At 63.0% G+C, this 52,788-nt stretch carries 48 protein-coding genes and 2 pseudogenes; 12 read left to right on the top strand and 38 right to left on the bottom strand.

Annotation, left to right across the window (positions count from 1 at the left end):
* From glnL to surE, 30 genes and pseudogenes are all read right to left on the bottom strand, one after another.
* Positions 1-1,006: pseudogene (gene glnL, locus E2583_RS23815) on the bottom strand (nitrogen regulation protein NR(II)); the annotation flags it as partial.
* Between the two features lie 36 nt (positions 1,007-1,042).
* Positions 1,043-1,555 (bottom strand): hypothetical protein, encoded by a 513-nt coding sequence (locus E2583_RS23810; protein WP_291599316.1) that lies wholly within the window; start codon positions 1,553-1,555, stop codon positions 1,043-1,045.
* 179 nt (positions 1,556-1,734) lie between these two features.
* Positions 1,735-3,150: a type I glutamate--ammonia ligase gene (gene glnA / locus E2583_RS23805; protein ID WP_291599314.1), complete on the bottom strand. Its 1,416-nt coding sequence runs from the start codon at positions 3,148-3,150 to the stop codon at positions 1,735-1,737.
* A 322-nt stretch (positions 3,151-3,472) separates the two neighbouring features.
* Positions 3,473-4,351, bottom strand: coding sequence for an EI24 domain-containing protein (locus E2583_RS23800; protein WP_291599320.1), 879 nt, complete (start codon positions 4,349-4,351; stop codon positions 3,473-3,475).
* A gap of 14 nt (positions 4,352-4,365) precedes the next feature.
* Positions 4,366-5,346 (bottom strand): sterol desaturase family protein, encoded by a 981-nt coding sequence (locus tag E2583_RS23795; RefSeq protein ID WP_291599313.1) that lies wholly within the window; start codon positions 5,344-5,346, stop codon positions 4,366-4,368.
* 21 nt (positions 5,347-5,367) lie between these two features.
* Positions 5,368-6,195: a polysaccharide deacetylase family protein gene (locus E2583_RS23790; protein ID WP_291599312.1), complete on the bottom strand. Its 828-nt coding sequence runs from the start codon at positions 6,193-6,195 to the stop codon at positions 5,368-5,370.
* 66 nt (positions 6,196-6,261) lie between these two features.
* Complete coding sequence (locus E2583_RS23785) at positions 6,262-7,440, bottom strand: beta-propeller fold lactonase family protein (protein WP_291599311.1); 1,179 nt, start codon at positions 7,438-7,440, stop codon at positions 6,262-6,264.
* 281 nt (positions 7,441-7,721) lie between these two features.
* A complete protein-coding gene (locus E2583_RS23780; protein WP_003063794.1) occupies positions 7,722-8,246 on the bottom strand; it encodes a phosphoribosyltransferase in 525 nt (174 codons plus the stop codon).
* Between the two features lie 40 nt (positions 8,247-8,286).
* The gene (locus tag E2583_RS23775; protein ID WP_291599308.1) at positions 8,287-9,663 is read right to left on the bottom strand and encodes an adenylosuccinate synthase; all 1,377 of its coding nucleotides are present in this window, start codon (positions 9,661-9,663) and stop codon (positions 8,287-8,289) included.
* Between the two features lie 37 nt (positions 9,664-9,700).
* Positions 9,701-10,849, bottom strand: a complete 1,149-nt coding sequence (locus E2583_RS23770; RefSeq protein WP_291599306.1) for an ATP phosphoribosyltransferase regulatory subunit — start codon at positions 10,847-10,849, stop codon at positions 9,701-9,703.
* Between the two features lie 93 nt (positions 10,850-10,942).
* Positions 10,943-11,130, bottom strand: a pseudogene (locus E2583_RS23765) (DUF2065 family protein).
* A gap of 145 nt (positions 11,131-11,275) precedes the next feature.
* Positions 11,276-12,166: a protease modulator HflC gene (gene hflC / locus E2583_RS23760; RefSeq protein ID WP_291599304.1), complete on the bottom strand. Its 891-nt coding sequence runs from the start codon at positions 12,164-12,166 to the stop codon at positions 11,276-11,278.
* Positions 12,167-12,177: 11 nt separating this feature from the next.
* Positions 12,178-13,566, bottom strand: a complete 1,389-nt coding sequence (gene hflK, locus E2583_RS23755; protein WP_291599302.1) for an FtsH protease activity modulator HflK — start codon at positions 13,564-13,566, stop codon at positions 12,178-12,180.
* Between the two features lie 71 nt (positions 13,567-13,637).
* Complete coding sequence (gene hflX, locus E2583_RS23750; RefSeq protein WP_291599301.1) at positions 13,638-14,840, bottom strand: GTPase HflX; 1,203 nt, start codon at positions 14,838-14,840, stop codon at positions 13,638-13,640.
* A 62-nt stretch (positions 14,841-14,902) separates the two neighbouring features.
* Positions 14,903-15,157 (bottom strand): RNA chaperone Hfq, encoded by a 255-nt coding sequence (gene hfq / locus E2583_RS23745; protein WP_003053328.1) that lies wholly within the window; start codon positions 15,155-15,157, stop codon positions 14,903-14,905.
* Between the two features lie 104 nt (positions 15,158-15,261).
* Positions 15,262-16,602, bottom strand: a complete 1,341-nt coding sequence (der, locus tag E2583_RS23740) for a ribosome biogenesis GTPase Der (protein WP_291599298.1) — start codon at positions 16,600-16,602, stop codon at positions 15,262-15,264.
* A 15-nt stretch (positions 16,603-16,617) separates the two neighbouring features.
* On the bottom strand, positions 16,618-17,793 hold the full coding sequence (gene bamB / locus E2583_RS23735) for an outer membrane protein assembly factor BamB (RefSeq protein WP_291599297.1): 1,176 nt from the start codon (positions 17,791-17,793) through the stop codon (positions 16,618-16,620).
* A gap of 2 nt (positions 17,794-17,795) precedes the next feature.
* Positions 17,796-18,473, bottom strand: a complete 678-nt coding sequence (locus tag E2583_RS23730) for a tetratricopeptide repeat protein (RefSeq protein WP_291599295.1) — start codon at positions 18,471-18,473, stop codon at positions 17,796-17,798.
* Between the two features lie 49 nt (positions 18,474-18,522).
* Positions 18,523-19,869, bottom strand: coding sequence for a histidine--tRNA ligase (gene hisS / locus E2583_RS23725; RefSeq protein WP_291599292.1), 1,347 nt, complete (start codon positions 19,867-19,869; stop codon positions 18,523-18,525).
* A 146-nt stretch (positions 19,870-20,015) separates the two neighbouring features.
* Positions 20,016-21,296, bottom strand: a complete 1,281-nt coding sequence (gene ispG / locus E2583_RS23720) for a flavodoxin-dependent (E)-4-hydroxy-3-methylbut-2-enyl-diphosphate synthase (protein WP_291599290.1) — start codon at positions 21,294-21,296, stop codon at positions 20,016-20,018.
* 19 nt (positions 21,297-21,315) lie between these two features.
* The gene (locus tag E2583_RS23715) at positions 21,316-22,302 is read right to left on the bottom strand and encodes a helix-turn-helix domain-containing protein (RefSeq protein ID WP_291599288.1); all 987 of its coding nucleotides are present in this window, start codon (positions 22,300-22,302) and stop codon (positions 21,316-21,318) included.
* The gene (gene pilW / locus E2583_RS23710; RefSeq protein ID WP_291599286.1) at positions 22,295-23,146 is read right to left on the bottom strand and encodes a type IV pilus biogenesis/stability protein PilW; all 852 of its coding nucleotides are present in this window, start codon (positions 23,144-23,146) and stop codon (positions 22,295-22,297) included. The genes E2583_RS23715 and pilW overlap by 8 nt, the downstream gene beginning before the upstream one ends.
* Before the next feature lie 25 nt (positions 23,147-23,171).
* Positions 23,172-24,293, bottom strand: a complete 1,122-nt coding sequence (rlmN, locus tag E2583_RS23705) for a 23S rRNA (adenine(2503)-C(2))-methyltransferase RlmN (protein ID WP_291599284.1) — start codon at positions 24,291-24,293, stop codon at positions 23,172-23,174.
* A gap of 130 nt (positions 24,294-24,423) precedes the next feature.
* Positions 24,424-24,849, bottom strand: a complete 426-nt coding sequence (ndk, locus tag E2583_RS23700) for a nucleoside-diphosphate kinase (RefSeq protein ID WP_158386264.1) — start codon at positions 24,847-24,849, stop codon at positions 24,424-24,426.
* 122 nt (positions 24,850-24,971) lie between these two features.
* Positions 24,972-26,570 (bottom strand): pseudouridine synthase, encoded by a 1,599-nt coding sequence (locus tag E2583_RS23695; protein WP_291599281.1) that lies wholly within the window; start codon positions 26,568-26,570, stop codon positions 24,972-24,974.
* The gene (gene scpB / locus E2583_RS23690; protein ID WP_291599279.1) at positions 26,567-27,721 is read right to left on the bottom strand and encodes an SMC-Scp complex subunit ScpB; all 1,155 of its coding nucleotides are present in this window, start codon (positions 27,719-27,721) and stop codon (positions 26,567-26,569) included. The genes E2583_RS23695 and scpB overlap by 4 nt, the downstream gene beginning before the upstream one ends.
* A gap of 99 nt (positions 27,722-27,820) precedes the next feature.
* Positions 27,821-28,879 carry an RluA family pseudouridine synthase gene (locus E2583_RS23685; RefSeq protein WP_291599277.1) on the bottom strand — a complete coding sequence of 353 codons (1,059 nt, stop codon included), beginning with the start codon at positions 28,877-28,879 and terminating at the stop codon, positions 27,821-27,823.
* Between the two features lie 2 nt (positions 28,880-28,881).
* Positions 28,882-29,748: a peptidoglycan DD-metalloendopeptidase family protein gene (locus E2583_RS23680; RefSeq protein WP_291599276.1), complete on the bottom strand. Its 867-nt coding sequence runs from the start codon at positions 29,746-29,748 to the stop codon at positions 28,882-28,884.
* Positions 29,749-29,761: 13 nt separating this feature from the next.
* A complete protein-coding gene (locus tag E2583_RS23675; protein WP_291599274.1) occupies positions 29,762-30,547 on the bottom strand; it encodes a protein-L-isoaspartate(D-aspartate) O-methyltransferase in 786 nt (261 codons plus the stop codon).
* A complete protein-coding gene (surE, locus tag E2583_RS23670; RefSeq protein WP_291599272.1) occupies positions 30,544-31,329 on the bottom strand; it encodes a 5'/3'-nucleotidase SurE in 786 nt (261 codons plus the stop codon). Before surE ends, E2583_RS23675 begins: the two co-directional genes overlap by 4 nt.
* 124 nt (positions 31,330-31,453) lie before the next feature.
* Between surE and E2583_RS23665 the strand changes: the two genes are divergently transcribed.
* The 3 genes from E2583_RS23665 (at position 31,454) to E2583_RS23655 (ending at position 35,818) form a co-directional block, all read left to right on the top strand.
* Positions 31,454-32,431 (top strand): NADPH:quinone oxidoreductase family protein, encoded by a 978-nt coding sequence (locus tag E2583_RS23665; protein WP_291599270.1) that lies wholly within the window; start codon positions 31,454-31,456, stop codon positions 32,429-32,431.
* Between the two features lie 86 nt (positions 32,432-32,517).
* Positions 32,518-34,125, top strand: coding sequence for an alkaline phosphatase D family protein (locus tag E2583_RS23660; protein WP_291599268.1), 1,608 nt, complete (start codon positions 32,518-32,520; stop codon positions 34,123-34,125).
* A 22-nt stretch (positions 34,126-34,147) separates the two neighbouring features.
* Positions 34,148-35,818: a phospholipase D family protein gene (locus E2583_RS23655; RefSeq protein WP_291599266.1), complete on the top strand. Its 1,671-nt coding sequence runs from the start codon at positions 34,148-34,150 to the stop codon at positions 35,816-35,818.
* Between the two features lies 1 nt (position 35,819).
* On the opposite strand, the gene E2583_RS23650 is transcribed toward E2583_RS23655, so the two are convergent.
* Positions 35,820-37,199, bottom strand: a complete 1,380-nt coding sequence (locus tag E2583_RS23650; RefSeq protein WP_291599264.1) for an FAD-dependent oxidoreductase — start codon at positions 37,197-37,199, stop codon at positions 35,820-35,822.
* Positions 37,200-37,585: 386 nt separating this feature from the next.
* Here E2583_RS23650 and E2583_RS23645 point away from each other — a divergent pair, with 386 nt between their 5' ends.
* The 3 genes from E2583_RS23645 (at position 37,586) to E2583_RS23635 (ending at position 39,125) form a co-directional block, all read left to right on the top strand.
* Positions 37,586-37,849, top strand: coding sequence for a ParD-like family protein (locus E2583_RS23645; protein WP_291599262.1), 264 nt, complete (start codon positions 37,586-37,588; stop codon positions 37,847-37,849).
* Positions 37,846-38,652 (top strand): type I methionyl aminopeptidase, encoded by an 807-nt coding sequence (gene map, locus E2583_RS23640; protein ID WP_291599260.1) that lies wholly within the window; start codon positions 37,846-37,848, stop codon positions 38,650-38,652. The genes E2583_RS23645 and map overlap by 4 nt, the downstream gene beginning before the upstream one ends.
* Before the next feature lie 140 nt (positions 38,653-38,792).
* A complete protein-coding gene (locus E2583_RS23635; RefSeq protein ID WP_291599258.1) occupies positions 38,793-39,125 on the top strand; it encodes an SMR family transporter in 333 nt (110 codons plus the stop codon).
* Here the strand turns inward: E2583_RS23635 and E2583_RS23630 are convergent.
* The 5 genes from E2583_RS23630 to E2583_RS23610 all read right to left on the bottom strand — a co-directional run bounded on the left by E2583_RS23630 (position 39,119) and on the right by E2583_RS23610 (position 42,253).
* Positions 39,119-39,811, bottom strand: coding sequence for a dienelactone hydrolase family protein (locus E2583_RS23630; protein ID WP_291599256.1), 693 nt, complete (start codon positions 39,809-39,811; stop codon positions 39,119-39,121). The two genes, E2583_RS23635 and E2583_RS23630, sit on opposite strands and share 7 nt — an antisense overlap.
* A gap of 196 nt (positions 39,812-40,007) precedes the next feature.
* A complete protein-coding gene (gene arfB, locus E2583_RS23625; protein WP_291599254.1) occupies positions 40,008-40,418 on the bottom strand; it encodes an alternative ribosome rescue aminoacyl-tRNA hydrolase ArfB in 411 nt (136 codons plus the stop codon).
* Positions 40,415-41,353: an alpha/beta fold hydrolase gene (locus tag E2583_RS23620; RefSeq protein ID WP_291599251.1), complete on the bottom strand. Its 939-nt coding sequence runs from the start codon at positions 41,351-41,353 to the stop codon at positions 40,415-40,417. The genes arfB and E2583_RS23620 overlap by 4 nt, the downstream gene beginning before the upstream one ends.
* Positions 41,347-41,790: a type II 3-dehydroquinate dehydratase gene (gene aroQ, locus E2583_RS23615; RefSeq protein ID WP_291599249.1), complete on the bottom strand. Its 444-nt coding sequence runs from the start codon at positions 41,788-41,790 to the stop codon at positions 41,347-41,349. Before aroQ ends, E2583_RS23620 begins: the two co-directional genes overlap by 7 nt.
* 133 nt (positions 41,791-41,923) lie before the next feature.
* A complete protein-coding gene (locus tag E2583_RS23610) occupies positions 41,924-42,253 on the bottom strand; it encodes a hypothetical protein (protein WP_291599318.1) in 330 nt (109 codons plus the stop codon).
* Between the two features lie 225 nt (positions 42,254-42,478).
* Between E2583_RS23610 and E2583_RS23605 the strand changes: the two genes are divergently transcribed.
* The 5 genes from E2583_RS23605 to E2583_RS23585 all read left to right on the top strand — a co-directional run bounded on the left by E2583_RS23605 (position 42,479) and on the right by E2583_RS23585 (position 50,211).
* Positions 42,479-44,296, top strand: coding sequence for a glutamine--tRNA ligase/YqeY domain fusion protein (locus E2583_RS23605; protein WP_291599247.1), 1,818 nt, complete (start codon positions 42,479-42,481; stop codon positions 44,294-44,296).
* A 307-nt stretch (positions 44,297-44,603) separates the two neighbouring features.
* Positions 44,604-46,025, top strand: coding sequence for a YdgA family protein (locus E2583_RS23600; RefSeq protein WP_291599246.1), 1,422 nt, complete (start codon positions 44,604-44,606; stop codon positions 46,023-46,025).
* 334 nt (positions 46,026-46,359) lie between these two features.
* Positions 46,360-48,471 (top strand): DUF3300 domain-containing protein, encoded by a 2,112-nt coding sequence (locus E2583_RS23595; RefSeq protein ID WP_291599244.1) that lies wholly within the window; start codon positions 46,360-46,362, stop codon positions 48,469-48,471.
* A 118-nt stretch (positions 48,472-48,589) separates the two neighbouring features.
* Positions 48,590-49,216: an FMN-binding negative transcriptional regulator gene (locus E2583_RS23590; RefSeq protein WP_291599242.1), complete on the top strand. Its 627-nt coding sequence runs from the start codon at positions 48,590-48,592 to the stop codon at positions 49,214-49,216.
* A gap of 113 nt (positions 49,217-49,329) precedes the next feature.
* Positions 49,330-50,211: a M23 family metallopeptidase gene (locus E2583_RS23585; protein ID WP_291599240.1), complete on the top strand. Its 882-nt coding sequence runs from the start codon at positions 49,330-49,332 to the stop codon at positions 50,209-50,211.
* Positions 50,212-50,318: 107 nt separating this feature from the next.
* Here the strand turns inward: E2583_RS23585 and E2583_RS23580 are convergent, their stop codons facing one another.
* Positions 50,319-50,888 (bottom strand): DUF2242 domain-containing protein, encoded by a 570-nt coding sequence (locus tag E2583_RS23580; protein ID WP_291599239.1) that lies wholly within the window; start codon positions 50,886-50,888, stop codon positions 50,319-50,321.
* Between the two features lie 320 nt (positions 50,889-51,208).
* Between E2583_RS23580 and E2583_RS23575 the strand changes: the two genes are divergently transcribed.
* Positions 51,209-52,033 (top strand): META and DUF4377 domain-containing protein, encoded by an 825-nt coding sequence (locus tag E2583_RS23575; protein ID WP_291599237.1) that lies wholly within the window; start codon positions 51,209-51,211, stop codon positions 52,031-52,033.
* Positions 52,034-52,468: 435 nt separating this feature from the next.
* Here E2583_RS23575 and E2583_RS23570 read toward each other — a convergent pair.
* A partial coding sequence (locus tag E2583_RS23570; RefSeq protein WP_291599236.1) for a hypothetical protein occupies positions 52,469-52,788 on the bottom strand: 320 nt, incomplete at its 5' end.

Here is a 52,788-nt window from a genome sequence, read left to right as displayed (position 1 = left end):
CTGCCCGAAACCAAAGGATAGAAAATCCGTTCCTTGATGGCATCTGGCACGCCTGACCCGTTGTCGATTACATGCAATTCCAGTGCCAATCTGTAGCGCTCACGCCCCAAAGTGACCTGCCTCGCCCCAAAGTGACCTGCCTGGCCACACGCGTCCTCAGGATGATCTCTGCATCGCCTTCCGCAATACGCCGCCCCAGCGCCTGGGCAGCGTTCTGAACGATGTTGAGCAAGGCCTGGATCAGTTGGGCGCTGTCGCCTCTGAATTCAGGAATCGAGATGTCATAGTCTCGCGTGATCCTGAGTCCCTGGGGGTGCTCGACCAGCACCAGCGAACGCACGCGCTCGCAGACCTCGTGGATGTTGACGTCTCCGACCTCGTGAGGATGACGATGCGGGGCCAGCAATCGGTCCACCAGCGCCTGCAGGCGGTCGGCCTCGTGAATGATGACCGTGGTGTACTCCAGCAATTCGGGCGTGACCAGATCCATCTGCAACAGCTGGGCTGCACCGCGAATGCCGCCCAGCGGATTCTTGATCTCGTGCGCCAGATTGCGAATCAGCTCCTTGTTGGCCTGTGCCTGTTCGCGAATGCGCTCCTCGCGATCCTGCCGGGCCTGCTGCTCAAGAGGCCACATCTCCACCATGACATGGCCGGCCTTCTCGGCCAGCGAGACGGCAGCGTGAATCGGCAGGGGCTCCTGCCCCAGGCGCAGCAGGCTGGCCTCGAAGCGCAGTGCTGCAAAGTCGTTGGAACGGGCTCCGCTGAGCGCCTTGTCCAGCAGGGCAGGCTCGGCAAAGCAGGTGGCGAAGTCACTGCCCACCATGATGCGGCGCGACTGGCCCAGCGCATTCTCCAGCGCCGCATTGACAAAACGCACCATGCCGTACTCGTCAAGCACGGCAATCAAGGTGCAAAGCCAATCCAGCGACTGGTAACCAGGACCGTTGGCCAGGTCCGCATCGGGCCTGGAGATATCGGGGAGCGGGGCTGCAGTGGAACTCATGCGATTGACCCAAAATGACCAGCCCCAGGGGCCGGATTAGTTGACCGCAGGCAGCCGGTCCAGCTCTCGCTTGATGCCTGCGATATCACTTTCCTGGCGTGTGATATCGGCCTTGAGCTTGGCCACGCGCTCCGGGTAGCCCTGAGGATTGCGCAGCTCCAGTGCCGTGCGCACGGGATTGCCATCGTTGTACTCCGCCTTGAGTTCGGCCAGCCGGGACTGAGCCTTGTTCAGCTCGCCCTGCAAGATCGCGCGGGCATCGGAGTCGCGCGCCTTTTGCGCAGCGCTGTCGGCGCGGGCCGAGACCGGCTGGCTCGCGGCAGAGCTGCTTGCCGGCCTGGGCTTGGCCGCCGCCGCACCGGCTTCGCCCCCCGATGGACGGGTGCCGTGAATCACCGTGACGCCACTGCCTTCGACCGGTTTGCAACCTTTGGCCTTGGCCTGTGAAACGTTGTTGGTGTATTCATTGCCGCAGCGGTAGATCACATCCTGGGCAAGGGCCACCCCGGATGCAAGACACAGCAACGACAACACATAAAACTTCTTCATTCGGTCCTCTCAGGCAGACGGCGGCCGCAAGTCCGCAATGCCCTGAGTATCGCTCCAAGCCTGCGGCTTTTATTGACTACTTGACCGCCACCCACCTGTTTGGTTCCGCTGCCGCCACGTCCCGAGCCGCGTCCGTCCAATGAAAAAGGCGGCTTGCGCCGCCTTTGAGAACCTCTGCTTTACAGCGAGAAGTACATATCGTATTCGACAGGGTGGACGGCCTGGCGATAACGAGTGACTTCGCCCATCTTCAGCTCGATGTAGGCGTCCAGCATGCTGTCGGAGAACACACCGCCCTTGGTCAGGAACGCACGGTCGGCATCCAGGGCTTCCAGCGCCTGATCGAGGCTGTGGCAGACCGTGGGCACCAGCTTGTCTTCCTCGGGAGGCAGATGGTACAGGTCCTTGGTCGCGGCTTCGCCGGGGTGGATCTTGTTTTCCACGCCGTCCAGACCGGCCATCAGCAGCGCTGCAAAACCCAGGTAGGGGTTCATCAGAGGATCGGGGAAGCGGGCTTCCACGCGACGTGCCTTGGGGTTGCTCACGTAAGGAATACGGATCGAAGCGGAGCGGTTCTTGGCCGAGTAGGCGAGCTTCACGGGAGCTTCGAAGCCGGGGACCAGACGCTTGTAGCTGTTGGTGCCGGGGTTGGTGATGGCGTTCAGGGCACGGGCGTGCTTGATGATGCCGCCGATGTAGTACAGGGCGAAGTCGGACAGACCGGCATAGCCGTCACCGGCGAACAGGTTCTTGCCATCCTTCCACACGGACTGGTGCACGTGCATGCCGGAGCCGTTATCGCCCGCATAGGGCTTGGGCATGAAGGTTGCCGTCTTGCCGTAGGTGTTGGCCACGTTCCAGATGATGTACTTCTGCAGCTGCGTCCAGTCGGCGCGCTCGACCAGGGTCGAGAAGCGAGTGCCGATTTCATTCTGACCGGCTCCAGCCACTTCGTGGTGGAACACTTCGACAGGAATGCCGACGGCTTCCAGCAGCAGCGACATTTCGGCACGCATGTCCTGGGTGCTGTCAACAGGAGGCACGGGGAAGTAGCCACCCTTGACGCGAGGACGGTGACCGCGGTTGCCGCCTTCAAACTTGGTGCCGGTGTTCCAGGGCGCTTCGTATTCTTCGATTTCGAAGAAGGGGTTGTGAGGCTCCGTGCCCCAACGCACGCCGTCGAAGATGAAGAATTCGGGTTCGGGGCCGAAATAGGCGGTGTCGCCCAGGCCGGAAGCCTTCAGATAGGCTTCAGCGCGCTTGGCGATGGAGCGGGGATCGCGATCATAGGCCTTGCCGTCACCGGGTTCGATCACATCACACTGCAGAATCAGCGTGGTTTCTTCGAAGAAGGGATCGATGTTGGCCGTGTTGGGATCGGGAACCAGCTGCATGTCCGAGGCCTCGATACCTTTCCAGCCGGCCACGGAAGAACCGTCGAAGGCATGGCCCGAGGTGAACTTGTCCTCGTCGAAGTGCGACACGGGCACGGTCACGTGCTGTTCCTTGCCGCGGGTATCGGTAAAGCGCAGGTCCACGAACTTGACCTCGTTATCCTGCACCATCTGCATCACGTCTGCAACGGTCTTCGCCATTAGATCTCTCCTGCCAACTTGGGCTGATCAAATAAAGAATGAATAGTATCTAGCAGTTTACGTGCCAACTCTGCTTCAGCACCTCGCCACGGCCCCCGTGCACTGAAATCGGGCCCTCTCGGAAACCTGTTCACCACAAGACATAAGCACTTAGCCCAGCCGCATCCGCCCACTGCACCAAACCGACGCGCATTGTCTCATTGCCGGAGCGGATTTCCGAAATGCACCATCATGGTGAATATATTTGCACCATGATGGTGCATGCCGCAAGCAGGTTTGATTTTGGTGCACGGCACTCGATTCGCCTGTCGACAGGCACCTCTCAGCGAACCGCCGACGCGGCATCATCTGCACCAGGTGCGAACGGCACCCGCGGATCGGCAGCACTCGGCACGTTCTGCGCCCTCATCTGTTCCAGCGCTGCCAGGCAGAAGTGAGCGAACCAGAGGGCAGAGAAGGCAAATACCAGTGCATAGATCCAGATGGCAATGGGCACCAGAATCCAGAACGCTGCCAGAAACAGCAGCCCGGAAATCCAGACCACACCGGGTGCCGCGCCGAGATAGCCACAGATCACCCCCATCAGAATGAGCGACACGCGGTGACGGGCAAACAGCGCCCTGCGCTCGTCCTTGCTGGCATGATCGGACAAGGCGTCAAAGGCCATGACCCGGTAGGTGAGCCAGCCCCAGATCAGTGGCGCAACCACCAGCATCAAAGGCGGAAACACCCACAGCGGCAGGGTGACAAACAGGGCCAGCAGCGCGATCAGCGTGGAGCCCCCCGACCAGAGCAGGCTGGCGATGGTGGAGCCGCCATGCTTTTTCTCCAGTCCGGCAAAGCGTTTTTCGGCCACCAGCTGCGTCAGCACAGGCGCCATGAACAAGCCCACCAGCAGCAAAACCAGCACGACGAGAACCGGCGTGGCACCCAGCACCACAAAGATGGAGGCCACCACCTCCGAGGCATAGCCCACGCCGCGCTCCTGCAGCCACAGCCACAGGGTATGCAGCCAGCCCACTCCGTCCAGCAGGCTTTGCACCTTGATGACCGCGTCGGCCCAGAAGAAGTAGCCCAGAAGCCAAGCCATCAAGGCCATGGCCAGCAGCGGCAGGAGAGACCAGACAATGACCCGCTTATGCAGGCAATACGCCAGGGCACGCCAAAAAGAGTCGAGTAGCAAGCTCATGCCGGCTAGCATACTCAAGGTTTGACTTATGCGCGACCCATCAATCGTAGGACAGCCAGCCACTGTTGTGCCCAGAAGCCTCGGCCATAGTCGCGCAACTGCCCCTTGGCATTGGGCTGCACCTGGTCGCGAATGCCGGTCGGGTCGTAGCGCAGATCGAAGTTGGCCGTGCCGAACCACATATCCCACCAGGGAAGCAGCACGCCGAAATTGTTGCCATGCACCTTGGGATTGCGCACCGGCGCCATCGGCTCATGGCCGATGCCGATGGCGTGGTGGCGGCGGTGAAAGCGCGGACTGATCCAAAGACGCTCGCCCAGCTGGCCGAACCAGATGCGCACATTGGCGTGCTGAAAGCTCTCGCTGAGCTGGGTCAGGGCCACGATGGCCACAAACTGGCCCGGCGCCACGCCGATCAGTTGCGCCACCAGCACGATGATGGCGTCATGGATCACGTCATCGAGCAGGTGATTGCGGTTGTCGCTCCACACCGTCATCTGACGCTGGGAGTGGTGCACGGCATGCAGCTTCCACCACCAGGTGAAGCCATGCTGGCCGCGATGGATCCAGTACTCGACCAGATCGAAGACCACCAGGTACATCAGCAGGCTGACCCAGGCATTGTCGGTCACGCCCGGCCAGAGGTCGTCAAGATGGAATCCCGGCAAGCCCCAGACATGGAGCCGCCCCATGAGCGCATTCCACAGCGGCTCCGTCGTGAAGAACAAAACCAGCCGGAACAGTCCCAGACGGTGAATCAGCGTGTAGAGGATGTCCACGCGAATCGCCTGTCGGTCCACCACCGGCTCGACCGGCCTCCAGCGCTGAAGAGGCACGATCACCGCGACCATGACGGCAATCTGCAGCAAGCCCACCAGCAGCCAGCCCGTGGCCGCATAGCCATCCTCCAGCAGGTTTGCCATGCCGAAATGGAACAGAAAAGGCTGCACCACGCCTTCAAACAAGCGTTGCTGCGCCTCTCCAAACACCTGAACCAACCCATCCACGACTCACTCCTCCTGCAGCATTCAGCGCTGCTGTGCGATCCAGCCCTGATACGCAGGGTGCTCGGCCAGCGTACGGAAGCAGAACCCCCTATCCCGCAAACCCAGAATCAATGGCTCCAGCACCGCCGGGGCCCAGGGATCCTGACGTGACCAGATCCCCAGGTGGGCCAGCAAAATATCGCCGCTGCCGATGTTTTTGAGTGCCTGCGCGAGCAGGCGTTCATTCGGATATTTGTCGCTGGGCAGCTCGTCGCCCAGAAAACCAGCCGGTGCCCAGCCCACATGCTGAAAACCGCCCTGCCGGGCTGCAGCAATGAGCGCCGGCGATGTCTTGCCGCCCGGCGCACGATACAGCGGCAAGGTCTTGCGGCCGGTGACCTGGGTAAGGCGCTGTGCGGAGCGCGCAATCTCCTGCCGGTACTCATCGGCTGACACCACAAAGGTCTGCCCGGCTCTGGGCCCGGCCGAGGGCCTGACCCTGAAATGCGTGACCTGTCCCGTGGCGCTGTCCCGGACATCGGCCAGCCAGTACATATGGTCGAAGGTATGGGATGCGAGCTGGTGCCCTTCATCGGCACGCTCCTTCCACCAGGGCGCCCAAAAGTCCGCCAGGCTGCTGCCGCCCTCTTTCGTGGCCTCGTTGGCCGCAAAGAAGGTGACGGGAACCTTGTGCTTCTGCAGCACCTGGGCAACCCACCGGGCTATGCCCATGTGCCCGGTGTCGAAAGTCAGGTAGACCGTCTTTGAGCAGGTGCCCGGGGCAGCCTTTCCGGAAGTTTCGGCAGCGAGGGCCGCAGCGGCCGTCAGGCCTCCGACCATCGAGCCGAACATGAAACAACGTCTTTGCATCCACCCTCCTTGAGGTGGTCACCACGAAAACCGGCCCTGGCGCTTCGATGCGGCCGGGACAAGTGCTCAGCGCGCAGCGTGGGACAGCGTCCAGACCCCGTGAGGCGACTTGCCCACATTGACCTGATTGACCACCTTCTTCTCCACCGTGTCAATCACCGACAGCTTGCGGGCCCAGCGCGAGGCCACAAAGATGTAGCGACCGTCGGCCGACACATCCATGCAGTCCGGGCCGCCGGGTGCCGGGTAATGGGCCACGACCTGGCTGCTGAGCATATCGATCTTGCTGATGGTATTGGCCACGCGGTTGCTCACATACAGGTGGCGGTCATCGCCGGCTGCGCGGAAGGCATGCGCACCGGCAGCCGTCTTGATCTGGCCCAGGCTGCGCGGCTCGGCACCGGTGATGTCGAACACCTCGACACCATCGCCGCCCGTCAGCCCGACAAACAGCTTCTTGCCATCCGGGCTGCCGTACACGTCGGCAGGCATGGGACCGGTGGGTACGCGCGCCTTGATGGTCTGGGTGGCGATATCGATGGCCACCAGTGCATCGCTGTCCTGCATGGTGGAGTAAAGCGTCTTGCTCTGCGCGTCGATGAACAAATGGCTGGGCGTCTTGCCGGTGGAGACGCGCTTGACCAGCGTCGGCGTCTGCGTGGCTGCATCCCAGCGGTAAAAGTCGATGTGATTGAGGCGGTTGGCGGCCGTGACGAACCACTTCATGTCCGGCGAAAAGCGCAGGTGGTAGGGATCGACGATATCGCGGATCACGCGCTGCACGGCGCCCGTGCGCGGATCCACCAGGGTCAGCGAATCGCCCAGTGCGTTGGCCACCACCAGCGATCTCTCGTCCGGCGTCAGGTACAGGTGATGGGGCTCCTTGCCCGTGGGGATGCGCGACTGCTCCTTCCAGCTGAGAGGATCGATCACGCTGATCGAGGCATCCAGGGAATTCAGCACAAAGATGGGGGTGGGGCCCTGCACGGCACGCGCTGCCTGTGCCGGCCTGACTGCGGCTGGAGGTACCGGCACGCCGGCAGCAACAGTCGCTGCGGGCGCGGCCACGGGAGCGACGGCAGGCGCGACGGCAGGCGCTGGTGCGGCCGCCTTGGCAGACTTGAAACCGGGCAAGACCGAAGCCCCCAACCACGCCGCAGCGCCCACGCCCACGACCAATGCCACAGCAGCGCCAGTGCGCCCAATAGAAAGACGTCCCACAACCACCACCTTCTCAGAATCCATGCAGTGTAGCTGCGCCAATGCAGCCGCTGCCAACACAAGCCTTCTGGTTTACAAAGCTTGTTGAAATGCCATGCGAGCCTTGGTCGCCCGGCGCAGGCCGCATCATGACAACAATTCAAAAACAGGAGCAGCTAGCGCCTGATTTTCATACGATACCGCTTATAAAAAGCCTGAAATCGTTGGAATAAGGGCACATGACGCTCATCTATTGATGAACATCACTGCTCTATAAAAAAAGGAGCCCCGAAAGGGGCTCCTGAGCCAATGCGGGTGTCGGGTCCTCAGACCTTCCACTTCTCCGCCAGCTTCTCGGGATTGAGCGTGTCATAGCCCTCGAAAGGCTGGTGAATCCAGGGGTTGGTGGCCAGGAAGTCCACCGAGTAGTCGGGCTCGAAAGTCGACACACCCTTGGTCCAGATCACGGCGCTGCGCAGCTCCGTGATGGGTGCGTAGTTGGTCTTGAGCATGGCGATCACGGCCTTGAGCGTGGCCCCCGAGTCCGCCAGATCGTCCACGAGCAACACGCGGCCGGAAATATCGCCCTTGGGCGTGGCGATGAAGCGGCCGATGTCCAGATGGCCCTGGACCGTGCCGGCTTCGGCGCGATAGGAGCTGGTGGACATGATGGCCAGAGGCTTGTCGAAAATGCGGCTCAGGATATCGCCGGGGCGCAGACCACCGCGCGCCAGGCACAGGATGGTGTCAAATTCCCAGCCAGACTGGTGGATCTTGATGGCGAGCTTTTCGATGAGACCGTGGTACTCGTCGTAGCTCACATACAGGTGCTTACCGTCTTCTGTCAGCATGGGCACAGTTCCTTTGAAAGTTCAGTCAAACCCGGCCCGATCAGGCGGGGCTGTACGGGTTGTGCATCAGGATGGTGTGATCGCGGTCGGGGCTGGTGGACACCATGGCGATGGGCACACCGGTCACTTCGGCGATACGGTCCAGATAGCGGCGGGCGTTCACGGGCAGCTTGTCATACTCGGTCACACCCACGGTGGAATCGGTCCAGCCGGGAATGGATTCATAAATGGGCTTGCAGCGCTCGATATCGTCCGCCCCCAGAGGCAGCAGGTCGATCTTCTCGCCATCCAGTTCGTAGCCCACGCACAGTTGCAGCTCTTCAATGCCGTCGAGCACGTCCAGCTTGGTGATGCACAGGCCGGACAGGCCGTTGATCTGGGCCGAACGCTTGAGCAACGCAGCATCGAACCAGCCGCAGCGGCGGGAACGGCCGGTGGTCACGCCCTTTTCGGCCCCCACGGTGGACATGACCCAGCCGGGAGTGCCTTCCTTTTCCCATTCCAGCTCGGTAGGGAAAGGACCGCCGCCCACGCGGGTGCAGTAGGCCTTGGTGATGCCCAGGATGTAGTGCAGCATGCCGGGGCCCACGCCAGCGCCTGCGGCCGCATTGCCGGCCACGCAGTTGGACGATGTGACATAGGGGTAGGTGCCGTGGTCCACGTCCAGCAGCGTGCCCTGCGCGCCCTCGAACAGCAGGTTGCCGCCTTCGGCGTGCACCGCGTTGAGCTCGCGCGAAACATCGGCAATCATGGGCTTGAGCAGCTGGGCATGACGCATGGCTTCTTCGTACACGGCTTCGAACTGCACTTCGCCGTCCTTCATGTACGCAGCCAGGCCGGCGCCGAAATCGAAGTTCTTGGAGCCCAGCACATTCACCAGAATATGGTTGTGCAGGCTCAGCAGTTCGCGCAGCTTGGTGGCGAAGCGTTCGGGATGCTTCAGGTCCTGCACGCGAAGTGCGCGGCGGGCGATCTTGTCTTCGTAGGAGGGACCGATGCCCTTGCCGGTGGTGCCGATCTTCTGCACGCCACCCTTTTCACGGGCCGCTTCACGGGCCACGTCCAGGGCCTGATGGAACGGCAGGATCAGCGGGCAGGCTTCGGACACGCGCAGGCGGTCGCGCACTTGCACGCCGGCCTTCTCCAGGCCTTCGATTTCTTCAAACAGCTTGCCCACGGAGAGCACCACGCCGTTGCCGATGTAGCACTTCACGCCGGGGCGCATGATGCCGCTGGGAATCAGGTGCAGAGCCGTCTTCACGCCATTGATGACCAGTGTGTGCCCCGCATTGTGGCCACCCTGGAAACGCACGACGCCGTTGGCGCTCTCGGTCAGCCAGTCGACCAGCTTGCCCTTGCCCTCGTCACCCCATTGGGTGCCGACGACGACCACATTGCGACCTTTGGATGTATTCATATTCCAATCCGATAAATCGAAGAATTAGTCAAATGCCTTAAATGGCTTGCACGACCCATTGCCCGCCGACATTGGCAAGCTCACGGTCGCAGTGGAACTCGTCCACTTCGCTTTCATGCCCTGGCAGCACGCAGACCACCGTCTCACCCTGCTGGCGCAATGCGGCAATGGCGGCAGCCACTTGCGCGTCATCGCCCCAGGGAGCGCGAATGGCAGCCTTGAGCGGACGCTCGGGCACGACAGCCACCAGTTGTTTGATATCCAGACTGAAGCCGGCAGCGGGACGGTTGCGCCCGAACACTGCACCGACTTCGTCATAGCGGCCACCGCGCACCAGCGCATCGCTGCCGCCAGGCACATAGATGGCAAAGCGTGTACCGCTGTAGTAGGAGTAGCCACGCAGATCTGCCAGATCGAAGCTGACCTTGACACCGTCGAGCCTCTGTACCAGCCAGCGCAAATGCGACAGCACATTGCGCACACCGGCAGTTCGGTCCAGCATCTTTTCAGCCTGATCGAGCACTTCCATGCCGCCGTACAGCTGCAGCAGCGCCATCAGGCCCTCACGCGAGGGCTCGGGGAAATCGCGGGTCAGCCGGGCCAGCTCTGTCGCATCCTTGGAGGCCAGGGCCGCGTGAACACCGCGCAGCACCTGCTCGTCCACCATCACGCCAGCCAGCAGGCTGCGCACGATACGCACGTCGGCCAGATCCACGATGACGTCCTTGACGCCCGCTGCCTTGAGGCAGTCCAGCGCCAGATGCAGGGCTTCGAGGTCGGCTTCCAGACCTTCATGGCCGTAGAGCTCAGCACCGAACTGGAGCGGCTCACGCGTGGCACGGGGACGGTCAGGGCGCGCATGGACCACGGGGCCGCAATAGCACAGACGGGTCACGCCCTTGCGATTGAGCAGATGCGCATCGATACGGGCCACCTGCTGGGTCATGTCGGCACGCAGACCCATGGTGCGACCGGAGAGCTGGTCGATCAGTTTGGAGGTTTGAAGGGCAAGAGCTTCGCCTGTACCCGTCAGCAAGGACTCCAGATACTCCAGCATGGGTGGCATGACAAGCTCATAGCCATAGCTGCGCGCAGTATCGAGCAATCCTCGACGCAATTCTTCGATGTGCCGAGCCTCTGAGGGCAGAACATCGGCAATGTGATCCGGCAGGACCCAAGCAGACATGGAGAAATGGGGAGGCTGTTAAAAATGCGATTCTACCGGCTTTGCCAGCCCTGCCCAATTTGACCGCTAAGGCCTAGCCGGTATCGGCAGTATTCAAAGCAGCATGAGCATGACCGCGCCTGCTGCGATACAGAGCAATCCGCAAAAGCGCAGCTCCCATCCCTGAGCTGCAGCAGCTGCATCCACAGCTGCCGCCACAGCCCGGGCGCGAACAGCGGCAGCACGCCTTCCAGCACCAGCAGCAGGGCAAGCGCCACCCCCAGGGACTCCAGCCAATCCATCGCGATCTCCCCAATAGGCAATGGCCCTCGAGGGGCCATTGCTTTCATCGTTGTCAAAGCTTTCGGAACTTGCGCATGCAAGGATGGTCAGCAGGTGCCGCTGCCGGCAGAACACCGCCCCGATCCGAGTGCGCGCATGCCAAGCCTATTTGCCGGCGGCACCGCCATTGCGGTAGGTCTTGAAGAAGTCGCTTTGCGACGGGTCAAGCACCAGTACATCGCTCTTCTTGGAGAAGCTCTCCTTGTAAGCGTCCAGGCTGCGGTAGAACTGCGCGAACTGTGGGTCCTTGCCGAAGGATTCCGCATACACCCGTGCAGCCTCGGCATCGCCCTCGCCCTTGACCTTCTGGGCGTCGCGGTACGCATTCGCAATGATGACGTCGCGCTGGCGATCGGCCTCGGCGCGGATCTTCTCGCCTTCGGCAGCGCCCGTGGAGCGTAGCTCGTTGGCCACGCGCTTGCGCTCGGCTTCCATGCGGCGGTAGACGGATTCGGTGATGGTCTCGGCGTAGTCCACACGGGTTATGCGCACATCGACGATGTCCACGCCCCAGGGCTTGGAGCCGCGCACGGTCTCCAGAACCTCGCGCTTGACATCGGTCATCAGACCTTCGCGCTTGGAAGACAGCAACTCGCGCACGGTGCGGCGGTTGATCTCTTCCTGGAAGGCGTTGCGCACCACGCGGTTGAGCTGCATGGCGCCGGCAGATTCATCCAGGCCCACGTTACGGATGTATTCCGAGGGCTCGGAGATGCGCCAGCGCACATACCAGTCAATGACCACGCGCTGCTTCTCGGCCGTGAGCATGGGCTCGGTGTCGGTGCTGTCGAGCGTCAGCAGACGCTTGTCGATATAGCGCACATTCTGCAGGGGGGGCGGCAGCTTGACGTTGAGCCCTGGCTCGGTGATCACCTCCTTGATCTGCCCCAGCGCATAGACCACACCGAACTGACGCTGATCCACCACGAACAGGGTGGAACTCAGCAAGGCCAGCACCACGAGAATGCTGGTGACAAAAAATCCGATTCGATTCACAGCATTCTCTCCTAGCGTGCGTCACGGTCACGGCTGCGCGCATCGCGGCTGCGGGCGTCACCTGCGGGATTGGGAACTACACGAACGTTGGCTGGAGCCGAGGCTGCGCCACCGGCAGCGGCATCCCCCGAGGGAGCCGCAGCAGCTGCACCGCCGGTCACGTTCTGCATGATCTTGTCCAGCGGCAGATACAGCAGATCGGAGCCCTGACGGGACTCCACCAGAACCTTGGTCACATTGGTATAGACCTGCTGCATCGCATCGATGTAGAGGCGATCGCGCGTGACCTGAGGGGCCTTCTGGTACTCGGAATACAGCGAACCGAAGCGTCCGGCATCACCCTGAGCCTGCGCCACGATCTTGGACTTGTAGGCCGCGGCCTCTTCGCTCAGACGCGCGGCTGCACCCGCTGCACGGGGCACCACATCGTTGGCATAGGCCTGGGCTTCGTTCTTGGCACGCTCGCGCTCCTGACCGGCCTTGAGCACGTCGTCGAACGAGGCCTGCACCTGCTCGGGCGGACGCACGCCGCCCTGCTGCATATTGATGCCCACCACCTCGACGCCGATCTGATAACGATCCAGGATGGACTGCATCAGGTCGCGCACGCGCGGAGCGATCTGGTCGCGCTCCTCGGACAGGGCCGCGTCCATCTTCATCTTGCCGACGACTTCGCGCACGGCAGACTCTGCCACCTGAACCACGGCCTCGGACGGATTGCGGCTCTCGAACAGCCAGGCCCGTGCATCGCTCAGGCGGTACTGAACGGCAAACTTGATCTCGACGATGTTCTCGTCCTCGGTCAGCATGGCCGATGCCCGCAGACCCGTCCCGCGCACGATGTTGTCGCTGCCCACCTCGGCCGAGCGAATCTGCGAAACGTAGACCAGCTCATGCTTCTGGACAGGATAAGGCAGACGCCAGTTGAAGCCGGCACCCACGGTTCCCTTGTACTTGCCGAACTGGGTGATGACGGCCTGCTGGCCTTCCTGCACGATGAAAAAGCCCGTGCCCAGCCAGATCAGCACGGCCACGCCGGCGATCAGGAAAATGCCCTTTCCGGGATTGAAGGGCTCTCCAGGCTGACCGCCGCTGCGGCTGGGAGGCACACCGCGGCCATTGCCCGAGCCGCCTCCGAACAGACCCGAAAGCTTGCGATTGAGGTCGCGCCAAACCTCTTCCAGATCTGGCGGCTGGCCTTGCTGGGAAGAGGAAGGACGGGGACGCTGCTCGGGCGCAGGCGGCATCGGAGGGCGCTCACTGTCTGGTGCCGAGTTGTCCGGCTTGGAGCTATCTTCGTTGTTGTCGCCACGACCCCAGCGCGGATCGTTCAAATTGAACATCCCGCGAATGCGTTGCGGCAGCATCGCCAGGCGATGGACGCGTTGAGAAAAATTCATGCGAGACGTCTCTGTGTTTTCAAAAAGACATGGACCATGGCAAGCATTGTGCCCAATAGGGGCGCAAGCCCCTAGTATTGCGCGTCGTCATCAGGGGACATCCGGCAAGGATCGTCCTGCCCCCCGACTTCTTCGCGTGCCGCCTCTTCACGTACCTGCAAAACCCGGTCAGCCAACATCTGCCGCAGCTGTGAAAGTCCCTGCCCCGAGCGAGCACTGACAAACACACGCGGCACCGGCACGCCATCGAGCTCGTACATGTCCTGCAGCACGGCAGGCTGACGCTCGGACTCGATGGCATCCAGCTTGTTGAAAACCAGAATCTGGGGCACATCATCGGCCCCGATTTCACCCAGAACTTTTTGGACTTGTTGTATTTGTTCCGGAAATCCGGGGTTCGATGCATCCACGACATGCAGCAGCAGATCGGCGTCTATCGCCTCCTGGAGGGTGGCCTGGAAAGCGTCCACCAGACCGTGCGGCAAGTCACGAATAAAACCGACGGTGTCCGACAGGGAAACCGACTCCTCGGCCTCCGCCAGATACATCTGCCGGGTGGTGGTATCCAGTGTGGCAAACAGCTGGTCCGCAGCATAGGCGCGAGCCTTGACCATGGCGTTGAACAGCGTGGATTTGCCGGCATTGGTATAGCCGACCAGGGAAATATTGAATACTTCGCGGCGCGAGCGCTGGCGCCTTTGCGTGGAACGCTGCTTCTTGACTTTTTTCAGGCGCTCCTTGGTGCGCTTGATGGCATCGTCGATCATGCGGCGGTCCAGCTCGATCTGCTTTTCACCGGGGCCGCCACGGCCGCCGATACCGCCGGCCTGACGCTCCAAGTGGCTCCAGCGGCGGACCAGGCGCGTGCTGATGTACTGCAGCCGGGCCAGTTCCACCTGCAGCTTGCCTTCATGGCTGCGTGCACGCTGGGCGAAGATTTCGAGAATCAGCATGGTCCGGTCGTTGACCGGCATCTGGATATGGCGCTCCAGATTGCGCTGCTGCGCCGGGCTCAGGGACTGGTCGAACCAGACTTCCTTGGCGCCATGCATCTGGGCCAGCATGCGGATTTCATCCGCCTTGCCGCTGCCCACGAACAGCGCGGGATCGGGGGCTTTGCGCTTGCAGGTCAAGCGCGCCACGGGGTGCAAGCCAGCGGTCTGGGCCAGCAAGCCCAGCTCTTCCAGCTCGTCGTCGAAATGGGGAACACCAAAATCCACGCCCACCAGCAGCACTGGCGCAGACGCGGAACGTTCAAAGGATTCAGAACTCAAATACCTGTCCCGTAGGGTAAGAGCCGCGCCGGGCTGGCCGGCGGGCGTTGACGCAAGAAAGCTTAGGCAGCGGGGGCGTCGTTGTCAGCCGGCGTAGCGGCCGAGAAGTTCACGGCACGGCCGGGAACGATGGTGGAGATGGCGTGCTTGTAAACCATCTGGGTCACGGTGTTGCGCAGAAGCACCACGTATTGGTCGAACGACTCGATTTGGCCCTGCAGCTTGATGCCGTTGACCAGGTAGATGGAAACGGGCACATGTTCGCGACGCAGTGCGTTCAGGAACGGATCTTGGAGGAGTTGACCTTTATTGCTCACGATATTCTCCGTGTTCGAAGAGTGTTGTTGTAAACCGACACATTACCACAGGGCCTGGGGAAAACGGTGAAAAAGGGTTTTCCCCAGGGGCAAGCAGACGGCTGTTAATCCTTGTCGGCGTAAGGATTATGAGAGGTTTTCAAGTCGATGCGCAACGGGGTGCCGACAAGATTGAATTCTTTGCGGAAGCGACCTTCCAGGAAACGCTTGTACGCATCCGTGACCAGCTCCAGCGAGTTGCCGTGGATCACGATGATCGGCGGGTTCATGCCCCCCTGGTGGGCATAGCGCATCTTGGGACGATAGGCCCCTACCTTCTTGGGTGTCTGGAACTGGATCGACTCCATCAGGATGCGTGTCAGCACCGGCGTGGGCATCTTGCAGGTGGCTGCACGATGGGCCTGGATGATGGATTTCCACAGGGGCTCGAGCCCCTGGCGCTTCTGTGCGGAGATAAAGTGCAGCGGCGCGAACTTCAGAAACGACAGGCGTGTCTCGATGGAGCGCTCCAGCATCTGGCGCTGGTAGTCATCGACGGCATCCCACTTGTTGATGCCCAGCACCACCGAGCGGCCGCTCTCCAGGATGTAGCCCGCGATATGGGCGTCCTGGTCGGTCACGCCCTGCGTGGCATCGATGAGCAGCAGCACCACGTTGGCGCCTTCGATGGCCTGCAGCGTCTTGACCACCGAGAACTTCTCGATGGCTTCGAAGACCTTGCCCTTGCGGCGCAGGCCCGCAGTGTCGATCAGCTCGAACTTCTGGCCATTGCGCTCGAAAGGCACGGTGATGGCGTCGCGCGTGGTGCCGGGCATGTCGAAAGCCACCAGCCGCTCTTCACCCAGCCAGGTGTTGATCAGTGTGGATTTGCCGGCATTGGGGCGACCCGCCACCGCCAGGCGCACGGGCTTCTGGTCTTCCTCGCCGAAAGTGTCCTCTTCAGGCTCGGGCAGGTTCAGCAGGCCCAGGGCCGCATCGACCAGGCTGCGCACGCCCTGACCGTGGGCTGCGGACACCGGCATGACCTCGCCAAGACCCAGTTCGTAGAACTCGGACAGCTGCACGCCATCCTTCATGCCTTCGGCCTTGTTGGCCACCAGCACGGTGGGCTTGCCCAGACGGCGCAGGTAGTTGCCGATCTCGTGGTCCTGGCCGGACAGACCGGCACGCGCATCCAGCACGAAGATCACGACATCGGCTTCCGCCACGGCCTGCTGCGTCTGCTTGGCCATCTCCTTGAAGATGCCTCGCGACGCGTCCGGCTCGAAACCGCCCGTATCGATGACGATGTACTCGTGCTTGCCCTGACGACCCTGGCCGTAGTGGCGGTCACGCGTCAGCCCTGCAAAGTCGGCGACGATGGCATCCCTCGACTTCGTGAGTCGATTGAACAGCGTCGACTTGCCCACATTCGGGCGCCCTACCAGGGCAATAACTGGCTTCATTCCAAAAACAACCTATCAATCCGGCTTGAAGCCATACACAGTTCCGCTGCGGCTGACGACCACCAGGGTATTGGCGGCAACAACCGGGGAAGTGGCAACTCCTGCCTTGTCAGTTTCCAAACGGGCCAGTGCAGAGCCGTCTTCACGCGAGAGCATATGCACTGTCCCCAAATCATCGGCCAGCACCACGGAGCGGCCCAGCACCAGAGGCGCCGTCAGCTTGCGGTACTGCAGCTTGTCGATGGACCACAGACGCTGACCGTCTGCACGGTTCCACGCCTGTACCGTGCCATTGCTTTCCGCACCGAACACGGCCCGCTCGTCGCCGGCAACGCCATCGCTGCCCTTGGAGGTCTGCGTCCAGCGCACATTGGCCGTGCTCACATCCACACAGCCCACAGTGGCCTGGAAGGCGCGTGCGCAGACGCTGCCGTCCACACGGCTGACCGGGCCCACGAGGTCCACCAGCCGCTCCACATCGTTGGTGCCGCGCGGTGCGGCCAGAGGCGCCATCCAGCGCACCGCGCCATTGTCGGGATCCACACCGGCCAGACGTCCGGACACGCCCACCACCAGATTATTACCAACGGCCTGCAAAACGCCGGGCTGGCGCAGAATAAGCGGTTCATTGCTGGGGCCTTCGACAGACCACAGCTCACGACCGGTGTTCGCATCGAAAGCCGCCAGGGAACGGTCTGCAGCCATGACGAACACGCGACCGCCAGCCACCAGAGGCGGTGTATAGACGGCGGCACTCAGATTGCTCTTCCACAGCGGCTTGCCGTCGGCAAAGACCATGAGCTGATTGCTGCGCGTGACCACCGCCGTGCGCTGGCCATCACTGCCCACACCGGTGGTCAGCGGCTCGCCCGCGCTGAACCTGCCCAGCTGGCTGCCGGTATTGCCGTCCAGCGTGGTGACGCTGCCATCCTTGGTGACCACGGTGACGGTATTGCCCTGCACCAGTGCAGGCATGGCCAGGGGCACTTCGCTGCCCAGCTTGGCCGACCAGGCCTGATGCACCGCGATCTTGCCGGGGTTGGGCCCCAGATCCTGAGGCTTGGGCTTGTCCTTGCCGCCGAACATGGAGCAGGCAGCCAGCGAGGCGGCCACAGCGGTCAGCACCAGCACACGGGCTGCGGATTGCGCTGCGGGAGCAGCGGATTTCACTGGATGGGCAAAAGTCTTCAAGATTATTTCTCCGACGGCGTTGTCTTGACCAGAGTGGCGGTTTCAGGGGCCGCACCCAGCGCATTGAGCTTGAACTCCACCAGGTGGCGGTAATCCAGATCCTTGTCCAGCGCCTTGTAGGCGAGCTGGTACTGGGCAATCGCCTCGGCCGGCTTGCCCATCGCACCGTACAGGTCGCCGCGGCGGTCGGCCTGCAGACCGGCGTAGGATTCAGGCATGGCCGCTTCGAGCGCCTTCAGGCCTTCGTCATAGCTTTTTTGCTGCTCCAGCACCGAAGACAGGCGAATGCGCGCCAGAGCCCTGAAACCTTCGTCACCCTTGTCTGCCACCCAGCTCAGCTGCGCCTTGGCGTCATCGAGCTTGCCGGCGTCCACCGAGGCCTTGGCCATCAGCAAGGCCGTCTGGGCGGCCTGGGCCGTACCTGCGTACTTGTCCCTCAGCTCGCCGAAAGCCTGGTCTGCACGGGCGGCGTCCTTGGCCGTCAGCGCTTCGTCCACCGCGAACTCCAGCGCCGAGGCCTGGGTCGCCTGGCGCTTTTGCCAGTACTGCCAGCCGTTCCAGCCAGCCAGTCCGAGAAAGACCACGACCAGCACACTGGTGATCAGGGTTCCCCAGGAATTCCAGAAATGCTTGAGCTGCTCAATTTGCTCTTGTTCTTCAAGATCGAGATGGTTTGCCATGGCTACTTAGATTGAGTGGAACGCTGGTCCGAAAGCGGGAAGCGGAAAATCAAACCGCCGATTTTAGGCTGGCGGCCCACAGGGCCACGTCCGCCAGAGTCTGCTGCACCTGCTGGCCTTCGCCGTCGCGCAGCGACTTCACGGTGACCTTGCCCTGGGACAGTTCGTCCGCGCCGAAGATCAGGGCGAAGCGTGCGCCCGAGCCATCGGCCTTCTTGAACTGGGACTTCATCGAGCCCATGCCCTCGGCCGAGCCGCCGGCGGCAGCGTGCATCTGCACCGCCACGCCGGCTGCGCGCAGCTGCTGCACGGTCTTGAAGACCTGGGGCAGCGCCGAGGCATCGGGGATGATGGCATAGACATCGGCTGCGGGCTGGGGAATCTCGGCCCCCACCTCCTTGAGCACCTCGAGCACGCGCTCGACGCCCATGCCCCAGCCTACGGCCGGTGCGGGCTTGCCGCCGATTTCCTCGATCAGGTAGTCGTAGCGACCACCACCGCAGATGGTGCCTTGCGAGCCCAGCTTGTCGGTGATGAACTCGAATACCGTGAGGTTGTAATAGTCCATGCCGCGCACCAGGCGCGGGTTCAGGCTCCAGGCCACATCGTTGGCATCCAGAATGTCCTGCACGGCCTTCAGGTGGGCCTTGGAGGCATCCCCCAGGTAGTCCATCAGCCTGGGGGCGGCATTGACCATGTCCTGCATGGCCGGATTCTTGGTGTCGAGCACGCGCAGCGGGTTGCTGTGCATGCGGCGCCTGGCTTCCTCGTCCATCACGTCGGTGTGCTGCTCGAAGTAGGCGATCAGGGCCGCGCGGTGCGCCTTGCGCTCCTCTGGCTGACCCAGGCTGTTCAATTCCAGACGCACGCCATCGATGCCCAGCTCCTTCCACAGCTGCGCAGCCAGCAGAATGACCTCGGCATCCAGCTCGGGACCGGCAAAGCCCAGGGCTTCCACGCCGACCTGGTGGAACTGGCGGTAGCGGCCGCGCTGGGGACGTTCGTGGCGGAACATCTGGCCGATGTAGAACAGGCGCTTGCCGCCTTCGTACAGCAGATTGTTTTCCACCACCGAACGCACCACGCCGGCCGTGCCTTCGGGGCGAAGGGTCAGGTGCTCGCCGTTGAGCTTGTCTTCAAAGGAGTACATCTCCTTTTCGACGATATCGGTCACCTCGCCCAGGCCGCGCACAAACAGGGCCGTGGGCTCGACGATGGGAGTGCGGATATTGCGATAGGCGAAGCGCCCCATCAGATCGCGCACCTTGGCTTCAAACCACTCCCAGCGCGCCGAGTCGGGGGGGAGGATGTCGTTCATGCCTTTGACGGCAGTCAGTTTTTCGTTCTTGGCCACGTGAAATCTCACACTTGGGCTACTAGCAAAAAAAGAGCACATTGAACTTGGCAATTATGCTTTTTAGCTAGAAACCTAATTCAAATCCATATAGATAGTGCGTAAGCAGCTATCAATTCCAAAGTACCGGCTCGCCGGCATTGTGCCAGCAAGCGCAATCACCGGGGCGCTGCAGGCGCTTGAACCGCTCAGGCCTTCTGCCCGTAGCGCCGCTGTACATACTCCTGCACCAGGGCCTGGAACTCCTCGGCGATATGTTCGCCGCGCAGCGTCAGGGCTTTCTCCCCGTCGATGAACACCGGTGCCGCAGGCGCTTCGCCATTGCCGGGCAGGCTGATGCCGATATCGGCATGCTTGCTCTCGCCGGGGCCGTTGACGATGCAGCCCATCACCGCCACCTTCAGGGCCTCCACGCCGGGAAACCGCGTGCGCCAGACGGGCATTTCCCCGCGCAGGAAGTCATCGATCCTCTTGGCCAGTTCCTGGAAGGTGGTGCTGGTGGTGCGGCCGCAGCCCGGGCAGGCGGTGACGCTGGGCACGAACACGCGCAGGCCCAGAGCCTGCAGAATTTCGGAGGCCACCACGACTTCCTGGGTACGGGCTTCGCCGGGCTGGGGCGTGAGCGAGACGCGAATCGTGTCGCCGATGCCTTCCTGCAGCAGGACCGACAGCGCAGCGGTGGAGGCCACCGTACCCTTGGTGCCCATGCCGGCCTCGGTCAGGCCCAGGTGCAGGGCGTAGTCGCAGCGGCGCGCCAGCTCCCGGTAGACCGAGATCAGGTCCTGCACGCCGCTGACCTTGCACGACAGGATGATGTTGTCGGGATTCAGTCCGATCGTCCTGGCCAGCTCGGCCGAGGTGATGGCCGAGGTGATCAGCGCTTCGTACATGACCTGGCGTGTCTCCCAGGGCTGGGCACGCCGGCTGTTCTGATCCATGAGCTCGGCCATGATTTCCTGGTCGAGCGAGCCCCAGTTCACGCCGATGCGCACGGCCTTGTCGTAGCGGGCAGCGATCTCGATCATCTGGCCGAACTGCTTGTCTTTCTTGTCGCCCTTGCCCACGTTGCCGGGATTGATGCGGTACTTGGACAGCGCCTGGGCGCAGTCAGGGTAATCGGTCAGCAGACGGTGGCCGTTGTAGTGGAAGTCTCCGACCAGCGGCACATACTCGCCCATGCGGTCGAGTTGCTCGCGGATGTACGGAACGGCCGCCGCCGCCTCGGGCGTGTTCACCGTGATGCGCACCATCTCGGAGCCGGCCTGGGCCAGCTGGCGTACCTGGATGGCGGTTTCCACCGCATCCACCGTGTCGGTATTGGTCATGGACTGCACGCGCACAGGCGCATCGCCCCCCACGGTGACCACGTTGTTGCGCCACACCACACGGGCCTGGCGCGATCTGCGCGGCAGCGGGCTGGCGATGGATATCGCCTGACCGAGCGGCTGCGAACTTTGAGAATCTTGCACTCTTGTTTACCTCGAACGGTTACTTCACCTCGAAGCGAGCCACATTGTCGCGCGTGCTCGAGATATCGAAGGGTTCGCCACGTACTGTCACCTGCGTGCCCTTGGCATTGCCCACGATCACCGACAGGGGCAACGGGCCTTCGGCCGTCGCAGATTCATCCTTGGACAGGGTCTTTTCCAGCACCACCTTGCCGGTCCCGTCCTTGACCTTGACCCAGGACTGGCCGGCATTCGCCTTCAGCACCAGCAGGCCGGCTGCGCCGGACGCAGGCGAGGCGACATCGGCCGCCGGAGTGGCTGCCTGGGGCACGGCGGCAGCAGTTGCGGGAGCTGCCGGAGTTGCAGCGGCAGCATCGCCCGTCACGCCGGCCGCAGCCACCGCCGCCGGCTCCGACGCCGCAGCCGATCCGCCCTGAGCAGTCTCGTTGGCCTGGGTCGCGGGCATCGCCGCCGGAGCAGCCACCACCGCCGCCTCGCCGGACTCGAGCGGCGCGGGCACCTGAACCTGAGTGCCTGCCGCATCGGTGCCGTCGATCACCTGATGGAATGGAACAAAGTACACGGCAGCCGCTGCCGCCAGCAGAATCAACACACCTGCCGCGATCTTGCGCGAGCTGCTGTTGCCGGAGTCCAGCGATGTCCCCGTGACCTTGAAGCTGCTGCGCACCTTCACGGCTTGGTTGATGCCGGGGCCCGTGTTGGCCAGGCTTTTGATCTCGGTGCGCGGCAGCAGGGCCAGCACCGGATCGGCCTCGATATGCAAAGTCCGGCACATGCCCATGGCCAGGGCACGCATGAACACATGATCGGGAAAGGCCGCGTAGTCATCAGCCTCCAGCGCTTCCAGCTTGCGCTGCGGCACCTTCAATGTTGCCGCCATCACGGGCAGCTGCATGCGGGCCGCTTCCCGCGCCTGACGCAACAAGGCCCCCGCCGTGGTCTGTGCCGGAGTTGGCGCCTGCTCTTCGCTTTGCATAGTTTCCTCTTCCACCGCAGCCTCACTCATTGAAAGCTCCGCGCTCATAGGCCAGCCACTGACGCGATTGAGGAAAACGCTCGCGCAGCTGATCGGCCTGTTGACGCGCTCCAATGTCGTCGTGCAATGCCCTGTCTATTTTGATTCCCAGCCAGAGGCTTTCTGCGCTGGCCTGATTGCTATTGTTATTCAAGCGCCGGATGTAGAACTGCGCTTTTTTCAGATCACCCTTGAGCCAGAGCACGTTCGCCAGGTTGTAGCCGGTGGCGGCGTTGCCCACATCCATCTCGTAGGCGCGAAACATGCTCTGGTAGGCCGGCTCCAGCTGGCCTGCCTGCTGATAGCACATGCCCTTGGCCAGCAGGGTCTTGGGCTGCTCGCGATAGCCTGGCGCCTGCAAGGCCCTGTCAAACCATTGCTGGGCTACATCGAAGTGCTTTTGCTGACATTGCATCCAGCCGTAATTGTGAATCTGGTTGCCGTCGCGCGGATTGAGGTCCACGGCCTTGCGCATGGCGACCTCGGCCTGGACCCAGTCCTGGTTCTGCATGAGGATCAGGCCCAGCAGACCGTATGCATCGGCGTAATCGGGCTTGGCAGCCAAGGCCTGCCCCACTTCATCCATGGCCACGTCCAGACGCCCGGCCTGAAAGTAGTTGGCCGCCAGTTCCAGACGGATCTGTGCACGGCGATTGGCATCAGCGACCTGGGTTGCGCCCGTGCTGACCACGGAAGCCTGGGGAACGGACGTAGAGGAAGTGGTGGTCGTCGTCGTCGAGGTACAGCCCACAAGTGCCGCGACCGCAACCGGTACCCCCCACCGGGCCCACAAGCCCCAATGTCGCCAAACCGGTCGCTGTGCCACTGCCCTCATCGATTGTCCTTTATTCAAAGCTCCGTCAAGACACCTGCTTGAGCGGGATGGTGCGCTGCCTGGCCATACGCTCGGCTGCGCGGGTTCTATCCTTGACGTCACCGGCCAGCTGACCGCAGGCCGCGTCGATATCGTCGCCACGTGTCTTTCGCACCGTGGTCACGATGCCCGCGTTGCTGAGCAGGGCGGCGAACTCGGTCACGCGCGCTGCGGACGAGCGCAGCAAGCCCGAAGCCGGAAAAGGATTGAACGGAATCAGGTTGAACTTGCACCAGCTCTTGCCATCGCCGCGCGCGCGCACCAACTCTATCAGCTGGCGCGCATGCTCCGGCTGATCGTTGACGCCGTCGAGCATGCAATACTCGAAGGTGATGAAGTCGCGCGGAGCAAACTCCAGATAACGCTCGCAGGCGTCCAGCAGCTCGGCAATCGGGTATTTCTTGTTCAGCGGCACCAGGTTGTCGCGCAACGGATCGTTGGGCGCATGCAGCGACACGGCCAGCGCCACGGCGCAATCCTGCGACAGCCGATCCATCATCGGCACCACGCCGGAAGTGGACACTGTCACACGGCGGCGCGACAGGCCGTAGCCATGGTCGTCCAGCATCACGCGCAGGGCCGGCACCAGCGCGCTGTAGTTCTGCAACGGCTCGCCCATGCCCATCATCACCACGTTGGAGATGATGCGATCTTCGGTACCGAAACGCTTGCGCAGCGAATGTTCGGCATACCAGAGCTGGGCAAGGATTTCGCCAGTATCGAGGTTGCGGCTGAAGCCCTGATGCCCCGTCGAGCAAAAGCGGCAGCCCACGGCGCAACCGGCCTGGGACGAGACACACAGCGTGCCACGGTCGTCCTCGGGAATGAAAACGGATTCGACGGCATTGCCGTCACCCACATCGAACAGCCACTTCACGGTGCCATCGGCAGAGACATGCTCGGTCACCACAGGCAAAGCGGTAATGTGGGCCCGGCTCTTGAGCTTTTCGCGCAGGGACTTGGCCAGATCGGTCATCTGGTCGAAATCGGATGCGCCACGCTGGTGAATCCAGCGGAACAGCTGCGTCGCACGGAAACGCTTCTCCCCGAGCTGCTCGCAATAAGCGGTCAGTCCTTCGAGGTCAAAATCAAGCAAATTAGTAGTCATATCGGCATGTGGCGAGGCGTCTTGCGAACGGTGTTTGCCACGCCGTGGCCAGCATCTTCAAGTGCTGACACCGGCTTCGCCCAGGCGAAGCGCTGGCGTCAGCGAGAGCATGCTGTAAAGCTAGCGTGGATTAACGCGAGTACACGTTCATGCCGGGGAAGAAGAAGGCAACTTCCACGGCAGCGGTTTCAGCAGCGTCGGAGCCGTGCACGGCATTGGCGTCGATGCTGTCGGCGAAGTCGGCGCGGATGGTGCCCTTCTCGGCCTTCTTGGGGTCGGTGGCGCCCATCAGTTCACGGTTCTTCAGGATGGCGTTCTCGCCTTCCAGCGCCTGAATCATCACGGGGCCGGAGACCATGAAGTCCACCAGATCCTTGAAGAAAGGACGCTCCTTGTGCACGGCATAGAACTGCTCGGCTTCGCCGCGCGACAGGTGCACCAGCTTGGCAGCCACGATCTTCAGGCCGGCAGCTTCGAAACGGGCATAGATTTGACCGATCACGTTCTTGGCAACTGCGTCGGGCTTGATGATGGAGAGGGTACGTTCGATAGCCATGATGATTATTTCCTAATCAGGGTTACTATGGTTTTTTGCCGAAAAAGCAAAACAGTTGATTTTAGCGGTGCCGCCAGAGACCTTGAAGTCCAGGCAGCACTCAAATCCTTACGGATACCTTTTTAGCGGCCACCGCGGCGGCCACCACCGCCGCCGCCGGGGCGGCGCTTGGCATTCTGGCGAGCGCGCGACAGGCTGTCGCCGCCGATATAGCCCACCGAAGTGCGCATGGGGTCGGGCTGACCGCCTCCCTGCGCGCGGCCCGCGCCGCCGGAGCGTCCGCCGGACTTGTTACGCGGGCTGTCGCCCAGCATGCCGCTGGGCGCCGGGCGATTGCCGTCCCATTCGCCACGGCGCTGACCGCCGCCTTCGCGGCGACCCTGGGGTGCACGATCGGCGTTCATGCCGTTGCCACGACCGCCGCTGCGGCTGTTGCGGCCGCCGCGGTTGTTGGCACCGCGGGTGCCATTGTGATTGCGCTCGACGGGAGCACGCTCCTTGACGCCGGCAGCCGACATCAGCGCCTGGATATCGGCCTGGTCGAGCTCCACCCAGGCGCCGCGCTTGAGACCGCGCGGCAGCATCATGGCGCCATAGCGAATGCGGATCAGACGGCTGACCGCATGGCCCACGGCCTCGAACATGCGACGCACTTCGCGGTTACGCCCCTCGGAGATGGTCACGCGGTACCAGCAATTGGCACCTTCGCCGCCGCCGTCCTCCACGGCACCAAAGCTGGCTTCGCCGTCTTCGAGCTGCACGCCGTCCAGCAGGCGCTGCTTTTCTTCCTTGCTCAGCGCGCCCAGCACGCGTGCCGCATATTCACGCTCCAGGCCAAAGCGGGGATGCATGAGCGAGTTCGCCAGCTCGCCCGAGCTGGTGAACAGCAGCAGGCCTTCGGTGTTCAGGTCCAGACGACCCACCGACTGCCACTTGCCATGCTGCAGCTTGGGCAGCTTGCGGAACACCGTGGGACGGTTCTGCGGATCGTCATGCGTCACCACTTCCCCCACGGGCTTGTGGTAGGCGATCACACGTGCGGGCGGCGGATCGATACGGAAGCGGATGGGCTGGCCGTTGACCTTGACGATATCGCCGAACTGAATGCGCTGACCGACGTGGGCGGGCTCGTTGTTGACCGAGATGCGCCCCTCCAGAATCAGCTGCTCCATCTCCAGGCGAGAACCCATGCCGGCCTGGGCCAGCACCTTGTGCAGCTTGGGAGAGTCAACCTGGGGCGCCAGCACGCGCTTGGCGGGCATGGCGCTGCCGTTCTCTTCCTCGTCGTCGAAGTCGCCCGAGATCACATCGGCAAAGTCGATGTTCTGCCCCTTGCGCCCCCTGGAGCCATGAGGAGCGGCAACGCTCTGCACAGCCGCTTCGGCAACCACGGCCTCCGCCCCATCACGTCTCTGGTCTTGGTCTTGGCTCTGGTCCTGGGACTGCAGCTCGTGCTCGGCCACGGGCTGAGCCAGCTCCTCAACGGCCGCGGCTTCTTCGGCACGGGGCTTGGCGACACGCTTGCGCGCAGGCTTGACCTCGCCAGCAGCGTCCTTCTTGACGCCGGCACGCTTGCGCGGCGCTGCGGGCTTCTTGGCCTCGGCTGCATCCTTGGCACCATCGGCCTTGGCTGCGCGGGGCTTGCGAGTCTTCTTGACCGGCTCGGCTTCGGGCGAAGCGGCTGCGGTCTCGGGCATCGGGTTCGATGTCTCGTTGTTCATTCCAGTTTTCCTTCGGGGATGACGCCATCGTCATCCTCCACAATGCGTTGTTCTGCCGACCCGACGGCATCGTCGGCCCGCGCTTTCGTCTTTGCGTCCTCGGCCTCGTCGTCGTCGCTGCCGTAGTCATCCTCGAGAAACGCCTTCAGACCGACCCACTCGGTACGTCCGGCTTTCTTGGCCGCCGGCTTGGGCTGCGGCTCTGCCTCCCTGGCAGTCCTGGGGGGCCTGGCCGCCTTCGGCTGGCTCACGGACGCAGGCTCCTCGGTCGGCCCAGGCTCCGGATCTGGCAACCCGGCCGATATCTCTTCAGAAGCAGCCTTCGCAATGCCATCCTGCGCTTGATCCGGATATGCCTCCAGCTCTGGTACATCAACCTCCGACTGAAGCTCCGACACAAGCGCGGCCGGCGCTTGCGCCACTGGTTCGGCATCGATACCCGGCAGCTCCTGCGCGCCATCTTCCTCATCCCGGGCACGGAGGATCTCACTCTCCGCCGCATCGGACTCTGTCGCGACATCCGCCGGCTCTGCGGCCTCCACGCCCTCCTGGTGCGGGGCCTCTTCGGCACCGGCCTCCGGCACGGCGGCTGGTTCAGCCTCCTCCCCATCCAGCGCCTTGAACAGACTTTGCTGGGCCTGGGTTTCCTCCAGCATGGGCAGTTGATCCAGCGACTGCAGACCGAGATCATCGAGAAACTGGCGCGTGGTGGCAAACAGCGCGGGCCGCCCCACGGTTTCACGGTGACCGATGACCTCGATCCAGCCTCGGTCTTCCAGCTGCTTGATGATCAGGCTGTTCACGGTCACGCCGCGAATGTCCTCGATGTCACCCCGCGTGACCGGCTGACGGTAGGCAATGATGGCCAGGGTCTCCAGCGTCGCCCGCGTGTACTTGGGCGGCTTTTCGGGATGCAGCTTGTCCAGGTAGACACGCATCTCGGGTCGGCTCTGAAAGCGCCAGCCCGAAGCCACCTGCACCAGTTCCACGCCCTTGAGGGCCCAGTCCTTTTGCAAGTCCAGCAGCAAATCCTTCACCGTGTCCGAGCCCAGCACATCATCAAAAAGTGAGCGCAATTCCCGCAACGTCACAGGCTGCGGGGCACAAATCAATGCTGTTTCAAGAACCCGCTTGGCATCTACCGTATTCATGGGCGCAGCGTTTCGGGAGAGGCTGTCGCACCGCCTTCGGTGGGACGCCTGATTCTAAGAAGAGAGGGAAGCGCCCCAGAGATGCCATGCGAGCGATGGTCAGAGGCTTTCCGGCAGATTGTAACGCAGACCCCATAAATCCAGTGCGACGGCCATGTCTTGTGGCAGCGGCGCATGGTGGACCAGCGGCTTTTTCGTCACCGGATGCGCGAAGGCAAGCCGGAAGGCATGCAACGCCTGGCGCTCGAGCCCGCCCTCGGGGCGCCCCCCATACAGCGCATCGGCAATCAGCGGATGGCCGAGCGAAGCCATGTGCACCCGGATCTGGTGCGTGCGACCAGTGTGCAGCGTGCAGCGCACCAGGCTGTGCGCGGCATCGCCATCGAGCAGGTCAAAATCGGTACGCGCCTGCTTGCCGGGATGCAGATTCAGGTCCACCACCGCCATGCGCAGGCGGTTGCGCGGATCGCGGCCAATCGGCGCATCGACCTCGCGGTGCTTGCGGCTTCCCCAAGGGTGGTGGGCAAGCGCCAGATACTGGCGGCTCACCTCGCGTGCGGCGATCATCTTGATGAGCGCATCCATGGTGCTGCGATTGCGCGCAACCACCATCAGCCCGCTGGTGTCCTTGTCCAGCCGGTGGACAATGCCGGCACGTGGCACCTGACGCGCTTTTTCGTCACGCGCCAGCAGACCGTTGAGCAGGGTGCCCGTCCAGTTGCCGGGTGCCGGATGCACCACCAGACCCGCAGGCTTGTTGATCACCAGCAGATCCTCGTCCTCATAGACCACCTGCAGATCCATGGCCTCGGGCTGGAAGGCCATGCTCTGCTGGGTGGGCCGCATTTCCACGCGCAGGCGGTCAGCCACTGCCACCTTGACCGAGGACTTGAGCAGAACCTTGCCGTTGAGCGTGACCGCACCGTCGGCCAGCAATTGCTGCAGATAGCTGCGCGAGAATTCGGACACCCCCAGTGCCAGCACCTTGTCCACACGCTGACCATGATGCTCGGAGCCGACCGTGAGTTCGCGGTGCTCGACCTCGGCACAAGCCAGGCCGTCATCGGCCGACTCGTCCCAGCTGTGCTCGACCGTGTCAGAAGGCACAAGCCCCTGCAGGGCAGGGGCTTGTGCGACTTGCTTTCGTTGCGAGGCCATGCTCAGCGCGAGGGCAGGTAGCGCGAGGGATCGACAGGCTTGCCCTGACGACGCACCTCGAAGTGCAGCTTGACGCGATCGGCATCGGTGCTGCCCATCTCCGCAATCTTCTGCCCCTTCTTCACGGCCTGATCTTCCTTGACCAGCAGGGACTGGTTGTGTGCGTAGGCCGTCAGATAGGTGTTGTTGTGCTTGAGGATGATGAGGTTGCCATAACCACGCAGGCCGGCACCGGCATACACGACGCGGCCATCGGCCGCAGCCAGCACGGGATCGCCGGCCTTGCCGCTGATGTCGTAACCCTTGTTGCGCTGCTCGTCAAAGCCGGCAATCAGCGAGCCGCTGGCGGGCCAGATGAAGTTCACATCATCGGCGCCCTTGGCAACTGGTGCCGGGCTCGTGGCCGGTGTGGAAGGAACCGGCGTTGCGGTAGCCGCGGGAGGGGTCACGGGCGCGGTCGTCGCCGCGCTGCTGTTGCTGCCGCCGCCTACGACGACGGGCGCGACACCGCGGCCCGAACCGGACGATGCAGCAGGCACGTCACGTCCGGGCGGCACCACACGCACCACCTGACCGACTTCGATCACGTTGGGATTGTCCAGATTGCTCCAGCGAGCAATATCCTTCCAGCTCTGGCCGTGCTCCAGACCAATCTTGATCAGAGTGTCGCCGGGCTTGATGGTGTAGTAACCCGGCTTGCCGGCATTTTCAGCACCGGGCAGCGACTTGACGTCCACAGCGGAAGACGAGGAGGCCGACTGTCCGCGATCCTCCACAGGAGCCCTGTTTGCCTGGGCAGCACAACCGGCCAGGATGACACCTGCCAGCACAGCCGTTCCCCATGCACCAAGACTTCGCGATACCAACATAAGCTATTCCCTTCTAGGCGATCCCCGATTTTAGAGGGACAAAGTTGACTGCTTCCAAAACTGTCTGCGTAAAACCGTGTGAACTCTTGTCAATCACCAGCAGCGCCTGCTTGCCCGCGCCCACCACGACCGGAGCCACCAGGCGACCGCCCACGGCGAGTTGATCGCACCACTCCTGCGGCACCACGTCACCGCCGGCAGCGGAGATGATGCCTGCATAGGGTGCTCCGCTGGCAAAACCCACCATGCCGTCACCGAGAATCAGATGCACATTGGACAGGCGCATGGGACGCAGGTGGCTGCGCGCCTTTTCGTGCAGGCCGCGCAGCCGCTCGATCGAATAAACCTCTTTGGTGAGCAGGGACAGCACGGCGGCCTGGTAGCCGCAACCCGTTCCGATCTCCAGCACGCGCCCTTGACCGCTCCTGGCCGCATCGGAGTCGAGCAGCAGCTCGATCATGCGGGCCACGATGCTGGGCTTGGAGATGGTCTGACCCAGGCCGATAGGCAGGCTGGTGTCCTCATACGCCTGGTTGACCAGGGCACTGTCGACAAAGCGGTGGCGCTCCACCGTAGCCATGGCGTGCAGCACGGCAGGATTGCTGACCCCGGCCGCCGCGATGCGCTGGACCATGCGGGAACGCACCGTGGAGGAGTCCAGCCCCACCCCCACGGGCGAGGCAGCCACGCGCAACGGATTGATGGGTTTGGGTGCGACGGGCGGCCGCGCCACGCTGGTGGCCGTTTGCACGGAACGTGCAATCCAGCCCGGAACCTGAGGTGGACGACGCTCGCTCACGATGCCGCCGTCGAAGTTGTGGACGCGCCCGCCAGCTTGCTCGCCGTCTGCGCCCAGTAGCCCAGGTTTTCATGATCGGTCAGATCGACCTTGAGCGGCGTCATGGAGACATGACCATGGGCCGTGGCATGGAAATCCGTGCCTTCGGAATCATCCTTGGCAGCCCCGGCGCTGCCGATCCAGTACATGGTCTCGCCGCGCGGGCTTTGCTGCTGGATGGCCTGCTCGGCCGCGTGGCGGCGCCCCAGGCGGCACAGCTTGACGCCCTTGAGTGCACCCAGGGGCATATTGGGAATGTTCACGTTCAGCAGCCAGGGAGCCGTGCCGATCAGTTGCTGCGCCTGCATCTCCTGGACCATCTGGCGGGCCTTGGCAGCCGCCGCCTCCAGCTCGGCCCACCCCTTGTCCACCTGCGAGAAGGCAATCGAGGGAATGCCGAACAGGTAGCCTTCCATGGCAGCCCCCACGGTGCCTGAGTAAATCGTGTCGTCTCCCATGTTGGCACCGTTGTTGATGCCCGAGACCACCAGATCGGGCCGGTATCCCAGCAGGCCGGTCAGCGCGATATGCACACAGTCCGCAGGCGTGCCGTTCACGTAGCGAAAGCCGTTATAGGCCTGATGCACATACAGCGGCGCATTCAGCGTCAGCGCATTGGACTTGGCGCTGTTGTTGTGCTCCGGCGCCACCACTTCGACGTCTGCCACGGTGCGCAGCGCGTCGTGCAAGGCCACGATGCCTGGGGCCTGGAAGCCGTCGTCATTGCAAATAAGAATCTTCATGGATGAGGCGGATTGTAGGCCGCTCCAAGGTCACGGCAGAGACACGCGGCATTCGCACCACACTTCTATCATCTGCGAGCCGATTCCACCCCAATCTCACCTCAAGAAGATCAGGAGACAAGATATGCACGCATGGCTTTGCACCACCCCCACCGGGGTCGAGACCCTGAAATGGACCGAGCAGCCCACGCCGCAGCCAGGCCCGGGCCAGGTGCTGCTGGAAGTCAAGGCTGCCAGCCTGAACTTTCCCGATCTGCTGATCGTGCAGAACAAATACCAGATCAAGCCGGCCCTGCCCTTTGTGCCGGGCTCGGAATATGCCGGTGTGGTGCAGGCCGTGGGCGAAGGCGTCAAACATCTCAAGGTGGGCCAGCATGTGGCCTGCCTCTCGGGCACGGGCGGGTTCGCCACGCATACGCTGGCACCTGCCGCCATGTGCATGCCGCTTCCGGCCGACTTCCCCTTTGTCGAGGCCGCCGCCTTCATCATGACCTACGCCACCTCCCATCATGCGCTGATGGACCGCGGTCAGCTCAAGGCCGGCGAGACCGTGCTTGTGCTGGGCGCTGCGGGCGGCGTCGGCACGGCCGCCATACAGATTGCCAAGGCGGCCGGTGCACAGGTGATTGCTGCGGCCTCCACCGACGAGAAATGTGCGCTGTGCAAGGCGCAAGGTGCAGACGTCACCATCAACTACAGCCAGGGCGATCTGCGGGAAGCCATCAAGGCCGCGACCGACGGCAAGGGTCCCGACGTGATCTACGATCCTGTGGGCGGCGACTTCGCCGAACCGGCCTTCCGCTCCATTGCCTGGCGCGGCCGCTATCTGATCATCGGCTTCGCCTCCGGCCCCATCCCCTCGCTGCCGCTGAACCTGCCTCTGCTCAAGGGCGCTTCCCTGGTCGGCGTATTCTGGGGCGACTTCGCCAAGCGCGAGCCTCAGAACAATGCAGCCATGATGCAGGAGCTGTCTCAATGGTGGGCCCAGGGCAGGATCAAGCCCGTGATCGACCGCACCATGCCCATGAGCGAGCTGTTCGCCGCCTATGAGCGCATGGGATCGCGCCAGGTACAGGGCAAGCTGGTACTGGTCAACGCGTAAAGCTGCGGTAAACCGCGGCGATGCCTGTGGAGTCGGGGAGATACTTCCAGCCACTGGCTACAAAAACCCCACACCACAGCATCGCCATGTTTTCTCGTCTTTACACGCCCGCGCCGGAGCGCCGGCGCTTTCTGATGGCCTCCAGCCTTGCCACGGCCATGGGCGCCCTGCCCGCCTGGACCCGCGCCTCGGAGTCACTGACCCACAACCCGTTCACACTGGGGGTGGCCAGCGGCGACCCGGAGCCCGACAACATCCTGATCTGGACGCGGCTGACAGGGCCTCTGGCCTATCTGGGCACAGCGGCCGCCCCAGACCTGGCAGCACAGACCGTGCATTGGGAAGTGGCCCATGATGCCCAGTTCCGCCAGACCGTGGCCCATGGGCAGACCCAGGCCAGGGCCGAATGGGGCCATGCCGTCCATGTGCAGGTCAACGGCCTGAACCCTGACCGCTGGTATTTCTACCGTTTCCGCTGTGGCGATGCCTTCAGCACCACCGCACGCTGCCGCACCGCCCCGGCGGCCGGAGCCGATATGCGCAGGCTGCGCCTGGCCGTGGCCTCCTGCCAGCGCTGGGAGCATGGCTTCTACAGCGCCTGGGCCGATGCCGCGCAGGCCTCGCCCGATCTGGTGCTGTTTCTCGGCGACTACATCTATGAATATGCGCAACCGGCCAAGCCCGATGGACTGGCGCGTGCGCAGCCGCTGCGTACTGCCCAGACCTTGCAGGACTACCGCGACCGCTACGCACTGCACAAGAGCGACCCCCATCTGCAGGCCGCCCATGCCGTGTGCAACTGGTCGGTCATCTGGGACGACCACGAAGTCGAGAACGACTACGCAGGCCAGTTCGGAAAAGGGGACAGCACTCACTTTCTGGCTAGGCGCATGGCGGCCTGGCAGGCTTTCTACGAAAACATGCCACTGCGCGACGGCGCCTTGCAGCGCAGCTTTCAGGGCCTGGCGCTGTACCGCACCCTTCAGTGGGGCAGGCTGGCCCGATTGCATCTGCTGGACGGCCGCCAGTATCGTGACCTGCAGGCCTGCCGCACCGAGGGAAAGGCCAGCACCGGCACCGTGGACCCGGACGAATGCCCGGCCCTTCTGGACCCGGCTCGCAGCTTTCTGGGTTGGGACCAGGAGCGCTGGCTGGCCCGGCAACTCCAGGGGGATGCACGCCAAAGTGTCGATGCCCCCCGCTGGAGCACTGTGGTGCAGACCACCCTGTTCTCGACCCGCAGGCATCCCAATGGACGACAGTCGACCGACAGCTGGGACGGCTACCCCCTGGCCCGCCAGCGCCTGGTGCGCCAGATTGCCGAAAGCCCGCCACGCAACAGCGTGCTGCTCGGTGGAGACATTCACCAGAACTATGTCTGCGCCATTGCAGCCCAGGCCGACCAGGCTCCGGACAAGGCCAATCCGGTGATCGCCAGCGAATTCTGCGGCACCTCCATCAGCTCGCACAGCGGCACGACGCAGGCCAGGGTCGATGCCATCGTGGCCCACAACCCCCAGGTGGTTTTCGCACGCTGCGAGGAGCGCGGCTACAGCCTCGTGGAGATCACGCCGCAGTCCATGACCACGGAGCTGCGCGCCGTGAGCAACCCGCTCCAGGCCGACAGCAATCTCTACACACTGGCACGCTTTGTGGTGGAGGATCGCCGCCCTGGCCCTGTGAAGATCGCCTGATGCGCTGCGGCATACTCGGGTCATGCAAAACACACAGGCCTCGAGACCCGAAATCCCCCTGTGGCGCGGCACGGCTGCAACCCTGCTGATTGCGGGATTGCTGACAGGCTGCGGCCTGCCGCCCATGCCGGATCGCACTGCCACACAGGCGCTGAGTGCCGAACAGGCACTGCAAACCCGGCTCGGCCAGGCTCTCGAGCCGCTGCAACAGGCGCATCCGGGGCAAAGCGGCATTCACATGCTGGCCGATGCCCATGACGCCTATGCTGCCCGCGCCCTGCTGGCCCGAGCCGCGCAGCGCACCCTCGATGTGCAGTACTACATCTGGCGCAACGACACCACAGGCCATTTGCTGCTCGACGAGCTGCTGCTTGCGGCAGACCGCGGCGTGCGGGTGCGCCTGCTGCTGGACGATGGCGGCACCGGTGGCATGGACGCCATGCTGGCAGCCCTGGACCAGCATCCGCAGATCGAGGTACGACTGTTCAACCCCTTCGCCCTGCGCACGCCCAAGGCGATCGGCTACGTCACGGACTTCGCGCGCACCCAGCGGCGCATGCACAACAAGAGCTATACGGCCGACTCCGCCGCCACCATCGTGGGCGGGCGCAATATCGGCGACGAGTACTTTGCCGCCTCCGATGGCGTGCTGTTCGCCGACCTCGACGTGGTGGCCACCGGCTCGGTGGTGGGCGAGGTGGCAGCGGAGTTCGACCGGTACTGGAATAGCCCCTCCGCCTACCCGGCCGCCAGCCTGCTGCCTGCCATGCCGCAGCAGGCCGTGGACAAAGTCTATGCAGGCCTGCACGCCGATGTGAATCGCCCGGAGTCTCAGGCCTATGTGCAGGCCGTGAGCCGCAGCCGCTTCAGCACCGACTTGCTGGCGGGTCAACTGCCGCTGCAATGGGCGGAGACCACCCTGGTCAGCGACGACCCGGCCAAGGTCTTGCGCGAGGCAGCGCCCGAGGACCTGCTGATGTCCCAGCTCCAGCCGGTGATTGGCAAGCCGCAGCAGTTGCTGGAAGTGGTGTCGCCCTATTTCGTACCCACCCAGGCTGGGGTCGACGCCTTTGGACTCCTGCGCCAGCAAGGGGTGCGGGTGCGCATTCTGACCAACAGCCTGGAGGCGACCGATGTGGCCGTAGTGCACGCAGGCTACGAGAAATATCGCAAGCCGCTACTGAAGATGGGCGTGGAACTCTACGAGATGCGCCGCCAGATCGATCTGCGCAGCCAGCCCGCAGCCACCGGTCCGGACAAGACGCCAAAGAGCGAGGTTGCCGAAAAGGCCCCCAGGCGCGAAGCCCCGTCACCTGCCGCGCTGAGCGGCAGCTCCACCACCACGGGCAGCTCCGGCGCCAGCCTGCATGCCAAGACCTTCGCAGTCGACGGCAAGCAGCTCTTTGTCGGCTCCTTCAACTTCGATCCGCGCTCGGCCGTGCTCAATACCGAAATGGGCGTGGTCATCCAAGACCCAGCCCTGAGCCAGCAGGTCAGCACCAGCCTGGATCAGCATCTGCCGCGCATGGCCTACAAGGTGCAGCTGGACGCGCAGGGCAGGCTGAGCTGGACGGGCCAGAATCCCCAGCCGCCCCATGAAACCCAGGTCTTCAGTGCGGACCCCGGCACCAGCTGGTGGCAACGCTTCATGGTGCGGGTTCTGAGCTGGCTGCCCATCGAAGGGCTTTTGTAGCTCAGTCCAGACGGATGGAGGGGCGCAGCCGCGCATTCATCAGATCGATCAGCCACAGCAGGCCACCGCGCCAGAAGCCGTAGAGCCGCGCCTGGTGCGAGCGGTACAGCATGATGTGGCTGAGCATGGCCATTCGGCCACGGATCACGCCGCCGTTGAACAGGCCGAACTTTCCCAGCGAGCCATAGGCGTCGTAATGTGCGAGGGACACCAGGGCGCCAAAGTCGCGGTAGGCAAAGCCTACGGGTTTGGCACCGGGACGCTCCAGCACATGGGGCAGGGTCTCGATCAGATAGCGAGCCTGCTGGTGGGCCACCTGGGCCGTGGGAGGCAAGGCCTCCTGCTTGCCCGGCAAGGTATAGCTGGCACAGTCGCCCAAGGCATAGATATCGGGGTCGCTGGTCTGCATCTCGTCATTGACCAGCAGCTGATTGCTGCGCGTGGTCTGCAAACCCAGCTGCATCAGAAATTCCGGCGCCTTGACCCCGGCAGCCCAGACACGCAGGCTGGCGGGAATCAGCTCTCCATTGGCCAGCTCGAACCCTTGCTCCGTCGCACGGCTGACGCGGCCGCCGACGATCACGGAAACACCCAGGGCCTGCAGCCGCACGCGCGTGGCTTCGGAGATTTCTTCGGGAAAGCTGGGCAGCAGGCGCGAGCCTGCCTCGATCAGCACGATGCGAAACTTGGCCGCCTCGCCCAGCGCGCCGTAGGCCGTGGCACTCTCTGCAAGCTGGACAAGCTCCGCCGCCAGCTCAACCCCCGTGGCACCGCCGCCCACGATGGCGACCTGCAACTGCTCGCCACTGGTCATGCAGCGTACCATGCGCAGCCGGATTTCCTGGTTGAAGGCATCGGCCTTGCGACGCGAGTCGATCATGAAGCAATGCTCATGCACGCCGGGCGTGCCGAAGTCGTTGGCACCGCTGCCCACCGCAATCACCAGCTTGTCATAGGCAAGGCGCCGCCCCGCCACCAGCTCGCGACCATCGGGTGCATAGATGGGGGCCAGCAGAATTTCTCGCGCCTCGCGGTCCAGGCCACACATCTCACCGGGCTGGTAAGCAAAGTCGGCATCGGTGGCCTGGGCAAGATAAGTGGTCTGCTGCTGAGCCAGATCGCGGGTGCCGGCGGCAATCGTGTGCAGCATGGGCTTCCAGACATGGGCGGAGTCGCTGTCCACCAGCGTCACCGTGTCGATGCTCTCGCTCTTGAGCTTGCCCAGGGCAGTGGCAACCTCCAGCCCCGCCACGCCACCGCCCACGACCACGATGCGCGCCCGGTGTCCATCGTGTGGAGGCTGAGGCTTTCGAGCTTGCGGCTCCTGGGATTCGGTGACGGGCTGCTCGCCCTGCTCTGCTTGATTGACTGCGTTTTCCATGAACGACCCTGACTCTGCGTCTGTTGTAACCGGACGCCAGAACATCTCAAGATGTCTGGCACGCATTGATTGTTCTTCAATTTTTATAGCAGGAAACTCAATATGGACAAGGCAAATACTGATGATATATATCTTTTATAAGACTTGAGCAGCATGGACGCAAGCCTGGCTTCAAAAGCTTTCAGTTTTCTGAACGACCCAAGCTACAAGCAATGCCAATCAAGCGTGGCGCGCTATCAACTTCTTGAGCACCATGTCATTCGGAAGGGGCTTGAAACCCTGTGCGACGAACTGCGCCTGTCAAGCAGCGGCAAAACCGCTGCTTCAACCATGCAATTTGCGTTTGTCAATATACGAAACGTATACCGGGCTTATGATGCTCGGCCATGGGAATCGTCAAAATTTCAGACCAGTTGCACGACCAGATTCGTGTCTCCAGCGCTGCCCTCGGCCGCTCCATCAATGCCCAGGCCGAGCACTGGCTGCGTGTAGGCCAGTTGGCCGAGCATCACCCCCAGCTCAATTACGAAGGCATCTGCGCCATGCTGCTGCAGCAAGCCGAGCGTGCACTGCAGCCTGTCAACGCACATGAGGCCGACGCCGCCGTGCGCCGCCCTCGTCCAGTGCGCCTGGTGGGAGGCATGCAATGAAGCGCGGCAAGCAGAAAGTCGTGCCCATCCATGATGCGACCGACATCTACCTCTCGCGCAAGGCCGGCGGCCTGGCCGCCAAGGTGCTGGCCATGCTCACGCCCCATGTGCAGCCCGGCGTGAGCACCGAGGAGCTGGACAAGATCTGTCACGACTACATCGTCAACGATCTGAAATGCACGCCCACCAATGTGGGCTATTACGGTTTTCCCAAGACCGTGTGCACTTCCGTCAACCACGTGGTCTGCCATGGCATCCCCGATGCCAAGCAGGTCCTCAAGGACGGAGACATCATCAATGTCGACGTCGCGGTGACCACGCCCGAAGGCTGGATCGGCGACACCAGCCGCATGTACTACGTGGGCCAGCCAAGCAATCTGGCCAGGCGCCTGGTCAATACCACCTATGAGGCCCTGGTGGCCGGCATCCGCGCCGTCAGGCCCGGAGCCACGCTGGGGGATGTAGGCCATGCCATCCAGACCGTGGCCCAGCGCGAGCGTTTTTCCATCGTGCGCGAGTACTGCGGTCACGGCATCGGCAAGGTCTATCACGACGAGCCTCAGGTGCTGCACTACGGCACGCCAGGGCAGGGACTGATGCTGCAACCCGGCATGATCTTCACCATCGAGCCCATGCTCAACGCCGGCAAGGCCGCCACGCGCGAGTTGTCCGACGGCTGGACCGTGATCACCAACGACAAATCGCTGTCCGCCCAATGGGAGCATATGGTGCTGGTGACGGAAACCGGGTTCGAGGTGCTGACCCCCTGGCCCGAGGGCACAGGCGAATACCCCGCCATCTGATCCTGCGTGCCCGGGCCTGGGACGGAGCCCAAGATGATGTGTGCACATCTGCCGGACTCTGGCAATAGCGGCCGGAAGCGGCCCGGGGTTTTGACGACGGCCGGCAAGCAGCCGGCCTTGGCCCCACTACAGTGCCCTGAATGACAAATTACCTGTATCTGGGCCTGGCCATCCTCTGCGAGGTGATCGCCACGTCCTTCCTCGCCAGGTCGGAGGGCTTCTCCAGGCTCGGCCCCACTGCCGTGGCTCTGGTGGGCTATGCGATTTCGTTCTATCTGCTGTCGCTGACGCTGCGCACCGTTCCCACGGGCGTGGCTTATGCGATCTGGTCCGGAGTGGGCATCGTTCTGGTCTCGGCCGTCGCCTTTTTCTGGCAGGGCCAGAAGCTCGACGCCCCTGCGCTGGCCGGAATGGCCATGATCGTGGGGGGCGTGCTGGTGATCAATCTGTTTTCAAAGACCGCCGGTCACTGATCGCCCTCGCTGCCGAAGTCATCCGCCGACTGCGTCAGCTCCTGAAGCCACTGCATGCTGGCACGCAGCTCCTCGGGCCGGATCTCATGGGCGCCCGGATACTCGTGATAGCTCAGTTGCAAGGGCAGGGAGGCCAGCCGGTCACGCACGGCATGGGCGCTGGTCAGCGGAATCACATTGTCATACGTGCCGTGGCTGACCCAGGCCGACTTGCCCTCGAAGGCGGCAGCGGGCGCGTGCAGCGACGTGATCTCGGGCAACAGACGGCTGTGCCAGACCAGAGCGGCACGCAAGGTCTGGGGCTGCGTCAGCAACTGGCTCAGGCTCATGATGCCGCCCTGGCTGAAGCCTCCCAGCACCACACGCTCTGGCGGAATATCGAGCTGCTGGGCTGCCTGTTCCACCGTCTGCTGAAGCAAGATGCGCGCCTGCTGCTCCTGAGGAACATTGATATGGCGCGTGCCGTCCGCATCCACGGTGAACTGAAACCAGGCATAGGCGCCCATGCCCATGGCAAAGGGTGCACGCAGACTGAGCACGTGAAACTGCGGCGGCACATAAGGCACCAGGCCGAACAGATCCTTCTCGTTGCTGCCCACGCCATGCATGAGCACCAGCAGCCAGGCAGGCCGACCGGCGGCAAGCTGCGCGGGCCGCTCCAGATAAGTCAAAGGCAATGTGCTCATGGACAACTCCCGAAGGCAGCACGAAATTTGATAGGTAAACTGGCTGTAGCGCCTTTGCATTCTGCGACTGCAGCTATCAAAACAATATAGCGCAGACCCGCAGCCGACCGAGGCGGCAACCCGCGTCCCGAGGAAGCGGGTTGCGTTTTTTTGATACAACTGCGCAGCCAGCGCGTGGCTTTGGCGCTACACAAGCTCAGTCCTGCACCCGGCCGCGCAAGGCCTTGATGCCGGAGCGCAGGCTTTTGCCCTGCAGGCGTCTTTGCTGCGATCCCCAGGTCGGCTTGGTGGGCCTGCGCGGACGGGGTGGCCTGGCAACCGTTGCCACCAGTGCATTGAGGCGCTGCAGCCCATCCCACAGATTGTGTTCCTGGGTGCGGTATTTCTGCGCCTTGATGACCACCACCCCATCGGTGGTGATGCGCGAATCGCCCAGTGCCAGCAGGCGCTGCTGCACATCGGCCGGCAGACGCGAGGCCCGGACATCAAAGCGCAGATGCACGGCGCTGGCCACCTTGTTCACATTCTGGCCGCCCGGCCCCTGGGAGCGCACGGCACTCCATTGCACATCGGCCTCGGTCAGCTCGAAGACGGCGGCATGGCTCACGGCAGAACCTCCTGCAGCGCGGCGCAGAATGCGGTCGAGTCCTCGTGCTGGGCCCAATGGCCGACGCCCCGCATCACCTGCCAGTCCAGCCCCCCCTGGCACTGACGCTGCATCAGGGCTTGCAACGTGTCCAGGCAGCCTGCATACAGAGGGTCATGCTCGCCATAGATCGCCGCCACCGGCACCTTGATACGGGTCAGCGCCCGGGCCAGCACATCGGTGCGCGACAGCCGTCTGCGCGGCAGCCGGTCACGAGCCACATTGAGCGCATGCAGCGCCAGCGTCTCTGCATCGATCCGCGCCGCATCATGCAGCATGAGGGCCGCGATGTTGTGGCGATGCGCCTGCATCTGCGCCTCCAGCCCGGGCAGATGACGCCAGCCCAGCAGACGGACATTTCGAGCTTCGGTCATTCCCATGCCGGGTGCACCGACCACCACCAGCTTGCGGGCCAGCTCTGGATGCGCGGCGGCCAGCAGACCGGCGGCCATGCCGCCAAAGGAAAAACCGACCAGATCGCAGACCGGCGCTGTGCCGCCGTCGCCCAGCAGCTGTCGGATGCCACAGGCCAGAGGCTCCAGCATGGTGTCCACATCCGTGCCGCCGGGCACACCGTCGGATTCGCCAAAACCCGGGAGATCGGCCAGCCACAGGCTATAGCCCGCCTCGGTCAGCGGCTCAATCACGCGCAGCCAATGGGTCCAGCTGCCGCTGCCGCCATGCAGCAGCACCAGCGGCAAGCCGCGCTGCGCCACCCCAGCCGGGGGCTGCCAGCCGTGCCAGACCATCGAGCCGCTGTCGGCGGCTTCGCCGAGCCGGGTCCGTACGCGCCGCGCCATGGACTGCAGCCGGGCAATGGCCTCCGGCAGCACAATACCCAGCTCCAGCGAGACCTGCTCCAGGGATCGGGCTGCTTCAATTGCCGATGTCACCACTGCGCCACCGCATCGATGGCCAGGCCGTAGCCGGCCACGCCAAAGCCGCACATCACCGCACGCGCCGTGGCAGACAGATAGGAATGGTGGCGAAAGCTCTCCCGTGCATGGACATTGCTGATATGCAGTTCCACCAGCGGCACAGCCGTTCCCTTGACGGCATCCAGAATCGCCACACTGGTATGGGTATAGGCCGCAGCGTTCATGATCAGCGCCTGCAACTCCCCCTTGGCGTGCAGCCGGCCTGCCTCGTGAATCCAGTCCACCAGTTCGCCCTCGTGGTTGCTCTGGCGGAACTCCAGATTCAGCCCGTGACGGGCACAGGCTTTCTCGCAAAGCAGCCGGACATCGGCCAGCGTGGCCGAGCCATAGATGGCAGGTTCGCGCATGCCCAGCAGATTGAGATTGGGGCCATTGAGGACATAGACGGTTTTCACGAAAGCACGCTCCTGATTTTTGTGGACTGCTGCGGATTATGCGAGCGCGGCAGCTGGCCTGCAGGCATAAAAAACGGCTGCCTGGGCAGCCGTCTGTGGTGCAGAGCCTTTCAGGGCTCTGGCGTCGATGCCATCAGCGATAGTGATGGTGGTGATGACCGCGCCAGCGCGGGCCGCCGTAGTAGACCGGGCCGGGCACGACCATCACGGGTGCGGGACGATACACGGGCGGCGGGGGGGCGTAGTAGACCGGTGCCGGAGGCGCATAGTAGACGGGACGCGGCGGCATATAGACCGGCGCCGGAGCCACATAGGGCGTGGCATAGACAGGAGCGCCTAACCCCACGGCCACGCCGGGCACGCCGATTCCGACCGACAGGCTGACGCCGCCATGCGCCTGGGCGCCTGCAGCAGCCATCAGGCCTGCGACAACGATAGAGCCAGCGGCAAGCAGCTTGGCCATGCGGGGGGAAGTTGTTCTGGACATGACAATCTCTCCTCTGTTTATGAGTCACCGGGGCAGGCCTGACATTCTGTGCCGCACCTTCGGTCCTTGTGGATATAACGTTTCAGAGTCCCGTCAGGATGGCATGGTTCCTGAAAAACATTGTGACCAAATGCACACGAGGCCAGACTGCAGTGTCCGCAGATCGACCCGAGGTCTTGGCAGCAGGCCTAAAATGGTGCGATGAGCTCTGCTGACGCCTCCAAATCCAACAACTCCGCCCCTGAAGCGGTCAAGCCCACCAACTTCCTGCGCCAGATTATCGAATCGGATCTGGACAAGGGCACTTATGCCACCCGTCACTGGGGCGGCGCGCCTGGCGATGCCCAGCATCACCAGAGCGGCCGGATCGATGAAGCCAAGATCCGCACCCGCTTTCCGCCAGAGCCCAATGGCTATCTGCACGTGGGTCATGCGAAGTCCATCTGCCTGAACTTCGGTCTGGCACGGGACTTCGGAGGCGTCTGCCATCTGCGCTTCGACGACACCAACCCGGAAAAGGAAGACCAGGAGTACGTGGACGGCATCATCGACGCCGTCAAATGGCTGGGCTTTGACTGGAAGGATGCCGACGGGCACGAGAACCTGTACTTTGCCAGCAACTATTTCGATTTCATGCACCGCTGCGCGGTCTACCTGATCGAGCAGGGTCTGGCCTATGTGGACGAGCAGTCGGCCGACGAGATGAAGGCCAACCGTGGCGACTTCACCCGTCCCGGCGTGAACAGCCCGTTCCGCGGCCGCTCCGTGGCCGAAAACCTGCAGCGCTTTGCCGACATGAAGGATGGCAAGCTCGCCGATGGCGCCGCCGTGCTGCGCGCCAAGATCGACATGGCCGCGCCCAATATCAACCTGCGCGACCCGGCCATCTACCGCGTGCGCCATGCCGAGCACCACAACACCGGCAACCAGTGGTGCATCTACCCGATGTACACCTTTGCGCACCCCATCGAGGATGCCTACGAACACATCACCCACTCCATCTGCACGCTGGAGTTCGAGGATCAGCGTCCTTTCTATGACTGGCTGCTGAACCATCTGCGCGAAGGCGGTCTGATCGACGCACCCCAGCCCCGCCAGTACGAGTTCTCGCGCCTGAACCTCACCTACGTGATCACCAGCAAGCGCAAGCTCAAGCACCTGGTGGACAACCAGTTCGTCACCGGCTGGGACGACCCGCGCATGCCCACCGTGGTCGGTCTGCGCAGGCGCGGCTACACGCCAGCGTCCATCCGCAACTTCTGCGAACGCATCGGCGTGACCAAGGACTACGCCTGGATCGACTACGGCACGCTGGACGGCTGCCTGCGTGAAGACCTGGAAAACAAGGCCCATCGCGCCATGGTCGTCCTGGATCCGGTCAAGCTCGAACTCACCAACTGGGCCGAAGTGTTTGGCAGCGCCGAGCACCTGGAGGACTGTCACCTGCCCGCCCTGCCCCATGCAGCAGACGGCGAAACCGCTCCGGAGCGCCGCTTCACCCTGGGCCGTGAGGTGTGGATCGAGCGCGAGGACTTTGCAGAAGTACCACCCAAGGGCTACAAGCGCCTGTTCCCCGGCAACAAGGTTCGCCTCAAGGGCGGCTATGTGATCGAATGCACGGGCGCCGAAACGGATGCCGCTGGCCATGTGACCAAGGTGCTGGCCACCGTGGTGCCCGACACCAAGAGCGGCACACCGGGTGCCGACAGCGTCAAGGTCAAGGCGGCCATCACCTGGGTGGGCGTGGCTGACGGCCTGCAGGCCGAAGTGCGCATGTACGACCGCCTGTTCACCGATCCGCAACCCGATGCCGGTGGCAAGGATTTTCTGAGTCTGCTGAACCCCGACAGTCTGAAGGTGGTCTCCGCGTATGTAGAGCCCTCGCTCAAGGCGGCCCTGGCCGACGACAAGTTCCAATTCGAGCGTTTTGGCTACTTTGTGGCCGACCGCAAGGATCACCAGATCGACAAGCCCGTTTTCAACAAGATCACCGGACTCAAGGACAGCTGGAGCAAGTAAACAAGCCCTCCGGTTTCAGCAAGGCTGCCAGATACCCTGGCAGCCTTTTTTATGGCGCAGACTTCGCGGCATTGATCCGGATCGCCGATATTCGGTGCTTCCACCGGAAAAGGAATAGCGCCGTTGAATTTCGGTTACATATTGAAATAAATACCGCCGGTATTGATTTTCAATACTCGGCGATCATTTGCATCAAATGTTCTGAAATTCAGAGCATTCCATTATTTTCTTTCTAGAATCCTGTTCACCACAACGTTACTAATCCGCAATTCATTCGCGGATTTTTTATTTTTATCAAGGGTCAAGAATGAACAGGAAAGCAGGAGCAGTCATTGCAGCGGCCGTTGCCGTGATCGTGGCAGGAACACTGGGCACCAGCTATTACATGGGCGGCAAGCTGCAGCAGAGCTTTACCGACGGCCTGGACAAGTGGAGCGAGCATGGCGTGAAGATTCAGGTCACCAGCTATGACCGCGGCGCTTTTTCTTCCACGGCCAAGACGGTATGGACCCTGGACAGCGGCGACGAGCCCGTCCAGTTCACCGCCGATCACAAGATCAGCCACGGGCCGCTGCCACTGGGCCATGCCGCCGAGATCCACACTCGCTTCAATCTGCCCGAGGACGTGGACCCGGCGCTGAAAACCGCGCTCAATGGCCGCTCTCCGCTGGAGGTCGACACCAAGGTGGGCTGGGGCCGCAGCAGCTCCAACGTCATGACATCGCCTGCCGTGAGCAGCAAGATCAAGGATAGTGAAATGAACTGGGGCGGCATGAAAATCACCTGGGACATGCCCGCCGGCATGAAGGCCGCCAAAGGCACGGGCAGCTTCGCCGGCCTTCAGTTCAAGGATGAGGAAGGCAGCGTGACGCTGGACAAGGCCGACATGCGCTTCGACATGAAGCAGCCCCCGGGCCAGCAGTTCTGGACCGGCCCGTTTGCCATGACGATTGCCAGGATTGCCGCCACCAAGCAGGATGAGGACGGCAAAAGCTCTGCCAGCCACTTCGAAGGCATCACCATGGATTCGGACACCGTCCTCAAGGGCGAGGTGGTGGCAATGACGCTCAAGACCGGCATCAAGAGCGCCAAGCTTGAAGACAAACAGGCTGATGACCTGGTGCTGGACATGGCATTCAACAACGTCGATGCCCACTGGATCAACCAGGTCGTGGAAATGAGCAAGCGCAAGAATCCGCTGTCCGACGCGGCTGACGACGCAGAGAACGTTGAAGGCACTGACGAGCAGGACGGCGGCGATCTGCGCGAGAAAATGCTCAAGTCGCTGACGCAGGCGCTGGCACGCCAGCCTGTGATCGAACTCAAGCGCCTGTCCATGCGCACCCCTGATGGCGTGAGCGAGTTCGCGGCAGCCATTCAGTATCTGGGCGACGGCGAGAAGATGGGCACTCTGCTGCAGGACCTGAAGGTCAGCCTCAAGGCCGACATGCCCAAGCCCTTCATGGAAAACATGATGCTCTCTCGCAAGCGTTCCAGCCTGCTGGCCATGTTGGAGGACGAGAGCGAATACAAGCCCGAAGAGATCGAGGAAGCCGCCAAAGCCCAGGCTCAGGCCAGCCTGGACATGCTCAAGGAGCAAGGCATCTTCGAAGACAAGGACGGCAAGATGCGCACCGAGATCGTCTATGCCAAGGGGGAGTTCCAGGTCAACGGCAAGCCGCTGGACGCCATGGGCACAAGCACACTCATGGGCAGCATGGCCGAGTGATATGACGCCCGGCCGTCAGGCGCTCGCTTGTCCGGATCGTCGCAAGGCCTGCTCCACGCAGGCCTTTTTCACAGGAACAAGGCGGTGCGAGCATGACGGTGAACCCTGGCAGCCAGGCTCGCATTTCTTGCCAGGAATATCCGCCACCGCAGCCCCGAAGTCTCCCCGCAGACGGATCGCCGCGGCCTGGATGAACGGACTACCCAGGGCGCATGGACTGCAGGCGCATGCCTTATTTGCTTACAACATACTGTCAACAATAACTGAACACTGGCGTTAAATCAGCATCCGCCAAAGCACCGTGATTTGCACGGCGCGGCGCAAGGAGCGTCAGATGTCGCATTCCCCCCGGACCCGGCCAGGGCAGCCAGAACTCCCACCCCATACCGTCGCCCGCCATTGGTCCCCGGCCATGCTCGCACTGGCCGCCGCCATGGCATTGAGCGCCTGCAACGACAAGGATTCCCCGATCAAGGCAGACAATGCACCGCCAGCCTCGGTGCCGGCTGCCACGCCCGATGCCGCCCAGCCTCAGCCCGCAGCCTATGTGTCCCCCGGTGCGGATGCGCTCTACCGGATGGTGGCACCGATTGCGCTGTACCCGGACAAGCTGGTGGCCCAGATCCTGGCCGGTGCCACCTATCCGGACCAGATCGGCGCCGCCGAAACCTGGCTGGGTCAGAACCCCGGCCTGCAGAAGTCGGCGCTGAGCAATGCCGTCAACGCCCAGAACTGGGATCCGTCCGTCAAATCATTGACCCAGTTTCCCAACGTGCTGGAACAGATGGCCTCCAACCTGCCGTGGACAACGGCGCTGGGCAAGGCCTACTACCACGACCCCTCGGATGTGATGAACGCCATACAGGTCATGCGCAACCGGGCCTACAAGGCCGGCACGCTCAAGACCTCCAGCCAGCTCAAGGTCAACCTGGCGTCCACGCCTGCCGCCGTGGCCTATACGCCAGGAGCCGTGGTCACACCGCTGCCCGACCCGGTCATAGAGCCACCGGAGCAGTTCATTGAAATCAGCCCCACCCAGATGGACACCGTCTACGTTCCTCAGTACGACCCGGCTGCGGTCTACGGTGAGCCGCTGCCCGTATATGGCGGCTACCGCTATGTGGAGGTGCCACCTCCTGCTCCCGTGGCTGGCGTGCCCGTGATGGCTGGCCTGATGGGCTTTGGCACCGCCGTCGTGCTGGCCGGGTCCATGGACAGGCATCCGTCCTGGGGCTGGAATGCCTGGAATATGCACTGGGGCGATCCCGAAAGGCCCTGGCGTCACGGCGAGCGTCCCCCGCCCCCGCAGGCCCGTCCGGCCGTGGTCTACAACAACACCACCTATATATCGCAGTCGCGAACCGTGGTGCAGAACATCCATCGCACGGACAACACCTATATCAACAGCATCCATGAAAATGCCACAGGCGAGCGCCGCGAGCCGGCCGGGCAGCCCCAGGCGGCAGGCGTCCTTGCTGGGCCGGGGACGATGGCTGCGGGCGCAGCGGCCGGCGCTGCCGTCGGTGCCGCCGCCATGGCAGCCGGTGGCCATGGCCTGAATCAGCGCCAGCAAGCACAGAGCCCCCTGGCTACACAGCTACAGGGCAGGCCGGGCTTTGCCCTGGGACCCAACCAGGCTCCAGGCGGGCCGCGCGCGTCCATTGGCAATGCCTTGATGCCGCCGCAAGATCCGCATGATCGCCATCCACCGCAGGCACCGCAGATGCAGGCGGCCATGGCCGGGACAGCCATGCAGCAACGTCCACAGGAGCCCACCCAACGCCAGCAAGCGATGCAGCAAGTCCGAGAGCAGCAGGAGCGCCAGCGACAAGCCCAGATGCAACAGCAGCATGCCCAGGAGCAGGCTCTGCGCCAGCAGCAAATGCAGCAAGCCCGTGATCAGCAAGAGCATCGGCAGCAGGCTCAAATGCAGCAGATGCAACAGCAGCGCCCCCAGGAGCAGGCTCTGCGCCAGCAGCAAATGCAGCAAGCCCGTGAACAGCAAGAGCATCGGCAGCAGGCACAAATGCAGCAGATGCAACAGATGCATGCCCAGGAGCAGGCTCTGCGCCAGCAGCAAATGCAGCAAGCCCGAGAGCAGCAGGAGCGCCAGCAACAAGCCCAGATGCAACAGCAGCGCGCCCAGGAGCAGGCCCAGCGGCAGCAGCAAATGCAGCAGCAAGCCCGTGAACAGCAAGAGCATCGGCAACAGGCACAAATGCAGCAGATGCAACAGCAGCGTGCCCAGGAGCAGGCTCAGCACCAGCAGCAGATGCAGCAAGAGCGCCAGCAGCAAGCCCAGATGCAGCAACAACGGGCGCAGGAACAGGCCCAACGCCAGCAGCAGGCACAGATGCAGGCTCAACAGCACCAGGCCGAGCAGCAGGCCCGCATGCAGGCGGCGCGCGCCGAGGGCCGCTCCCGCGGGGATCGCGAGCACCGCTGAAACGTCGCTCGCCCTCATGCCAGGCCGCCTGTCACGCAGGCGGCTTGCGAGTGCGCGGCCTGCACGGCTGTATAAACAAGGCCATGCGTTTTTGCGCCACTCACTGAAGCAGGTCTTCATGTACAACCCCAGCCATTTCAAGGTCGACGACCCCACCGCCCTGCATGCCCTGATCCAGGCTCACCCGCTGGGTTGCCTGGTCACCCAGTCCGATGCGGGACTGGATGCCAATCACCTGCCGTTCGAGTTGCTGCAGGACGAGGATGGCTTGCTACGCCTGATCGCCCACGTGGCGCGCGCCAATCCCGTATGGCAGCAGATCCGGGACGACAGCTCCGTGCTGGTGATCTTCCGTGCCGAGCAGGCCTATATTTCTCCCAGCTGGTATCCCAGCAAGCACGAGACCCACGAGCAGGTCCCGACCTGGAACTACAGGGTGGTTCATGCGCATGGCCGCATCAGCGTGCGCGACGATGAAAAGTTCGTGCGCGGCGTGGTGGGCCGGCTCACCCGCCGCCACGAGGCCAGCAACAATGCCCAGTCCCCGTGGAAGATGGGCGACGCACCGGGCGACTATCTGCAGCGCATGCTCGGCGCCATCGTGGGGCTGGACATTGCCGTGGAACGGCTGGAAGGCAAGTTCAAGCTGAGCCAGAACAAGCAGCAGCGCGACCGGCTTGCTGCAGCCCAGGCCCTGGAGCAGCGGGGACAGCTGGACCTGGCCCGAAACATGCGCCAGCCCTGATCGCGCTGCCGGTCTTCAAGGCATAGCCAGCGTAAAGCTCACATGCCTGTATCGCCTTTAGCTCCGCTATCGATAGCAATACAGCACAATGCCTGCACAACCCGATAAGCACCATGCCGACCGAAAAACTTACCAGCCCCTCTCTCCAGCCCGAACGCCGTCGCCTGCTGCAATGGATGGCGCAAACGGCGCTGTGTGCCGCCGCACCGGCCTGGGCAGCACGCAGCGCCAGCTCGGACAGCGCGCTCTGGCCGCAGGACAGCCGGGTTCCCGGTGGCGTCGCGCGCCTGTCGCTGGGCCCGGCTTCCGCACGTCCCCTGGTCACGGCCGCTGAGGCCGAGGTTCTGGTGGTGGGCGACATGATCGAGTGGACCGCACTCGTGGGCATACCGCTTGCCACCACACCGGGTGAGCAAAGCGTTGGCGTGAAGACCGATGGCCGTTCGCGCAGCATGAGCTTTACGGTGCGCGACAAACAGTATGTGGAGCAGCGCCTCAAGGTCTCGCCCAAGACGGTGGACCTGTCTGCCGAAGACAATGCCCGCTACGAACGCGAGGCCGCCCACCTGAAAACCGTGATGGCCACCTTCACCCAGCCGCCGCCTTCCGGCAGCTTGCACATGCGCGTGCCGGTGCCGGGCCGCCGCTCCAGCAGTTTCGGCCTGCGTCGTGTCTTCAACGGCCAGGCGCGCAATCCGCACAGCGGCATGGACATTGCAGCCCCCACGGGCACGCCGGTGCGCGCACCGCTTGCCGGCAAGGTGATCGATGTGGGCGACTACTTCTTCAACGGGGGCACGGTCTGGCTGGACCATGGCGGCGGCCTGCTCACCATGTACTGCCACCTGAGTCAGGTGGATTGCAAGCTGGGCGACCAGTTGCAGACCGGCGATGCCTTTTGCAAGGTCGGAGCCACCGGCCGCGTGACCGGCCCCCACCTGCACTGGAGCGTGATGCTGAACCGCGCCATGGTGGACCCGGCGCTGTTCATCTGAAGGGATCTCGCCAGCAAAAAAGCGGCTGTCGGAGCCGCTTTCTTGTTGCCATCCCATCAGCCCTCAGGCGCACGACCGCCGAGCGCTACAAGCCAAGCTACCGGAAACTATGGTGCATCCTGATCCTGTTTCAGATAGTTCTCCACCAGTTCGAAAAAGCTGTCATAGAAGCTGCGTTTGGAAATGGTCTCGCTGCCGACCTTGACCAGAGAATCGTTGCTGGAGGAAAACGGCAGTGACAGCGACCCCAGAGCACTCACCCCCACGCTGGCCGAAGTTGCGCTCTTCTTGAGCGCGTAGCGATCCTGCAGCGCCGTCGCAAAACCCAGGCTGACCAGGCCGTCGGTGGTCTGCGGTACGCAGACCACACGGAAATTGATTTCGAGATTGGTCTCCAGACTGGGCTGGAAGTTCTTGCGCCCTTCGATCAGCTCCTGCGTCCGGGCCGTGGCGATATAGCCCTGGCTCAGCAAGGCGCGGCGCGCGGCTTCGCAGGTCTGTGCAGGTGTTGCGTCAAACCCGCGGGAGAAAGTGGAGCTGGAGTCGAAAGTCTCCTGCACCGGCATTTGCTGCGGTGCGGTTGCCGAGCAGGCGCCCAGCAATCCCGCCAATATGCCGGCCGCACCCAGCCGAACCCAATTCAGACCGAACAAAGCAACACCACCACCTAAGCGCACAGAAACTCCTTGATGCCCGGGCCGTACTCTCTTCACAGGCCCGCACTGGCAAGCGTAGCAGCTTGGCATGGGCCAATTTGACGAAGCGCTGTCTGTCTGTACGGATTTTTGCGATCTTTACCGCACATTCATCGACCTGGTGCCGCCAGGGTCGCCGGCACGCTGCATTTGTTGACACTCCAAGGCCATCAAACGTCGAAACAATGACCAAGCTTGGGTTAAGGTCGGATACAACACGCAGGGAACTGATATGGTCGGCCTGACTCTGTTTGTGCTGACACGGTTTGCCGTAATCCTCTATTCCCCCCAAAGGAAACCCTATGAAATTTCGCTGGACCTGGTGCCTTCCCCTTGTTGCTTCCATGACGCTGGCCGCCTGCGGCACGACAAGCGGCGGCAGCGCAGGCAAGCCCGGCCCCACGGGCCCCGCAGGTGACGCCACCTCGCTGACCGCCTACCACTGGAAACTGCAGCAGGCCTACACGCCGGCCGGAAATGAGGACCAGAGCTGGTTCCTGAGCTCCAGCCAGGCCCCTATCGAGCTGGACTTTGTCGACCAGCGTGTCGTTGTCAGGAACCTGTGCAACGTCATCACATCGGCCTACAGCATCGAAGGCCAGCGCATCAATCTGCAACGCGGCATGAGCACCTTGCGTGCCTGCAACGACAGCCAGTTGATGATGCTGGAGCAGAGCGTCGCGCGCATTCTGCCCACGGCCAAGCAATGGAACGTGCAACTCGGCGGCTCCGCGGCGGAGCAGCCCCGCCTGACGCTGCAATTCATTGACGGTACACGCTGGCAACTCAACGGCAAGCCCACCGCCCAGACCCAGTACGGCAGCGCGCCCGAGCGCATCTTTCTGGAAGTGGCTCCCGAGCGCAAGGCCTGCAGCCACGGCGTGGTCAAGGACTACCAATGCCTGCAGGTGCGCGAAATTCGCTATGGCGACAACGGCGTCAAGACCTATACCGGCCAGTGGGAGAACTTCTACAGCGAAATCGAAGGCTACAAGCACGAAGCCGGCGTGAGCAACGTGCTGCGCATCAACCGCTTCAAGCGCCAGAACGTGCCCGCCGACGCATCGAGCTATGTCTATGTGCTGGACATGGTGGTGTCCTCGGCCATTGCCGACAAGCGCAAGTAAGCCTGAACCCAGGCACCGAAAAAAAGCCGGCCATGTTGCCGGCTTTTTGCGTTTTCATGCACAGATACGGCACCAATGTTTCACACCCGCAGGCTCATCCGTAGCGGCTCGCTGCCGGATGCCATTTCCTTTTGGCCATAGCCACTTACTGGACATTGGCGCAAGGCAGCGTTGCGGCAAACACGAGTGCAGGTTATGCCCAGCGACTGTGGAGCCGCCTGTGGACAAACCTCGGGAAAACAGAAAAAAGCCGCGCGGGCATTGGCTTGGCGCGAAGCGATCAAAAAATATGCAGCATGGGATGCATTGTTGATGTTTCACGGATAAAAAACCGACATCTCCTGGATGTCGGCAAGAGAGGAAGACACTGACCTCTCACACACTCTCTGTGGCTGGACCCGGCCACCGCAGCAGGCCGGCAAGAGCCGACAACTGTCAACGCAGGCGGAAGCGCCCCTCCACGAACATGGAGGAACGATGACCGGTTTCGCACTGATTGTCGGCATAGGACCAGAAGGCCTGCACCGTTCCTTTGGCCGAATCGATGACCTGGCTCACGGTGAAGCCGGTTTTCTCGATCCAGTTCAGAAAATGCAGATGGTCGCTGAGTTGCAGATAGCTGAGGTTTTCGCAACCCTCGGAGATATGCCCCTGCGAATCCACCACGCGCCAGCGCATCTGCCCGCTGGCGGTGTAGCGGACCTGGGCCTGACTGTCCGGGAATTCAATGACTGCTTCGCGGCCCAGAAGAGTTC

This window comes from Comamonas sp. (assembly GCF_009360615.1).
GTDB lineage: Bacteria > Pseudomonadota > Gammaproteobacteria > Burkholderiales > Burkholderiaceae_C > Comamonas.
Note: the sequence above shows the minus strand (reverse complement) of the source record. Positions and strands in the feature narration are given on the sequence as shown.

What these genes read in the sequence shown, in the direction of transcription:
- E2583_RS23810 (WP_291599316.1), bottom strand. Translation starts at nt 1,555, where the DNA reads ATGAAGAAGTTTTATGTGTTGTCGTTGCTGTGTCTTGCATCCGGGGTG.
- glnA (WP_291599314.1), bottom strand. Translation starts at nt 3,150, where the DNA reads ATGGCGAAGACCGTTGCAGACGTGATGCAGATGGTGCAGGATAACGAG.
- E2583_RS23800 (WP_291599320.1), bottom strand. Translation starts at nt 4,351, where the DNA reads ATGCTAGCCGGCATGAGCTTGCTACTCGACTCTTTTTGGCGTGCCCTG.
- E2583_RS23790 (WP_291599312.1), bottom strand. Translation starts at nt 6,195, where the DNA reads ATGCAAAGACGTTGTTTCATGTTCGGCTCGATGGTCGGAGGCCTGACG.
- E2583_RS23785 (WP_291599311.1), bottom strand. Translation starts at nt 7,440, where the DNA reads ATGGATTCTGAGAAGGTGGTGGTTGTGGGACGTCTTTCTATTGGGCGC.
- E2583_RS23780 (WP_003063794.1), bottom strand. Translation starts at nt 8,246, where the DNA reads ATGCTGACAGAAGACGGTAAGCACCTGTATGTGAGCTACGACGAGTAC.
- E2583_RS23775 (WP_291599308.1), bottom strand. Translation starts at nt 9,663, where the DNA reads ATGAATACATCCAAAGGTCGCAATGTGGTCGTCGTCGGCACCCAATGG.
- E2583_RS23770 (WP_291599306.1), bottom strand. Translation starts at nt 10,849, where the DNA reads ATGTCTGCTTGGGTCCTGCCGGATCACATTGCCGATGTTCTGCCCTCA.
- hflK (WP_291599302.1), bottom strand. Translation starts at nt 13,566, where the DNA reads ATGAATTTTTCTCAACGCGTCCATCGCCTGGCGATGCTGCCGCAACGC.
- der (WP_291599298.1), bottom strand. Translation starts at nt 16,602, where the DNA reads ATGAAGCCAGTTATTGCCCTGGTAGGGCGCCCGAATGTGGGCAAGTCG.
- E2583_RS23730 (WP_291599295.1), bottom strand. Translation starts at nt 18,473, where the DNA reads ATGGCAAACCATCTCGATCTTGAAGAACAAGAGCAAATTGAGCAGCTC.
- hisS (WP_291599292.1), bottom strand. Translation starts at nt 19,869, where the DNA reads ATGTGCTCTTTTTTTGCTAGTAGCCCAAGTGTGAGATTTCACGTGGCC.
- E2583_RS23715 (WP_291599288.1), bottom strand. Translation starts at nt 22,302, where the DNA reads ATGAGTGAGGCTGCGGTGGAAGAGGAAACTATGCAAAGCGAAGAGCAG.
- pilW (WP_291599286.1), bottom strand. Translation starts at nt 23,146, where the DNA reads ATGAGGGCAGTGGCACAGCGACCGGTTTGGCGACATTGGGGCTTGTGG.
- rlmN (WP_291599284.1), bottom strand. Translation starts at nt 24,293, where the DNA reads ATGACTACTAATTTGCTTGATTTTGACCTCGAAGGACTGACCGCTTAT.
- ndk (WP_158386264.1), bottom strand. Translation starts at nt 24,849, where the DNA reads ATGGCTATCGAACGTACCCTCTCCATCATCAAGCCCGACGCAGTTGCC.
- E2583_RS23695 (WP_291599281.1), bottom strand. Translation starts at nt 26,570, where the DNA reads ATGAACAACGAGACATCGAACCCGATGCCCGAGACCGCAGCCGCTTCG.
- scpB (WP_291599279.1), bottom strand. Translation starts at nt 27,721, where the DNA reads ATGAATACGGTAGATGCCAAGCGGGTTCTTGAAACAGCATTGATTTGT.
- E2583_RS23685 (WP_291599277.1), bottom strand. Translation starts at nt 28,879, where the DNA reads ATGGCCTCGCAACGAAAGCAAGTCGCACAAGCCCCTGCCCTGCAGGGG.
- E2583_RS23680 (WP_291599276.1), bottom strand. Translation starts at nt 29,748, where the DNA reads ATGTTGGTATCGCGAAGTCTTGGTGCATGGGGAACGGCTGTGCTGGCA.
- surE (WP_291599272.1), bottom strand. Translation starts at nt 31,329, where the DNA reads ATGAAGATTCTTATTTGCAATGACGACGGCTTCCAGGCCCCAGGCATC.
- E2583_RS23665 (WP_291599270.1), top strand. Translation starts at nt 31,454, where the DNA reads ATGCACGCATGGCTTTGCACCACCCCCACCGGGGTCGAGACCCTGAAA.
- E2583_RS23660 (WP_291599268.1), top strand. Translation starts at nt 32,518, where the DNA reads ATGTTTTCTCGTCTTTACACGCCCGCGCCGGAGCGCCGGCGCTTTCTG.
- E2583_RS23655 (WP_291599266.1), top strand. Translation starts at nt 34,148, where the DNA reads ATGCAAAACACACAGGCCTCGAGACCCGAAATCCCCCTGTGGCGCGGC.
- E2583_RS23650 (WP_291599264.1), bottom strand. Translation starts at nt 37,199, where the DNA reads ATGGAAAACGCAGTCAATCAAGCAGAGCAGGGCGAGCAGCCCGTCACC.
- E2583_RS23645 (WP_291599262.1), top strand. Translation starts at nt 37,586, where the DNA reads ATGGGAATCGTCAAAATTTCAGACCAGTTGCACGACCAGATTCGTGTC.
- map (WP_291599260.1), top strand. Translation starts at nt 37,846, where the DNA reads ATGAAGCGCGGCAAGCAGAAAGTCGTGCCCATCCATGATGCGACCGAC.
- E2583_RS23635 (WP_291599258.1), top strand. Translation starts at nt 38,793, where the DNA reads ATGACAAATTACCTGTATCTGGGCCTGGCCATCCTCTGCGAGGTGATC.
- E2583_RS23630 (WP_291599256.1), bottom strand. Translation starts at nt 39,811, where the DNA reads ATGAGCACATTGCCTTTGACTTATCTGGAGCGGCCCGCGCAGCTTGCC.
- E2583_RS23610 (WP_291599318.1), bottom strand. Translation starts at nt 42,253, where the DNA reads ATGGCCAAGCTGCTTGCCGCTGGCTCTATCGTTGTCGCAGGCCTGATG.
- E2583_RS23605 (WP_291599247.1), top strand. Translation starts at nt 42,479, where the DNA reads ATGAGCTCTGCTGACGCCTCCAAATCCAACAACTCCGCCCCTGAAGCG.
- E2583_RS23600 (WP_291599246.1), top strand. Translation starts at nt 44,604, where the DNA reads ATGAACAGGAAAGCAGGAGCAGTCATTGCAGCGGCCGTTGCCGTGATC.
- E2583_RS23595 (WP_291599244.1), top strand. Translation starts at nt 46,360, where the DNA reads ATGTCGCATTCCCCCCGGACCCGGCCAGGGCAGCCAGAACTCCCACCC.
- E2583_RS23590 (WP_291599242.1), top strand. Translation starts at nt 48,590, where the DNA reads ATGTACAACCCCAGCCATTTCAAGGTCGACGACCCCACCGCCCTGCAT.
- E2583_RS23585 (WP_291599240.1), top strand. Translation starts at nt 49,330, where the DNA reads ATGCCGACCGAAAAACTTACCAGCCCCTCTCTCCAGCCCGAACGCCGT.
- E2583_RS23575 (WP_291599237.1), top strand. Translation starts at nt 51,209, where the DNA reads ATGAAATTTCGCTGGACCTGGTGCCTTCCCCTTGTTGCTTCCATGACG.